Annotated in this window: 57 protein-coding genes and 1 riboswitch (1 of these 58 running past the window's edge); of the genes, 15 read left to right on the top strand and 42 right to left on the bottom strand. The window is 40.6% G+C overall.

Annotated features, from left to right (window positions below; genetic code table 11):
- The 3 genes in view from QM867_RS02555 to QM867_RS02545 are tightly spaced (each overlapping or abutting the next) and all read right to left on the bottom strand, a layout consistent with a single transcriptional unit that may run on beyond the window.
- On the bottom strand, positions 1-87 hold the 5' end (the start) of the coding sequence (locus QM867_RS02555; protein WP_414315090.1) for an ABC transporter ATP-binding protein. It extends 1,674 nt beyond the left edge of the window; only the first 87 of its 1,761 coding nucleotides appear in the window; it begins with the start codon at positions 85-87; its stop codon lies beyond the left edge, outside the window.
- Positions 77-1,846 carry an ABC transporter ATP-binding protein gene (locus QM867_RS02550; RefSeq protein WP_414315089.1) on the bottom strand — a complete coding sequence of 590 codons (1,770 nt, stop codon included), beginning with the start codon at positions 1,844-1,846 and terminating at the stop codon, positions 77-79. Before QM867_RS02550 ends, QM867_RS02555 begins: the two co-directional genes overlap by 11 nt.
- Positions 1,830-2,291, bottom strand: coding sequence for a MarR family winged helix-turn-helix transcriptional regulator (locus QM867_RS02545; RefSeq protein WP_414315088.1), 462 nt, complete (start codon positions 2,289-2,291; stop codon positions 1,830-1,832). The genes QM867_RS02550 and QM867_RS02545 overlap by 17 nt, the downstream gene beginning before the upstream one ends.
- 197 nt (positions 2,292-2,488) lie before the next feature.
- On the opposite strand from QM867_RS02545, the gene QM867_RS02540 reads away from it, so the two are divergent.
- Positions 2,489-3,154 carry a hypothetical protein gene (locus QM867_RS02540; protein ID WP_414315087.1) on the top strand — a complete coding sequence of 222 codons (666 nt, stop codon included), beginning with the start codon at positions 2,489-2,491 and terminating at the stop codon, positions 3,152-3,154.
- Positions 3,155-3,349: 195 nt separating this feature from the next.
- Here QM867_RS02540 and QM867_RS02535 read toward each other — a convergent pair whose 3' ends face one another.
- Both QM867_RS02535 and QM867_RS02530 read right to left on the bottom strand, forming a co-directional pair.
- On the bottom strand, positions 3,350-4,066 hold the full coding sequence (locus QM867_RS02535; RefSeq protein WP_301392122.1) for a YebC/PmpR family DNA-binding transcriptional regulator: 717 nt from the start codon (positions 4,064-4,066) through the stop codon (positions 3,350-3,352).
- A 96-nt stretch (positions 4,067-4,162) separates the two neighbouring features.
- Positions 4,163-5,533, bottom strand: coding sequence for an MATE family efflux transporter (locus QM867_RS02530; protein ID WP_414315086.1), 1,371 nt, complete (start codon positions 5,531-5,533; stop codon positions 4,163-4,165).
- A gap of 108 nt (positions 5,534-5,641) precedes the next feature.
- Between QM867_RS02530 and QM867_RS02525 the strand changes: the two genes are divergently transcribed.
- Positions 5,642-6,196 (top strand): GNAT family N-acetyltransferase, encoded by a 555-nt coding sequence (locus tag QM867_RS02525; RefSeq protein WP_414315085.1) that lies wholly within the window; start codon positions 5,642-5,644, stop codon positions 6,194-6,196.
- A gap of 589 nt (positions 6,197-6,785) precedes the next feature.
- Here QM867_RS02525 and QM867_RS02520 read toward each other — a convergent pair.
- The 7 genes from QM867_RS02520 to QM867_RS02490 all read right to left on the bottom strand — a co-directional run bounded on the left by QM867_RS02520 (position 6,786) and on the right by QM867_RS02490 (position 13,182).
- Positions 6,786-6,980, bottom strand: coding sequence for a PspC domain-containing protein (locus QM867_RS02520; RefSeq protein ID WP_371607899.1), 195 nt, complete (start codon positions 6,978-6,980; stop codon positions 6,786-6,788).
- Positions 6,981-7,151: 171 nt separating this feature from the next.
- On the bottom strand, positions 7,152-8,306 hold the full coding sequence (gene recA, locus QM867_RS02515) for a recombinase RecA (RefSeq protein ID WP_001085523.1): 1,155 nt from the start codon (positions 8,304-8,306) through the stop codon (positions 7,152-7,154).
- A 41-nt stretch (positions 8,307-8,347) separates the two neighbouring features.
- Positions 8,348-9,616, bottom strand: coding sequence for a competence/damage-inducible protein A (locus tag QM867_RS02510; protein ID WP_371607900.1), 1,269 nt, complete (start codon positions 9,614-9,616; stop codon positions 8,348-8,350).
- A 79-nt stretch (positions 9,617-9,695) separates the two neighbouring features.
- On the bottom strand, positions 9,696-10,715 hold the full coding sequence (brpA, locus tag QM867_RS02505; protein ID WP_153224558.1) for a biofilm formation/cell division transcriptional regulator BrpA: 1,020 nt from the start codon (positions 10,713-10,715) through the stop codon (positions 9,696-9,698).
- Positions 10,716-10,719: 4 nt separating this feature from the next.
- Positions 10,720-11,241, bottom strand: coding sequence for a GNAT family N-acetyltransferase (locus QM867_RS02500; protein WP_153224559.1), 522 nt, complete (start codon positions 11,239-11,241; stop codon positions 10,720-10,722).
- Positions 11,231-11,674: a tRNA (adenosine(37)-N6)-threonylcarbamoyltransferase complex ATPase subunit type 1 TsaE gene (tsaE, locus tag QM867_RS02495; protein ID WP_007555495.1), complete on the bottom strand. Its 444-nt coding sequence runs from the start codon at positions 11,672-11,674 to the stop codon at positions 11,231-11,233. The genes QM867_RS02500 and tsaE overlap by 11 nt, the downstream gene beginning before the upstream one ends.
- A gap of 86 nt (positions 11,675-11,760) precedes the next feature.
- Positions 11,761-13,182: an NCS2 family permease gene (locus QM867_RS02490; protein ID WP_075232344.1), complete on the bottom strand. Its 1,422-nt coding sequence runs from the start codon at positions 13,180-13,182 to the stop codon at positions 11,761-11,763.
- Between the two features lie 196 nt (positions 13,183-13,378).
- On the opposite strand from QM867_RS02490, the gene QM867_RS02485 reads away from it, so the two are divergent.
- On the top strand, positions 13,379-14,191 hold the full coding sequence (locus QM867_RS02485; RefSeq protein WP_414273109.1) for a Cof-type HAD-IIB family hydrolase: 813 nt from the start codon (positions 13,379-13,381) through the stop codon (positions 14,189-14,191).
- A 128-nt stretch (positions 14,192-14,319) separates the two neighbouring features.
- Here the strand turns inward: QM867_RS02485 and QM867_RS02480 are convergent, their stop codons facing one another.
- The 10 genes from QM867_RS02480 to uvrA form a co-directional block, all read right to left on the bottom strand.
- The gene (locus QM867_RS02480) at positions 14,320-14,775 is read right to left on the bottom strand and encodes an SP_0198 family lipoprotein (protein ID WP_414273137.1); all 456 of its coding nucleotides are present in this window, start codon (positions 14,773-14,775) and stop codon (positions 14,320-14,322) included.
- A 76-nt stretch (positions 14,776-14,851) separates the two neighbouring features.
- On the bottom strand, positions 14,852-16,090 hold the full coding sequence (locus QM867_RS02475) for a bifunctional folylpolyglutamate synthase/dihydrofolate synthase (protein ID WP_414273108.1): 1,239 nt from the start codon (positions 16,088-16,090) through the stop codon (positions 14,852-14,854).
- Between the two features lie 409 nt (positions 16,091-16,499).
- Positions 16,500-16,805 carry a DUF1292 domain-containing protein gene (locus QM867_RS02470; RefSeq protein WP_000017624.1) on the bottom strand — a complete coding sequence of 102 codons (306 nt, stop codon included), beginning with the start codon at positions 16,803-16,805 and terminating at the stop codon, positions 16,500-16,502.
- Positions 16,806-16,820: 15 nt separating this feature from the next.
- Complete coding sequence (ruvX, locus tag QM867_RS02465; protein WP_414315084.1) at positions 16,821-17,240, bottom strand: Holliday junction resolvase RuvX; 420 nt, start codon at positions 17,238-17,240, stop codon at positions 16,821-16,823.
- A gap of 3 nt (positions 17,241-17,243) precedes the next feature.
- The gene (locus QM867_RS02460; protein ID WP_000507060.1) at positions 17,244-17,510 is read right to left on the bottom strand and encodes an IreB family regulatory phosphoprotein; all 267 of its coding nucleotides are present in this window, start codon (positions 17,508-17,510) and stop codon (positions 17,244-17,246) included.
- 96 nt (positions 17,511-17,606) lie between these two features.
- Positions 17,607-18,179: an SP0191 family lipoprotein gene (locus QM867_RS02455; protein WP_414315083.1), complete on the bottom strand. Its 573-nt coding sequence runs from the start codon at positions 18,177-18,179 to the stop codon at positions 17,607-17,609.
- Between the two features lie 66 nt (positions 18,180-18,245).
- Entirely contained in the window at positions 18,246-18,644 is a 399-nt protein-coding gene (gene spx, locus QM867_RS02450) for a transcriptional regulator Spx (protein WP_000591165.1), read from the bottom strand.
- A gap of 135 nt (positions 18,645-18,779) precedes the next feature.
- Positions 18,780-21,440: a magnesium-translocating P-type ATPase gene (mgtA, locus tag QM867_RS02445; RefSeq protein ID WP_414315082.1), complete on the bottom strand. Its 2,661-nt coding sequence runs from the start codon at positions 21,438-21,440 to the stop codon at positions 18,780-18,782.
- 192 nt (positions 21,441-21,632) lie between these two features.
- Positions 21,633-21,786: riboswitch (M-box (ykoK) riboswitch) on the bottom strand.
- A 53-nt stretch (positions 21,787-21,839) separates the two neighbouring features.
- A complete protein-coding gene (locus QM867_RS02440; RefSeq protein WP_414311086.1) occupies positions 21,840-22,901 on the bottom strand; it encodes a M24 family metallopeptidase in 1,062 nt (353 codons plus the stop codon).
- Positions 22,894-25,725 (bottom strand): excinuclease ABC subunit UvrA, encoded by a 2,832-nt coding sequence (uvrA, locus tag QM867_RS02435; protein ID WP_414311087.1) that lies wholly within the window; start codon positions 25,723-25,725, stop codon positions 22,894-22,896. The genes QM867_RS02440 and uvrA overlap by 8 nt, the downstream gene beginning before the upstream one ends.
- A 142-nt stretch (positions 25,726-25,867) precedes the next feature.
- On the opposite strand from uvrA, the gene QM867_RS02430 reads away from it, so the two are divergent.
- The 5 genes from QM867_RS02430 to QM867_RS02410 all read left to right on the top strand — a co-directional run bounded on the left by QM867_RS02430 (position 25,868) and on the right by QM867_RS02410 (position 29,517).
- Positions 25,868-26,812 (top strand): magnesium transporter CorA family protein, encoded by a 945-nt coding sequence (locus QM867_RS02430; RefSeq protein WP_414315081.1) that lies wholly within the window; start codon positions 25,868-25,870, stop codon positions 26,810-26,812.
- Positions 26,813-26,824: 12 nt separating this feature from the next.
- On the top strand, positions 26,825-27,499 hold the full coding sequence (locus QM867_RS02425; RefSeq protein WP_000077985.1) for a DUF1129 domain-containing protein: 675 nt from the start codon (positions 26,825-26,827) through the stop codon (positions 27,497-27,499).
- A 200-nt stretch (positions 27,500-27,699) separates the two neighbouring features.
- A complete protein-coding gene (locus tag QM867_RS02420; protein WP_006149211.1) occupies positions 27,700-27,963 on the top strand; it encodes a SemiSWEET family transporter in 264 nt (87 codons plus the stop codon).
- Positions 27,964-28,113: 150 nt separating this feature from the next.
- Entirely contained in the window at positions 28,114-29,148 is a 1,035-nt protein-coding gene (locus QM867_RS02415; RefSeq protein WP_414315080.1) for a S66 family peptidase, read from the top strand.
- Between the two features lie 105 nt (positions 29,149-29,253).
- Positions 29,254-29,517, top strand: coding sequence for a SemiSWEET family transporter (locus QM867_RS02410; protein ID WP_000166114.1), 264 nt, complete (start codon positions 29,254-29,256; stop codon positions 29,515-29,517).
- Between the two features lie 84 nt (positions 29,518-29,601).
- Here QM867_RS02410 and QM867_RS02405 read toward each other — a convergent pair whose 3' ends face one another.
- From QM867_RS02405 to mutL, 3 genes are all read right to left on the bottom strand, one after another.
- Complete coding sequence (locus tag QM867_RS02405) at positions 29,602-30,165, bottom strand: DNA-3-methyladenine glycosylase I (RefSeq protein ID WP_414315079.1); 564 nt, start codon at positions 30,163-30,165, stop codon at positions 29,602-29,604.
- 9 nt (positions 30,166-30,174) lie between these two features.
- Complete coding sequence (gene ruvA / locus QM867_RS02400; RefSeq protein WP_414315078.1) at positions 30,175-30,768, bottom strand: Holliday junction branch migration protein RuvA; 594 nt, start codon at positions 30,766-30,768, stop codon at positions 30,175-30,177.
- A gap of 118 nt (positions 30,769-30,886) precedes the next feature.
- The gene (gene mutL / locus QM867_RS02395) at positions 30,887-32,836 is read right to left on the bottom strand and encodes a DNA mismatch repair endonuclease MutL (RefSeq protein WP_414315077.1); all 1,950 of its coding nucleotides are present in this window, start codon (positions 32,834-32,836) and stop codon (positions 30,887-30,889) included.
- Positions 32,837-33,019: 183 nt separating this feature from the next.
- Between mutL and tyrS the strand changes: the two genes are divergently transcribed.
- The gene (gene tyrS / locus QM867_RS02390; RefSeq protein WP_075232332.1) at positions 33,020-34,276 is read left to right on the top strand and encodes a tyrosine--tRNA ligase; all 1,257 of its coding nucleotides are present in this window, start codon (positions 33,020-33,022) and stop codon (positions 34,274-34,276) included.
- A 78-nt stretch (positions 34,277-34,354) separates the two neighbouring features.
- On the opposite strand, the gene QM867_RS02385 is transcribed toward tyrS, so the two are convergent.
- Together QM867_RS02385 and QM867_RS02380 are read right to left on the bottom strand one after the other, a co-directional pair.
- A complete protein-coding gene (locus tag QM867_RS02385) occupies positions 34,355-36,415 on the bottom strand; it encodes a heavy metal translocating P-type ATPase (protein WP_075232331.1) in 2,061 nt (686 codons plus the stop codon).
- Position 36,416: 1 nt separating this feature from the next.
- On the bottom strand, positions 36,417-36,695 hold the full coding sequence (locus tag QM867_RS02380) for a DUF6110 family protein (RefSeq protein WP_000910904.1): 279 nt from the start codon (positions 36,693-36,695) through the stop codon (positions 36,417-36,419).
- Between the two features lie 151 nt (positions 36,696-36,846).
- Here QM867_RS02380 and QM867_RS02375 point away from each other — a divergent pair, with 151 nt between their 5' ends.
- Positions 36,847-37,695 (top strand): putative RNA methyltransferase, encoded by an 849-nt coding sequence (locus tag QM867_RS02375; RefSeq protein ID WP_075232330.1) that lies wholly within the window; start codon positions 36,847-36,849, stop codon positions 37,693-37,695.
- Between the two features lie 108 nt (positions 37,696-37,803).
- Here the strand turns inward: QM867_RS02375 and QM867_RS02370 are convergent, their stop codons facing one another.
- The 3 genes from QM867_RS02370 to malQ all read right to left on the bottom strand — a co-directional run bounded on the left by QM867_RS02370 (position 37,804) and on the right by malQ (position 42,087).
- Positions 37,804-38,010: a hypothetical protein gene (locus QM867_RS02370; protein ID WP_083301321.1), complete on the bottom strand. Its 207-nt coding sequence runs from the start codon at positions 38,008-38,010 to the stop codon at positions 37,804-37,806.
- 278 nt (positions 38,011-38,288) lie between these two features.
- Positions 38,289-40,547, bottom strand: a complete 2,259-nt coding sequence (glgP, locus tag QM867_RS02365; protein WP_414315076.1) for a glycogen/starch/alpha-glucan family phosphorylase — start codon at positions 40,545-40,547, stop codon at positions 38,289-38,291.
- Between the two features lie 22 nt (positions 40,548-40,569).
- Positions 40,570-42,087: a 4-alpha-glucanotransferase gene (gene malQ / locus QM867_RS02360; protein WP_414315075.1), complete on the bottom strand. Its 1,518-nt coding sequence runs from the start codon at positions 42,085-42,087 to the stop codon at positions 40,570-40,572.
- A 417-nt stretch (positions 42,088-42,504) separates the two neighbouring features.
- Here malQ and QM867_RS02355 point away from each other — a divergent pair, with 417 nt between their 5' ends.
- The 5 genes from QM867_RS02355 to QM867_RS02335 all read left to right on the top strand — a co-directional run bounded on the left by QM867_RS02355 (position 42,505) and on the right by QM867_RS02335 (position 48,110).
- Positions 42,505-43,773, top strand: a complete 1,269-nt coding sequence (locus tag QM867_RS02355; protein ID WP_075232327.1) for an extracellular solute-binding protein — start codon at positions 42,505-42,507, stop codon at positions 43,771-43,773.
- 96 nt (positions 43,774-43,869) lie between these two features.
- Positions 43,870-45,159 (top strand): ABC transporter permease subunit, encoded by a 1,290-nt coding sequence (locus tag QM867_RS02350; RefSeq protein WP_414276416.1) that lies wholly within the window; start codon positions 43,870-43,872, stop codon positions 45,157-45,159.
- A 1-nt stretch (position 45,160) separates the two neighbouring features.
- Positions 45,161-46,003 carry a sugar ABC transporter permease gene (locus QM867_RS02345; protein ID WP_045613887.1) on the top strand — a complete coding sequence of 281 codons (843 nt, stop codon included), beginning with the start codon at positions 45,161-45,163 and terminating at the stop codon, positions 46,001-46,003.
- A 310-nt stretch (positions 46,004-46,313) separates the two neighbouring features.
- Complete coding sequence (locus QM867_RS02340; RefSeq protein ID WP_414273095.1) at positions 46,314-47,114, top strand: DUF1189 domain-containing protein; 801 nt, start codon at positions 46,314-46,316, stop codon at positions 47,112-47,114.
- A 9-nt stretch (positions 47,115-47,123) separates the two neighbouring features.
- Complete coding sequence (locus QM867_RS02335; protein WP_281335257.1) at positions 47,124-48,110, top strand: LacI family DNA-binding transcriptional regulator; 987 nt, start codon at positions 47,124-47,126, stop codon at positions 48,108-48,110.
- A gap of 122 nt (positions 48,111-48,232) precedes the next feature.
- Here QM867_RS02335 and QM867_RS02330 read toward each other — a convergent pair whose 3' ends face one another.
- The 12 genes from QM867_RS02330 to QM867_RS02275 all read right to left on the bottom strand — a co-directional run bounded on the left by QM867_RS02330 (position 48,233) and on the right by QM867_RS02275 (position 57,415).
- Positions 48,233-49,174, bottom strand: a complete 942-nt coding sequence (locus QM867_RS02330; RefSeq protein WP_315640302.1) for a YitT family protein — start codon at positions 49,172-49,174, stop codon at positions 48,233-48,235.
- Positions 49,152-50,915 carry an aspartate--tRNA ligase gene (aspS, locus tag QM867_RS02325; protein WP_153224584.1) on the bottom strand — a complete coding sequence of 588 codons (1,764 nt, stop codon included), beginning with the start codon at positions 50,913-50,915 and terminating at the stop codon, positions 49,152-49,154. Before aspS ends, QM867_RS02330 begins: the two co-directional genes overlap by 23 nt.
- A gap of 148 nt (positions 50,916-51,063) precedes the next feature.
- Positions 51,064-51,279, bottom strand: a complete 216-nt coding sequence (locus QM867_RS02320; protein ID WP_060955102.1) for a hypothetical protein — start codon at positions 51,277-51,279, stop codon at positions 51,064-51,066.
- Positions 51,280-51,297: 18 nt separating this feature from the next.
- Positions 51,298-51,939, bottom strand: coding sequence for a CPBP family intramembrane glutamic endopeptidase (locus tag QM867_RS02315; protein ID WP_153224585.1), 642 nt, complete (start codon positions 51,937-51,939; stop codon positions 51,298-51,300).
- A gap of 9 nt (positions 51,940-51,948) precedes the next feature.
- Entirely contained in the window at positions 51,949-52,662 is a 714-nt protein-coding gene (locus QM867_RS02310; protein WP_414315074.1) for a DUF3169 family protein, read from the bottom strand.
- 55 nt (positions 52,663-52,717) lie between these two features.
- Positions 52,718-53,455, bottom strand: a complete 738-nt coding sequence (locus QM867_RS02305) for a DUF3169 family protein (RefSeq protein ID WP_414315073.1) — start codon at positions 53,453-53,455, stop codon at positions 52,718-52,720.
- Between the two features lie 12 nt (positions 53,456-53,467).
- Positions 53,468-53,818: a PspC domain-containing protein gene (locus QM867_RS02300; protein WP_295498334.1), complete on the bottom strand. Its 351-nt coding sequence runs from the start codon at positions 53,816-53,818 to the stop codon at positions 53,468-53,470.
- A complete protein-coding gene (locus tag QM867_RS02295) occupies positions 53,815-54,018 on the bottom strand; it encodes a hypothetical protein (RefSeq protein WP_414315072.1) in 204 nt (67 codons plus the stop codon). Before QM867_RS02295 ends, QM867_RS02300 begins: the two co-directional genes overlap by 4 nt.
- On the bottom strand, positions 54,018-54,224 hold the full coding sequence (locus tag QM867_RS02290) for a helix-turn-helix transcriptional regulator (RefSeq protein ID WP_049508780.1): 207 nt from the start codon (positions 54,222-54,224) through the stop codon (positions 54,018-54,020). The genes QM867_RS02295 and QM867_RS02290 overlap by 1 nt, the downstream gene beginning before the upstream one ends.
- 9 nt (positions 54,225-54,233) lie before the next feature.
- Positions 54,234-54,701: a hypothetical protein gene (locus tag QM867_RS02285; protein ID WP_414315114.1), complete on the bottom strand. Its 468-nt coding sequence runs from the start codon at positions 54,699-54,701 to the stop codon at positions 54,234-54,236.
- Between the two features lie 96 nt (positions 54,702-54,797).
- Positions 54,798-56,087: a histidine--tRNA ligase gene (gene hisS, locus QM867_RS02280; RefSeq protein WP_414315071.1), complete on the bottom strand. Its 1,290-nt coding sequence runs from the start codon at positions 56,085-56,087 to the stop codon at positions 54,798-54,800.
- A gap of 80 nt (positions 56,088-56,167) precedes the next feature.
- Positions 56,168-57,415: a transporter gene (locus tag QM867_RS02275; RefSeq protein ID WP_414315070.1), complete on the bottom strand. Its 1,248-nt coding sequence runs from the start codon at positions 57,413-57,415 to the stop codon at positions 56,168-56,170.
- Between the last annotated feature and the right edge of the window lie 256 nt (positions 57,416-57,671).

The following is a 57,671-nucleotide window of genomic DNA, read 5'->3' as shown; positions in this document are numbered from 1 at the left end:
CGCCACAACTGCGATTAGTAGGGGAAGTTGGAGACCTACTAGAAAAGGTCTACACTGTTTCCATAAGGACATTTTCTTATTTTCCATGTTCCAATTCCTCCTTCGATAGTTGTGAATAGGCAATTTCTTGGTAAACTTCATTGTTTGCAAGAAGTTCCTTGTGGGTGCCTTGTCCCACGACTTTACCTTGATCCAAGACTAAGATCAGATCTGCATCCATAATGGTTGAAATGCGTTGAGCAACGATTAACTTGGTCATGGATTGTGTTTTTTCAGCTAATACTTGACGCAAGATACGATCGGTCTTGTAGTCCAAGGCTGAGAATGAATCATCAAAAATGAGAATCTCTGGTTTACGAGCCAAGGCGCGTGCAATGGCCAAACGTTGTCTCTGTCCACCTGAGAAATTGGTCCCACCTTGAGCCACTTCTGAGTCAAGACCAGCTTCCTTATCCTCTATAAAGTTTTTAGACTGGGCCAATTCCAGAGCTTGCCACATGGCCGTCTCACTTAGTGGCGTTTCTTGACTCTTACCAAAGTCGAGATTGCCCTTAACATCTCCAGAAAAGAGCACAGCTTTTTGAGGGATATAGCCAACTTTATTACGCAAATCTTCTAAGTCATAATTCTGAACATTGACGCCGTCTACTAGAATTTCTCCCTCTGACACATCATAAAAACGGGGTAAGAGGTTCACAAGCGTAGATTTACCAGAACCAGTTGAACCGATAAAGGCAATGGTTTGCCCTGCTTCTGCCTTGAAGCTGACATGTTCCACTACTGCTTCTGAGTTTTTAGAGTAGCGGAAGGTTACATCACGGTATTCCACTTGACCAATTACAGAAGAGTTTGCTGTCTGTGGGTGACTAGGATTTTCAATAGTGGAATGAAGGTCCAAGACTCGATTGATACGACCTGCAGAAACCAAGGTACGAGGCAAGACGATAAAGAGAGCACCCATGAGTAAGAAGCCCATTACCACTTGCATAGCATAGGACATGAAGACCACCATATCGCTAAAGAGTGGTAGACGCTCTGTCAAACTAGCGTCGTTGATGAGATAAGCACCAATCCAGTAAATGGCAAGGACCAAGCCACTAGAAATCGCCATCATAATAGGATTCATAATGGCCATTAAGCGACTGACAAAGAGATTGATTCGTGTGACTTCATCATTGGCTTCTTCAAATTTCTTATCTTGGTATTCCTCAGCATTGTATGCACGAACAACCCGAATCCCTGTCAAGCTTTCACGAGTAATACTGTTCAGTTTATCTGTCAATTTTTGAATGATAGATTGTTTAGGAAAGGCCAAAGTCATCAAGACAGTTGTCATCAGAACATTGACAATGACTGCCACCACTACTGCCCAAATCCAGTATTCAGACTTGCCAAGGATTTTACCAATGGCCCAAAGCGCCATGATAGGACCACGAGTGACCACTTGGAGTCCCATGGTAAAGAGCATCTGAATCTGCGTGATATCATTAGTCGTCCGAGTCAATAGACTGGGAATTGAAAAACGTTTAATTTCTGTCTGGGAGTAATCCAAAACACGATTAAAAATATCGCTTCGTAGATGAGCCGTATAGGATGCTGCAACTCGAGCGGCAAAAAAACCAACTGTTACAGATGATAGGAAGGCTAAGAATGACAAACCCATCATCTTAGTTGCTGGCGACCAAAGGTCTCCCAACTCCGTACCTGGCGTTCCGAGTAATTCTGTTATTTTTGAAACGTAAGTCGGTACTTCTAACTCTAGATAGACCGAGCAACAGGTAAAGAGAACAGTTATTAGAATCATGCCCCACTCTTTTCCTGTGATACGCTTAGCGAGTTTCTTCATTCTTACCTCCTATTTTTTCTACATTTGCTTGTAGTTGGCCCATGACTTCTTCAAAAATAGCGAGATTCTCTTCGGAAATGCCATCAAGCAAACTACGGTTCATTCGATCAAAGAATGATTTGATTTGTTTCATCTGAGAGCGTGATTTTTCGGTCAAATGAACAAATTTCGCCCGTTTATCACTTGGACTCACCTCCAACTCTACCAAACCATTTTGCACCATACGCTTGACCAAATTACTAGCAACTGACTTGGTAATATTGAGTTCTTGTTCAATATCCTTGATAAGTGTTAATTCTTGTTCATGCTCACGACGTTCTAAAAAACGAATGACCTGCCCTTGCGGACCACCCATAAATTCAATACCACAACGCTTGGCTTCCTTTTGTACCAGTAGATGTAACTGGTGACCAAAACGTTTAAAGACCAACATCGGTTTATCCATGCTTTCTCCCTTCTAAATAAAAATAGTTCTCTTGAGAACAATTAAGTTTCCATGAGAACTATTTTATCATTTTCGGAAAAGATGTCAAGAAAAAAGTTTCCTTGAGAACTATTCAAATGAGAATTGACAACAGTTAATAATTTCTCTATAATAGGCACTAACTTGTCTGACTACACTAGATACGGGAGAACTTTCAAATGAAACAAGAAGAGTATAAAACCTTAGGAATCCTTGCTGTCATTTTTGGAGCTGGTGCTCTTTTCAGCTCTTGGATACCAATTATCAATAGTCTATCCTTTCTCCTAGGATTTGTTGCCTTGATCTTAGGAGTCATCGGTATTGGCCTCAATCTCCAAAATCAAAAAACATTAGCTATGATAGGTTCAAGTTTTGGCCTCATTTCCATTATCATTGTACTGATAAGCCAATTGCTATTCACTCCTATCTTCGCTGATTTTATAAGAGGCTATCGCAGCTCTTCTAATTATCTCATGGAAGAACCAACAAATGAAGATTGGCCAAATAGTATCATTGATGAATACGAAAATGAAGAGGAAGAAGAGATCTTTACCTGGACCCAAGACCAGTTTGATGCCTTAATAGAGGGAGACCCATCCAACCAAGGGCAAGGAGGTACCAACTACAGTGATATTATCAGAGAACATGGAATTCCAGATTCTGAGTCAGAATCAAATCTTGATAATCAAGAAACAAAAAGAATCTCCTATCTATCCCTTGGTTCACCTAGTAAGGCAGTTGTTTTAACCTTTGCAAAACAGGAAAATGGTCAATTTCTTCTGATTCATAAATTTTCAATAGGTCTGGAATCACAAAAACAACATGATACTGGTATCAGAATCTAACATAAAATAAAAAGAGAGTGGGACAGAAATCGGTAATTCGTTAGAATTCGATTTCGTCGTCCCACCTCCGCACAGTTGAGTCGGGCTGTAAAAGCTGATGAAATCAGCGTAGTAGAGCCCACTCAACCACTGCGTCTTGCTCGAAAATCCAAAGACAATTAAGAGGCTAGGACTTTTGTCCCAGCCTCTTTTGTATTAGAACCCATCTACGTTTGTGTAGATTTTTTGTACGTCTTCATCATCTTCAAGGACTCCGTAGAGTTTTTCAAATGTTTCCAAATCTTCACCTGACAACTCAACTTCTGATTGAGGAATCATTTCCAATTCAGTTACTTGGAATTCTTCAATACCAGACTCACGCAAAGCCACGATAGCCTTGTGAAGGTCAGTTGGTGCAGTGTAGACAGTGATTGTTCCTTCTTCTGCTTCTACATCATCTACATCAACATCTGCTTCAAGCAAGAGTTCAAAAATAGCATCAGCATCGTCACCTGCAAATACGATAACACCCTTGTTGTCAAAGAGATAAGATACAGAACCTGAAGCTCCCATATTTCCGCCGTTTTTACCAAAGGCAGCACGCACGTTGGCAGCTGTACGGTTAACGTTTGAAGTCAAAGTATCAACAATCAACATAGAACCATTTGGTCCGAACCCTTCGTAACGGCCTTCTGTAAAGGTTTCGTCTGTGTTTCCTTTTGCTTTATCGATAGCCTTATCAATAACGTGTTTTGGCACTTGCGCTTGTTTGGCACGATCGACAACGAATTTCAAAGCAGTGTTTAATTCTGGATCTGGTTCACCTTTTTTAGCTGCTACATAGATTTCTACACCAAATTTTGCATATACTTTAGAGTTAGCTCCATCTTTAGCTGTTTTCTTAGCTACGATATTGGCCCATTTACGTCCCATTAGGAATCTCCTTTTTTCACATTTTAATCTTTCTTATTATAACACAAGTCTATCCGATTTTCACTAGAGGAAACGGATTTTCTTTTGCAAATCCAGCTAGGATTTCACTCCACTCAGCAAGAGCTTCTTGCCCTCCTTTATCCAAGGGTGCTTGAAGAGCGAGAAGTAAAGTTGGATGGTCATAGCTAGCCAGATCAGGGGTTCGCAAAAAATAACACCTAAATAGCCAGACCAAGGAATAATCCAAGCAACAAAAGCAATCTTTCCTATGAGCTCAATAAAACTAGATACCAAAGGAAGGAGCTTTTGCCCTAAACCTTGCAAGCAATTCCGATAAATCAGCAAGAGACTCAAGATGGGATAAAAAGTAGAACTGATGCGCAGATATAAGGTGCCATTTTCTACCAAATAAGAGTCTATCGAGCTTGCCAGGAAGGAGACCAAGACAGGACTGGCAAAGAATAGGAAAATACAAACAAAGGCTGCCCAAGCCATACTGATATAACTCCCTAGTCGAAGACCGTGGACAATGCGATCTGGACGTTTTGCACCAAAGTTTTGAGAGATAAAAGTCGTCATCGATGCTGAGATAGCCGTCATTGGCAATAAGGCAAAAGCCATGATTCGGCGTGCTGCTGTCTGAGCACTGATAATGACTGCTCCAAAACTATTGACAGAGGATTGCAAAATAACACTTCCGACAGAGACGATTGAACCCATCAAGCCCATGGCTAGCCCCTGCTCTAAGAGATCGACATAGAGGGCCTTATTCCATTTAAAATCCTTCAACCTAGGAAGGAGCTCTGGAACACTCTTTCGGATATAGAAATAACAAAGGATAGCTGACAAACCCTGGGATATAATGGTTGCAAGACCTGCAGACTGAACTCCCAACTGCAATTGTGTAATAAAATACAAATCCAGAATGACATTAACGATGGCTGAGAAAATAAGAAAACCAAGCGCAGCAAGGCTATCACCAACAGAGCGTAGCAAACCTGCAAAAAGATTATAAGCAAAGCTCACTCCCACACAGCTAACAATCATGGAGATATATTCATAGGACTGAGGGAGAATTTCTGCAGGTGTTTCTAGGTACTGTAAGAGTGGATAAAGACCAAAAAAGCCCATCATCATGACAAGCACACTCAATATAATCCCTAAAATCCAAGTTGCTGCGACAGCTTCCTTAATCTTCTCAAAATTACGAGCGCCGTAGAGACGTGCAATAACAACACCCATCCCATTTCCAACACCGAGGGCAAAGCCGATAATCAAATCAAAAATGGCTGTCGTTGCTCCGACTGCCGCCAAGGAATCTTGCCCTAAAAAACGCCCAACAATCAAAATATCAGCCGTATTATAAAGTTGCTGAAAGATATTGGACAGTAGAATCGGTAATGCAAAACTAATTAGCGCGGGAAGGATGGGACCATGAATCAGGTCCACCGTTGATTTTTTATTCATAAGGCTATTATATCAGCTTTCTAGTAGGGGAACAAGGGAGTTTGGATAAGAAAGCGTTGCCTAGTTACAAACAATCTGGTATAATCGTGACAGAAAAGGAGAGTATGTATGAGCTTAACCAGCCAGTTAATTACAGATGCATTCCCAGACCTTGAAAAAGTCGACCAATTAAACAAGGAAGCCTTTCCTGAAGAAGAACGCGTCTCTTTGGAAGAATTTTTAAGTTACCAGGATAGAGATGATGCCCACTTTTTCGCTTTCTATAACGAGGAAGAATTTGTCGGCTTCGCTTTTGCCATTTCCAACCAAAAAGCATTCTACATTAGCTTCTTTGCTATTATGCCTCATCTCCGTAGTCATGGCTACGGGAGAGAAATCATTGAAAAACTCATTGATTTTTACCAACGTACCATGATTCTTGAAGTGGAGCGGTTGGACGAAGATTGTGATAACCTCGAACAACGAAAAGCCCGCATGGACTTCTACCTACAAAATGGTTTTAAAACTGCCAATGCTTTTTTGGAGTACGAAGGTCTTAGTTTTGAGATTCTATATCGTGGCGACCACTTTGATGAAGAAGCCTATCGGAATATCTTCCAAAAATTGCAAGAAGAGAATTACTTCGACTTTCGCATCGAGTACCGTCGCTTTAGCGAACACTAATCTATACTGCAGTCTTGAACTTCCCAGTAAGAAACTGCAAATTTCTCTACAATGAATACCCAATCACCTGCACTACAGGTGATTTTTTTGTGATTCCGAAATCAAATAGCAGAAAGTTTTGCTAAATCCATCAAAATATAGTAGATTGAATCTAGAATAGTGCATTACGACTGCTAAAAATATTCCTAGAAATAAGTTTGACTTTCCTAATCGAATTGTTCATCCCTTATTTGAATCTACTATAGTATTTTCTATTCAATCTGCTACACAACAAAATTATAGTAGATTGAATCTATAATAGTACATCACGACTGCTAAAAATATTTCTAGAAATAAGTTTGATTTTTCTAATCGAATTGTTCATCCCTTATTTGAATCTACTATAGTGTTTTCTATTCAATCTGCTACACAACAAAATTATAGTAGATTGAATCTAGAATAGTACGCTACGAATTCTAAAATATTTCTAGAAATAAGTTTGACTTTCCTAATCGAATTGTTCATCCCTTATTTCAATCCACTATAAATAAGGCTGAAACAATTTTGTTTCAGCCTTATCTTGATTTCTCTTATAAAAATGTCACTAAGTTTACGCTTTTGTTCCAGCTTCTGGCATGATGAGCCAGAGAATGAGATAGGCAAGAATTCCTGATCCACCTAGTAGTGTGAAGAGAATCCAAAGCCCACGAACAAGTGTTGCATCAATATCTAAATAGTCAGCAAGCCCTGCACAAACACCAGCAATTTTTTTCTCTTGAACATTGCGAACTAAACGTTTTTCCATACCAACAATCTCCTTGGTATTACTTTTATTTTCAATTTATTTTATCATCAAATCTTTTGCAATAGTCTTCCTCATTTTTACTGTGAAAATCTGTCATTCCTGCTCTCATAACCTTGTTTCTTTATTCTCATATAGCAAAAAAAGTGGGGATTCCTCCGCCACTTTTACTTTTTAATCTTCAATTTCGATTTCAAGATCATCGCCAAGGTCAAGAGTCACTTCTTGATTAGCTACTTCTGATTCCACAGGTGCAACTTTTTCATCAGCTACCGCATCATCTTCAATCAAGCCAAACTTGACACGAACTTGGTGGTCAATCTCGTCAAAGACTTCTGGGTGATCCGCCAAGTATTTCTTAGCATTTTCAGAACCTTGACCGATCTTTTCGTCTTTATAAGAGTACCATGCTCCTGCCTTCTTGATGATGTCAAGATCACTTGCAATCTTCAAGAGCTCACCAGTTCTTGAAATTCCTTCACCATACATGATTTCAACAAAGGCTTCTTTAAATGGTGGAGCCACCTTGTTTTTAACAACCTTAATCTTGGTTTCCTTACCTACGCTAGTATCTTTTTGGTCACCAGTTCCCTTGATTTGTGTGCTTCCACGAACATCTAAACGGACAGAAGCGTAGAATTTAAGAGCACGTCCACCAGGAGTTGTCTCTGGATTACCAAACATAACTCCTACTTTTTCACGCAATTGGTTGATAAAGATAGCAATTGTCTTAGTCTTATTAATAGAAGCTCCGAGTTTACGCATAGCCTGGCTCATCATACGAGCTTGAAGACCAACGTGGCTATCTCCGATATCTCCATCGATTTCTGCACGAGGTACAAGGGCAGCAACTGAGTCGATAACAACAAGATCAACTGCACCTGAGTCAATCAATTTCCCAGCAATTTCAAGACCTTGCTCCCCTGAGTCTGGTTGTGACAAGAGCAATTCATCGATATTAACACCAAGCGCTGCTGCATAGGCTGGGTCAAGCGCGTGCTCCGCATCGATAAAGGCAGCAATTCCGCCTTCTTTTTGGGCTTGCGCTACAGCGTGAAGGGCTACTGTTGTCTTACCAGATGATTCTGGACCGTAGATTTCGATGATACGTCCCTTTGGATAACCACCTGATCCGAGTGCGATATCAAGAGCCAAAGAACCTGAGCTCATCACTTGGACCTTTTGCTCTGCACGTTCACCCAAGCGCATGATTGATCCCTTACCGAAATCTTTTTCAATCAATTTAAGGGCATCGTTTAGGGCTTTTTCACGATCAGCACCAAATTTTTTGCCAATTTCGTCTAATTTTTTTGTTGGTTTTTTCGCCATTTTATTCTCCTGTATTCTAATAGTCCTTAGACCTTCTTCTATTATAACAAATCTCCAGCACTTAATAAAGCTTTGCGAACTAGGTTAAAAGCATGTAAGACTGCAATTTCTCGCACATCTGCACGACTTCTACCTGCGATATTGGCCTGGATAACTTCTGTCCCCGAAGCTTGCGCCAAAGCGATAAAGACTGTACCTGCTGGTTGACCTTCTAGGCTATCTGGTCCAGCCACTCCTGTCAAACTAATGCCAAAATCTGACTGAGTCTTGATTCGCGCCTGTTCAGCCATTTTTTCAGCAGTAAAGGCTGAGACGACTCCGTGTTTTTCCAATTCAGCATTTGGAATATCAAGCATCTTAGCTTTTTCTTCAAGGCTATAGGTCACAAAACCACCTTTAAAGATAGCAGATACACCTGAGAAATCAGCCAAAGTAGCTTGAAAAAGACCTGCAGTCAAGCTTTCTGCTGCAGTGATAGTTTTCTTTTGCTTTTTCAACTCTTCTACTACCAGGCTAGCCAAACTGGTTTCTTCCCCATAGCCATAGCAAATTTCTCGAAGTGAAACACCCTCAAAGGTTTCTCTTTCAAGGATTTTTTGTTCTAAAGTATCTAGAACACGATCCGCTTCTTCTTGACTCTTAGCCTTGGTCGATAAGCGAAGCGTCACTTCCCCAGTTTTAGCATAAGGTGCCAAGGTTGGATCCGTCTGTTGGTCAATCAAATCTGATAGAATGGTCACTAGCTGGCTCTCACCAATCCCAAAGAAACGTAGCACACGTGAATAGAGCTTAGATCCTGTTGTCAATCTTGGAAGCAACTCATTTAAGACCATAGGTTTCAATTCACTTGGAGGTCCTGGTAGAACAACGTAGGTTACCCCAGCCACCTCGATCATACCACCGACTGCCAGTCCTGTTTCGTTTGGTAATGGAGTTGAACCTTGAACAATCTGAGCTTGGCGCTCGTTGTTAGGAGTACGAGCATAGTCTGGTCGATGAGCAAAAAAGTCATCTAGCTTAGCCTGAGCCTGAGGATCAAAAGTCAAGTCGCGTCCCAAAAATTGGGCCAAAGTTTGCTTGGTCAAATCATCTTCCGTCGGTCCCAAGCCACCTGTTAAAATGACTAGACTACTGCGATTCTGAGCAATTTCTAACAAGGATAAGAGACGAGCCTCGTTATCTCCTACAGCTGTCTGAAAATAGACATCTACACCGATTTCAGCCAATTTTTCAGACAAGAATTGCGCATTGGTATTGACAATCTGACCTGTCAAAATCTCTGTTCCAACAGCTATAATTTCTGCTTTCATTTTTTCCTCCTACTTACCTATTCGGATTTCTTTGAAAAAATCGCAGGATAATTCCTACGATTTGATGGATAGTTTCTTGTTATTCTGACTCCTCAGAAGATGGTGGCAAGTGGCCAAAAAGATTCTCGTACAAGACTATATTGGTCTCCAAATTCGTAACCTCTGGTTGTCCGAGCGAACGGCGTAAAAGATTTTGCATCTCTAGTATATGCTCACCAGAAACGATTTGGTAAGAAATCCCGTCAATCATTTCACCTTCACCACGTAATTGTTGGGTTTCGATATTTTTAAAGGAATCTTGATAACCCATCAACTGAGGAATGGTTGTCGTTGTAATCTCGATATTTGTCTGCATGTTGTCACTAAGAGCCTTCAGAATCTCTTGGTAGTGACTCACACTGTTCAAACTAAGAATTTTCTCGACAACCTTTTGAATCACTTCACGCTGGCGTTTTTGACGACCATAGTCCCCTTCAGGATCCTGATAACGCATGCGTGAATAAACAAGGGCTTCTTCACCATTGAGGGTTTGCTCACCGACTCCAATCGAAATCGTATTAAAAGGTTCCTGATCTTGAATAGAAATTGGGAAGCCGAGAGTGTTGTTGACTGTAATACCACCTACAGCATCAACCATTCTTTGAAGGCCATGCATATTGACCATCACATAACGGTCGATATGAATATTCATCATCTTTTGAATCGTTGAAATAGACAACTCTGCTCCGCCATCAGCATAGGCAGCATTGAGTTTCGCTTCTCTAACACTACCATCTGGTTGCTGGATTTGTGTGAGAATATCACGCTCCAAACTCATCATGACCGTCTTCTTAGTTTTAGGATTCACTGTCACTAAGATCATTGAATCACTATTCCCAGCCCATGGGTCTGTACGTTCAACATTTCCTGTATCCACGCCCATAAGCAAAATCGTCAGAGGTTCGGTCGCTTCAATGACCTTGGTTTCTTCACCGATTTTTTTATAGGTTTTAGCTAAAGTTTGCGTACTTTGCTGATAAATTGTATAGGCATAGGCACCTACACCTAGCACAGTCACAAGGACCAAACCCAAAAACATTCCAATTATTTTTTTTACCATACTCTTATTCGTCTATCAGTTGACCCATTAGGTAAACATCTAGAAACTCTCCTCCTTCTATACAAGCACCACGTTCCTGTAATCCTTCTATGATAAAGCCCATTTTTTCATACAGATGCACCGCGGCAAGATTTCTTTTTTGAACTGTCAATTGTAACCGTCGAATACTACCACTTGATTTGGCCCATTCAATAGTTTCTTCCATCAAGATACTACCGAGACCATTTCCCCAGTAAGCTTTTTTTATTCCTAAAAAAACATCTCCAATATGACTGACTCGCGGACGTTGATCAGCTGTTGTATTGATGATTCCTACTAACTCATCATTCAAAAAAGCGAGTAGGGTAATTTGATTATCCGACTGGGCCTGCTTATCCAAAAAATGTTGCATCTCAGACTCACTCATTGCAATCCCATTTTCATCCAGACTGGTAAAATTAGACTCTTGACCAATTTGATCTAAGAGAGCAATGACCGCTGAAGCATCCTGGATTTCCGCTTCACGGATTAAAAGATCATACTCCATCCGTCAATCCTTTCAAAAGTTCTGTCGCTCTTTGGCCATGAGCATGAAAGACGATTTCTCGGCCCTCATCTTTTTTAAGGATTTCTAACTCCAGATAATCTGATGGAAGATTTTCCCCCAATAGATGTCCCCACTCAATAACCGTTACACCTGAACCAAAAAGAAATTCATCCAAGTCGATAGAATCTGCATCCCCTTCAATACGATAAACATCTAAGTGATATAAGGGTAGACGTCCTTCATATTCTCTAACAATGGTATAAGTAGGACTCTTAATCATTTGATGAATGCCTAATCCCTTAGCCAGACCCTTTGTTAGCGTTGTTTTCCCAGCACCTAATTCACCAGTCAAAATCAACACATCATTTTTTTCTAACAAGTGCCCTAGCTTTTCCCCAAGTGCAACCAACTCATCTTCATTTTTTGTGTACATGTAATTATTATACCAAAAAGTTTTATTTTGTGATATTTCCATCAACAAAAAAAGAGGAGACTCCCCTCTTTTTTTAGTTTTTGTCATTAGTTAAGAGCCATACTGATGTAGTTCAAGATAAACAAGGCATCCAAAATCCAAATCATGACATGCACATCTTTCACTTGACCTTTGACAACCTTCGTCAAAGTATAAGTTAAGAAACCAACGGCAATCCCTTGTGTGATTGAGTAGCTGAATCCCATAAAGATAGATGTGAAGAAAGCTGGAACAGCTTCAGCCATATCATCCCAAGGGATATTTTTCAAGTTAGAAAGCATCATAATTCCGACAATGATCAAAATTGGTGCAGTTGCAGCTGTTGGAACAATTGCTAGAAGTGGGCTAAAGAAGCTTGATAGGGCAAAACAGATGGCAACAACCAAAGCTGTCAAACCAGTACGTCCACCAGCACCTATACCAGCTGCAGACTCAACATAAGTTGTAACGTTTGAAGTACCTGCAATAGCACCTACTGAAGTTGCCACCAAGTCAGAGTAAAGAGCCTTATCCAATTTAGCTGACTCATGGTTTTCACCACTTGTTGCAATGATACCAACTTTTTCACCAGTACCGATAAGAGTACCGATAGTATCAAAAATATCTGTCAATGAGAAAGCAAGAATGGCCATCAAGGTTTCTGGCAAACGAGAAGTGTTTGAAATCAGAGATCCCAATCCTTCTGAACCAAGAGCAGCACCAAACAAGGTTCCTAGGTCATTAACGGCTGATGAAAGATTATTGCTTGCAAAGTCAATCCCTGACACATTAACAAGACCAACCGCAATGGCAAGAACAGTCGTTGTTAAAATAGAAAGGATGATACCACCTTTGATCCCCTTAACAACGAAGAAGATAGTAATGGCAATACCTGCAAGAGCTACCAAGACAGCTGGAGTGTTGAAGTCTACCAATCCTGGAACAGCTGCTGAGTTTGCAGTAAGTGCTGCTTGAGCCTTATCTGCTCCTTCACCTGCTACTGTATAGGTACCTGGGTCAATCGAGAATTTCAAGAGACCAGCATTCTTAATCCCAACATAAGCAAGGAAAACCCCAATACCAGCTGAAATCGCTGAACGAAGAGTTGTAGGAATAGATTCGATGATCATTTTACGAACATTGGTCAATGTAATAATCAATGAAATAATCCCACAGATGAAGACCATTCCAAGAGCTTCTTGCCATTTATAACCCATCCCAAATACGACGGTAAATGTGAAGAAGGCATTTAGTCCCATACCTGGAGCTTGCGCATATGGCAAGTTAGCATAGAAGGCCATCATCAAAGTTCCCACAACAGAACCGATGATTGTTGCCAAGAATACACCTTGAACAGGCATTCCTGTTTGTGAAAGCATTTGAGGGTTTACAAAGAGAATATAACTCATTGCAAAGAAAGTTGTTAAACCAGCAAGAACCTCTGTACGGACGTCTGTCCCGTGCTCTTTTAGTTTAAATAGTTTGTCCATTTTTAATCTCCTTTGTCATTTTACGAACAATATGACTATTATACCATCAATCATTCATATTTTCAAGATGTTTTTACTGAATCATAAAAATCTTATCCGATACTTTTCTCCTTCTTTTTACTTATTATCAGCTTTTCTAGTCACTTTCTGATATAATAGAAAACATCTTATCTGAAACTAGATTCGGGAGGATTTTATGACTAAAAAAATGATTGCCGTCGATTTGGACGGTACCCTACTCAACTCTGAAAGCAAACTTTCTGACTTTACTATTGAAACGATTAAGAAAATCTCAAAAAAAGGCCACCAAGTTGTTATCGCAACTGGTCGCCCTTACCGTATGGCCAAAGATTTTTATGATCAACTTGAACTTGAAACCCCTATGATCAACTTCAACGGTTCACTCACTCATATGCCTGGTAAGGTTTGGGAGCATGAAAAATGCCTGACTGTTGATAAAAAATATCTCTTAGATATGGTTCAACGAAAAGAGAAGATTGAGGCAGACTTTATCGCAAGTGAATACCGTAAAAAGTTCTACATTACGGCTCCAGACAAGGAGATTGCCGACCCTAAATTATTTGGTGTTGAAAACTTTCGCCCTGAAAATCAATTCCAGTCTAACTTAGTCACCAAGGACCCTAACTGCATTTTATTGCAGACTCGTGCAAGTGACAAATATGCTCTTGCAGAAGAGATGAACAGCTTTTACAAGCACCAACTCAATATTAATACTTGGGGTGGTCCTTTGAACATTCTCGAATGTACTCCCAAAGGAGTTCACAAGGCCTTTGCCCTTGAATATCTTCTCACGGTCATGAATATAGACAAACAGAATTTGATTGCCTTTGGTGACGAACACAATGACCAAGAGATGCTTTCTTTTGCAGGTAAAGGCTATGCCATGAAAAATGCTAATCCTGCTCTGTTACCTTTCGCAGACGAGCAATTACCATTGACCAATGAAGAAGATGGCGTCGCTCAGTTTTTACAAGAACGATTTCTTTAATTTCACTCATTCTATACTTTTGTGGTAGACATTAGCTACCTTAAAAGTATGGAATTTTTTTGAGCTCAAAGTCAACGAAAAAGGATTTGAATCCGTCTTTTACAGATCCAAATCCCTACAAATGATGTCTATTTCTTTAAAACGATACGATCAGAAACGTCGCGGGCCATGTCATCGATAATAATCTGGTTCTCTTCTGCCACATAAATCTTGATATCGTCTCCAATAAAGACTCTCTGATTTTCTGGTTCGAAGGTCACCTTCTTAACCTCTTGATCTCCGTTCGCTTCAACTTCTGTCCACGTTCCGGTATTTCCAGTGACTATAAGAGTAATGCTATCTCCCTCGTCTTGGCCCTTGTAGGTCCCATCTATATTAGTAGTTGTGTCAGTCTTTGCACTAGTAGTAGAACTAGAAGCACTGGTTTCTGATACTTGACTAGTGCTCGCTTCAGAGCTAGTGCTTGCTTGGGATGAAGGTGTCGACTTAGTTGTTGACGAACAAGCAACTAAAAGACTAAGACTTGCTACAGTAGCAAGAGAAAGTGTAATTTTTTTAGTGACATAATGTCTCCTTTCTTTCAGGAGATAAAGGCAGAAAAACTGCAGAACTATTCTACTTATACTATATCAAATAAAAGAAACAAGGTCTATCAAGCAACTATGTTTTTATAAGGTAGGCACGAACTTCAGATATAAAATAGAGGGAACCTGTCACAAACAGTAAGTCTTTCTCCCCTGCAGACTTTTCAAAATCATCTATAAAGTCTCGATAGGAAGCAACTCTATGATATCCACTTAAATCCTGCTCCTCCAAAGAGCCTTGATAGTCGAAGCTCGTCACATAGAGAGCTGTATCAGGTAAATGATCTGTCAAATAAGTTAACATTCCGCTATAATCCTTACGCTTTAAAGCTCCAAAAAGGATTTGAAGGTGACAACCTTGCTGAATTTTTTGCTGGATAAATTCAACTAACCGCTCCAAGGCTGGTAGATTGTGGGCACCATCTAGATAAATGTGCTCCGTAACAGCTTCTAGACGCCCAGCCCAACTGGTTGTTTTCAGAGCACACCGGACAACTTCCTCATCGACCTTTTCACCTCTCTCTGTCATAAACAACAGAAATGCCTGCAAAGCCAAAGCAGCATTCTCCTCTTGATAAGCTCCTTCCAAACCCAGTTTTAGTCGGGTCAAATCCGCTAGAGAAGAAGAAAAATGTCCTGATTTGAAAGAAAAATCTCGGACAGCTTGGTAGAGAGTGACATCTAAATCTTCTGCTATCTTTTGACAAACGAGCTGGGCTTCAGGAGCTAAGTTTGCAATCACTGCTGCTCTTCCTTGCTTAAAAATTCCTGCTTTCTGTTCAGCGATTTCTTCCAGACTATTGCCCAAGGTCTCCTGGTGATCTAGGCCAATTGATGTAATAACTGCGATCTCTCCAGTAACCACATTGGTCGTGTCAAGCAAGCCACCAATTCCAACTTCTAATAGAACTAGATCCACCCCTTGTTCTTTAAAATAAAGCAAAGCAATCACGGTTAACAACTCAAAAAAAGATAGCTGGTCATGTGTTTCTAGAAGTCTTTGCTCCATTTCCTTAACTTGATTTGCCAAACGAATAAAGTCTGCGTCCGATATGGGTTGACCATTGATACAAATCCGATCATGAATGCTAACAATGTGAGGGGAAGTAAAGGTCCCCACCTTCTTACCATGAGAAACAAAGAGCTCTCTCATAAAGGCAATGGTTGAACCCTTTCCATTTGTCCCTGTCACATGGATAATAGGATAGGCTTGCTCAGGATTTCCCAGCAAGTTTACCGCACTCTGCATCCTCCCTAAACCTGATCTAAAATTCAAACCGATTCGACTATGAAGCCATTTTTCTACTTCAAACACGCTTAATCTCCTTAATCCTTAACAAAAAAGCGAAGATTCTCTTCGCTTTTTACTTCATTAGCTAGTATTTAATTCTAGTATGGGAGAAAAATGTCCCCCGGACGTTCCAACTCTCCCTAGTTTCTAGGAGTTGGGGTAAAAACGTTCCCCGGAATTACCAGTTCTCTCTTATTTCAAGGAACTGGGCTGATACAGTCTCCCAGACTGCCTGCGTTTCCAATTTCTAGCGCGGGGCTAAAAACGTTCCCCGGACGTTCCTGCTTTTTCTCATTTCTAGAAGCAGGGTAAAAACATCCCCCGGATGATCCAACTCTCTCCAGTTTCTAGGAGTTGGGCTAAAAACATCCCCCGAACTTACCAGTTCTCTCTTATTTCAAGGAACTGGGGTGATACAGTCTCCCAGACTGTATCACTCCTCCATAAAGCTGTTGAAGACTTCTTCAATCATGTTCCATTCATCTTCTGAATCTTCAGGGATTGGTTGCAATTCACCTTCTGTTCCATCTTCATTTTCGATGAATGAATAAGCTTGGATTTCAACTTCGCCGTTTTCATCTTCTTCTGCATTAACTGGTACAAGAAGAACATAGTTTTTACCAAATTCTTCTTTTCCGTCAATGGTCAAAAGGATTTCAAACAAAGTTTCGTTTCCTTGCTCATCTACAAGTGTAATAAGTTCACGTTCTTCGTGATCGTGGTTGTGATCGTGTGACATAGTTTCTCCTCTGTCTTAAAATTTTCTATCTAAATAATTTTGCAAAATCAATTGAGCGGCTAATTTATCAATAACTTTTTTACGCTTATTACGACTAATATCTGCTTGCTCAATCAACATACGCTCTGCAGCGACCGTAGTTAGGCGTTCATCTTGATACTCTACCGGTAGACCAAAGAGTTCTGCTAGTTTGGCTCCATAGGCTTGACTGGCTTCCACGCGCGGTCCGCTGGTATTGTTCATGTTTTTAGGCAAACCAACAACAAAACGGTCTACCTTATAGGTTTCAACGAGTTCCTTGAGGCGTTCAAAACCAAACTGACCTTGATCTTCATTGATTTGGATGATTTCAAGCCCTTGTGCCGTAAAACCTAACGGATCGCTAATCGCTACTCCTACCGTTTTGGAACCAACGTCCAATCCCATAATTCTCATAGATTATAGATCGACTCCTTGTCCTTTAAGGTAGTAGCGAACCAATTCTTCAACGATTTCATCTCGCTCATACTTACGGATTTGATTTCGTGCATTGTTATAACGAGGAACGTAAGCTGGGTCTCCACTGAGAACATAGCCCACGATCTGGTTAATAGGGTTATAGCCCTTTTCATTCAAAGAAGCATAGACATCTGTCAATGTTTCACTGATTTCTTTTTTATTGGAATCGTCCAATTTAAAACGTACGGTTTCTTCAGTAAATCCCATTCTAACACCCTCTTTCCTTAGAATAGTACTATTATAGCACATTCGCGGTCGTTCTACAAATCACACAGTCTGATTCTGCTGATTTTCTCTGACTTTTTACTGGACTATTGCCCCATTTGCAACACGATTAGCAATATAGTCCTCTGGTTCGTTTTTCAATAGATTTTCCAGTCCAACATTCTTCAAGTATTCGTTTTCACTCGCTTTTTTGAGATCCAGTGTTTGGAAATCATAGCTAGTCTTGGTTTCCATTTCTTTCTCATTTAAAAGAGTCGTTTCAATGGTAAAGCCTGAAATTTTTCGAGCTGCTTGAACAGACTCATCCTTGTCCTCAGCTTCTTTAAGAGCTTTTTTAGCTTCATCTAATCCTCGCTCAGAAATATAATTTTTTAAATCTTCTGATACAGGACGTTTCTGCTGAATGGTCAAGCTTAAAAATTGATTGCCTTTGTAAGTAATGATTTGAGTTTGCTGTGCTCCACTCTCATCAGCTGGCAAAACCAAGGTCTTGGTAACAACTGTATTCTTGCTTGCATTTTCTAATACAGGCAAAGTAGACTGTAGAGCTTCTTGAGAACTCTCAGTAGTTGAAGCTGCTGTTTCTTTTTTCTGACCACATCCAACGAGCAAAAATAGTGCTGCGAATGTTCCAATGACTAACTTTTTCATAAATCCTCACATGTTATCCAATTTAAATATTAGAGAAGGCCAGGAGTCACTCCCAGCCTTGATGTTTTATAGAGCCGCACGTAAACGCGCTTCTGCATTTTCCACATTACGGACAGAGCGTGGCAAAAAGGCACGGATATCGTCTTCTTTATAGCCGACTTGTAGGCGTTTCTCATCTACAAGAATCGGACTTTTCAAGATACGTGGTGTTTCCATGATTAGGTTGAGCACTTCATTGACACTCAAATCTTCGATATCAACACCAAGGGCCTTTGCATAACGATTTTTCGATGATACGATACTTGCAATTCCATTGTCTGTTTTTGTCAAAATATCAAGCAGTTCTTCTCTCGTGATTCCTTCCTTACCGAGGTTTTGTTCTTTATAACTTAACTGGTGGGCATTGAGCCAGGTCTTCGCTTTTTTACAGCTAGTACAACTTGAGACTGTATAAATTTTGATCATGTACCTACCCCTTTCGCTACATGTTACTATCAGTTTAAACTATTATACCATAAAAAACATCGGACTTGCGACCTATTTTTAAAAAATTTTAACTTTTTTGGCAATTTTTGAACTTTTTTCTTGACAAAACACGAACTATAACCATTCTTTATATTTCTTAATGTAAAATTTCTTAATAACTGTGACGCTAAACATATACAAGAAAATAATACAGATTAAGAACAAGAAGTAAGGAAGTCCTAAGGGTGCTAGACGAAGGATATTTACCAGTGGTCCATAAGGTAAACTGGTTACGAAGAAGGCTGCAACCAGAGTCATCAAAATCACAAGCCAAGCTGGTCTGCTTTGTACAAAAGGAACTTTTGCTGTACGAAGCATATGGATGACCATGGTTTGAGACCACATTGATTCGATGAACCATCCTGTTTGGAATAAGATAATAAACTGAAGGGCAGATTCAGATCCATGGACATAATGATGACCTGTCACCAATGGAACAATGATAAAGTAGAGGAAGATAAAGGTCAAAATATCAAAGACAGATGAGATTGGTCCCATCCAAACCATAAATCGCGTAATGGATTTTGCTTCCCATGTATGGGGTTGTTTAAGGAAGTCTTGATCCACATTATCAAATGGCAATGCCACACAAGACAAATCATAGACTAGGTTTAGGACAATGAGATGAACAGGAGCCATTGGTAAAAATGGTAAGAAAATACTCGCAACAAGGAGTGAGAAGATATTCCCAAAGTTTGAACTAACGGTCATCTTGATGTACTTGGTCATGTTGGCGTAGACCTTACGGCCCTCAACGATACCAGTTTCAAGGACCATGAGATCCTTGTCTAGCAAAATAACATCCGCTGTTTCCTTAGCGATATCGACTGCTGTATCTACAGAAATTCCAACATCAGCCACCTTCATGGATGGAGCGTCGTTGATTCCATCTCCCATATAACCAACGGCATGACCATTTTTCTTTAACTGTAAAATGATACGGGCTTTTTGATCAGGAGACAATTTAGCAAATACTGTTACACTTTCAACCGCTTCTGCCAATTCTTGGTCTGTCATTTGGTCAATGTCAGCCCCTAAGAGCATATGCTCAACGTCCAAACCAACCTTTTCACAAATGGCTTGGGTTACTTTTTCGTTATCCCCAGTTAAAATTTTTGTTTTGACACCATGCTCAAGCAGAGCTTGAATAGCGGGTGCTGCAGATGGTTTTGGCGGATCCAAAAAGGCAAGGTAACCTGTAAGGATCATGTCACTTTCATCAGTCACAGCATAGGCATAATCTTCACGTAGACCTGACTTGTAACCAACACCTAAAACACGCAAACCTTGACGGTTTAATTGACCAACTTCTGCTAATACTTCTTGGCGAATGTCTTCGGTTAGGGGAATGATTTCTCCGCGATATTCCACATGAGTCGAAATGTTCAACATTTCTTCTAAAGCGCCTTTGGTAACCATACTAACGACATTGCTGTCATCTTTGACGATGACACTCATGCGTCTGCGTTCAAAGTCAAAAGGCAGTTCATCAATCTTTTGGAAGATGTTATCCAAATCTTGTAGAATAACGTGTTCTTTAGCTTCTTTTTCAGTTCTACTGATGATGGCACGATCCATCAAGTTTTTCAAACCTGTTTGAAAATGTGAATTTAGATAAGCTCTTCTTAAGACCGCCATATCCAAATCACCATGGATATCCAAGGGATATTCTAAGACAATCTCATCTTGCGTTAGAGTTCCAGTTTTATCCGTACATAGGATATCGATTGCTCCTAAGTCCTGGATAGCATTGAGTTTTTTGATGACCACCTTTTCCTTGGCCATAATAATGGAACCTTTGGCCAAGCTGGCTGTGATAATCATTGGAAGCATTTCTGGTGTAAGTCCGACACCGACGCTCAAGGCAAAGACTCCAGCCTCTAGCCAGTCTCCATCAGTCAACCCATTTGCGAAAAACACGATCGGAACCATGACAAGCATCAAGCGGATCAAGAGCCAAGAAATGCTGTTCATTTCACGTTCAAAAGAAGTTGGCTCATCATAGGTGTTGAGAGTTTGCTCAATAGCTCCCATCATGGTGTCATCACCAACAGCGAGAACCATAGCTGTAGCACTTCCTGAGATAACGTTTGTCCCCATGAATGCCAAGGATTCTGCTTCTAAAAGACTCTCTACATTTTGATTAGTAGCTTTATTTAAAGCAAGCTTTTCGACTGCATCGCTTTCTCCAGTCAAACCTGACTGTTGAACGAAAAAGTCGCGGGATTCAAACAAGATAACATCTGCAGGAATCATATCTCCCGCACTCAATTTCACGAGATCTCCTACAACCAACTCATCGATGGGTAACTCTTGTTCAAGACCATCACGAATAACAGTTGCAGTGTTGACAATCATTTTTGAAAGATTGGTTGTTGCCTTGTCGCTCCGCAATTCTTGGACAAAACGGATCCCTCCTGAAATCAAAACCAAGACAACGATAATGATAGAAGTCGTTGGATCCTCTTGTCCAGGTTTGGCAAGCCAGACATTTGTAACGAGAGAGATAAAGGCAATCACAAGCAAAATGATTGTGAAAGGATTGATAATGGACTCATAAATTTTCTTAAAGATGGAATCCTCTTGACCCTTGGTGATGGTGTTTTCCCCATATAGGTCACGATTTTCTTCGACTTGTTCTGAATCTAAGCCTTTTAGACTTGTATGGTAAAAAGCTAGACTATCTTTAAATGGAGTTTGAATAGCTGCTGCTAGTCTTTCTTTTGTAGTTTTCATTGGTTTCTCCTATCTGTATGAATGGTGATTTCATACACAGAGTCCAATCACTTTATAAGGACAAAACGACACAAATCAGCGATTGGCTGTGTATGTGCGGTTCTGGATGATCGTCAATTTGCATCGTTTGTCTCCTTTCTTTGTTCTAAAATAGCAGAAAATCCTGCCATAAAATGGCAGGACTAAAAAACTTATTATCCGTTTTCGTTCAAGCTTTAACTCCATAGGGCGATGTAATGAGCTTAGTCTTGACCTTCGCGACCAGGACTGTTGACCAACGAGTAGTGTCTCCACTGCTTTGCGGTAGTCATCCGTATCCCTATGGTAGCCTCACCTACCGTTTTCGCCTTTCAGTATAAACCTTTAACTAGTAAAAGTCAACGATTTATCTCATTTTCTTTAGATAACAATCAATTCCTTTGGAGCAAGGGTTAATAATTCACAGCCGGTATCTGTAATCAGGATGTCGTCTTCGATACGAACGCCATATTTGCCTTCGATATAGATACCTGGCTCATCTGTCAATGCCATACCCGCCTTAATAGTTTCTGTAGATGTTTGGCTAAAGTATGGTTCCTCATGAATATCCAGCCCAATACCGTGTCCGATACCGTGAGTAAAGTAGTCTCCATAACCTGCCTCAATGATAATATCACGAGGGATTTTGTCAAAGTCACGGAAACCTAAGCCAGCCTTAGCCTGGTCAATCAAGGCTTGGTTGGCTTTCAAAACAGTGTTGTAGATTTCTGCTTGTTCGTCGCTGACATGGCCTAGGTAGATGGTACGAGTCATATCACTCACATAATGCTCGTAAAGGCAGCCGAAGTCCATGGTAATAGCTTCACCTAGTTCTACTGGCTTATGCATTGGGTGGGCATGAGGTTTAGAAGAGTTGATTCCACTCGCTAAGATTGTGTCAAAAGACAAACCTGCCGCTCCCAGCTCACGCATACGGAAGTCAAGGAAATTGGCAATTTCAATTTCTGTCTTACCTGGCTTGATAAAGTCAAGAGCATCGTGGAAAGCTTGGTCTGAGATGGAACAAGCCTTACGAATAGTCGCAATTTCTGTCTCATCCTTAATCATACGAAGTGCTTCAACAAACTGAGTCTGAGGAAGTAATTCCAAACCTTCAAAGGCGGTTTGCATGCGATGGTAATAAGAAACTGAAATCTCATCTTCAAATCCGATACGAGAAAGGCCCATATCTTTTGCAATCTTTGCGATAGTAGCTAATTCATCACGCTCTGCAAAAATCTCAAAACCGGTTACTTCTTGCTTGGCAGCGATGATATAGCGGGCATCTGTCACCAAGACCTGACGGTCACGGCTGATGAAGACTGTCCCATTTGAACCCCAAAATCCTGTCAAATAGTAGACATTTTTAAGGTTATTGATAATGATTCCATCTAGTTCTTTTTCTTGCATTTTATCTAAAAATGCTTGTACACGTTTATTCATGATGTAACTTTCCTTTCAAATACTGTCCTGTATAGCTAGCTTCATTAGCAGCTACTTCCTCTGGTGTCCCTGTTGCGATAATAGTACCACCGCCAACACCACCTTCTGGTCCTAGGTCGATAATATGGTCTGCTGTTTTGATAACATCCAGATTGTGCTCAATGACGAGAACTGTATTGCCATCATCGACAAAGCGAGACAAAACGGTGAGTAGTCGAGCGATGTCCTCAGTATGCAAACCAGTTGTCGGTTCATCTAAAATGTAGAAGGACTTACCTGTCGAGCGCTTGTGGAGTTCGCTAGCCAACTTCATACGCTGCGCTTCTCCACCAGAAAGTGTCGTAGCTGGTTGTCCTAAGGTCACATAACCTAGACCTACATCCTTGATAGTCTGGAGTTTGCGTTGAATTTTCGGAATGTGTTGGAAAAATTCTACTGCGTCATTGACTGTCATATCCAAGACTTGCGAGATATTCTTTTCCTTGTAGTGAACTTCCAGGGTTTCGCTATTGTAACGAGTTCCATGGCAGACTTCACAAGCTACGTATACATCTGGCAAGAAATGCATCTCAATCTTGATAATCCCATCACCCGAGCAGGCTTCACAGCGCCCACCCTTGACATTGAAACTAAAACGACCCTTTTTGTAGCCACGAATCTTGGCTTCATTTGTCTGGGCAAAGAGGTCACGTATATCGTCAAAAACTCCCGTATAGGTGGCAGGGTTAGACCTTGGCGTTCGTCCAATTGGACTCTGGTCAATATCTATCAGACGATCGATATGTTCGATTCCTGTAATCATCTTAAACTTACCAGGCTTGTCTGAATTGCGATTGAGCTTTTGTGCAATAGCTTTTTTGAGGATGCTGTTAATGAGGGTAGACTTCCCTGAACCAGATACCCCTGTCACCGCAATGAACTTTCCTAGTGGGAAACGAGCGGTGATGTTTTGCAAGTTGTTCTCACGCGCACCTGTCACTTCGATAAAACGACCATTTCCAACACGGCGTTCTGACGGTACAGGAATCGCGCGTTTTCCTGATAGATACTGTCCTGTGATGGACTTGCTGTTGCGAGCTACCTGCTTAGGCGTTCCCGCCGCAACAATTTCTCCACCAAAGACACCTGCACCAGGGCCAACGTCAATCAGATAATCGGCTTCTCGCATGGTGTCTTCATCGTGTTCTACCACGATGAGAGTGTTGCCCAAGTCACGCATCTTTTTCAGACTGGCAATCAAACGGTCATTGTCCCTCTGGTGAAGACCGATGGATGGCTCATCAAGGATATAGAGAACTCCTGAGAGGTTGGAACCAATCTGGGTCGCTAAGCGAATACGTTGACTCTCCCCACCTGATAGGGTTCCTGCCGAGCGGGATAACGTTAAATAGTTAAGGCCCACGTTATTTAGGAAAGTCAAGCGGTCCTTGATTTCCTTCAGGATAGGACGAGCAATAATAGCCTCATTTTCAGATAGAGTTAACTGGTCAATAACTTCCAAATGGTCTGCGATGGAGAGGTCTGAAATTTCTCCGATATGGAGTCCTTTCTCTCCCCCTACACGAACAGATAAGGCTTGGTCATTGAGACGATAACCATGACAAGTGCCACAAGTCAGCTCGTTCATATAGAGACGCATCTGTGTACGAGTGTAGTCGCTATTGGTTTCATGATAGCGACGCTTGATATTATTGACAACACCTTCAAATGGAATATCGATATCACGAACTCCACCAAATTCATTCTCATAGTGGAAATGGAATTCTTTCCCATCTGAACCATAGAAAATGAGGTGTTTATCCGCCTCAGATAAGTCCTCAAAAGGCCTATCCATATCCACTCCAAAGGCTGTCATGGCTTGTTCCAGCATGTTTGGATAATAGTTAGAAGAGATCGGGTTCCAAGGCGCCAAAGCGCCCTCGCGAAGAGTCTTGCTAGCATCTGGCACTACCAAGTCCGTATCAACCTCTAGCTTGATTCCCAAACCATCACACTCACTACAGGAGCCAAACGGTGCATTGAAGGAGAAGAGACGAGGTTCTAACTCTGGAACCGTAAATCCACATACTGGACAAGCATAGTGTTCTGAAAAGAGCAACTCTGAATCATCCATGGTATCAATAACTACATAACCTTCAGCGATACGAAGCGCTGCTTCAATCGAATCAAAGAGACGACTACGGATACCATCCTTGATGATGATACGGTCTACCACCACGTCAATGTTGTGTTGTTTATTCTTTTCAAGTTCAGGAACTTCGGTCACATCGTAAACAACCCCATCGACACGGACACGGACGTAACCATCCTTTTGAATCTTTTCAATCAGCGTCTTATGCTGACCTTTTTTCTTACGAACAACAGGAGCCAAAATCTGCAGACGCTGGCGCTCTGGCAATTCCAAAACCTTGTCCACAATCTGCTCTACAGACGAAGCCTTGATAGCCCCATGTCCATTGATACAATAGGGTGTCCCTACCCGAGCATAGAGAAGACGTAGATAGTCATTGATTTCCGTCGTTGTTCCAACTGTCGAACGAGGATTTTTACTGGTCGTTTTCTGGTCAATGGAAATGGCAGGGCTGAGACCATCGATAGAATCCACATCTGGCTTTTCCATATTGCCCAAGAACTGACGAGCATAGGCTGACAGACTTTCAACGTAGCGACGTTGCCCTTCTGCATAAAGAGTATCAAAGGCCAAACTAGACTTCCCAGATCCAGATAGTCCCGTCACCACAACTAGCTTGTCACGCGGAATTTCCACATCTATATTTTTTAAATTATGGGCGCGTGCCCCATGGATGACAATCTTATCTTGCATATTACTTCTTTCTAGTTCATTCTTGCTTTCCATTATACCAAAAAAAGTGAAATTCTATTACCAAAAAAGCCGATTTTGTAGTATAATAGTACGGTGTCAAAAATCACTGAAACACGGATTAGATTAGGAAAGGATAAGAGATATGAAGCAAGTCTTTCTCTCAACTACAACTGAATTTAAAGAGATTGATACGCTCCAGCCGGGCACTTGGATCAATCTCGTCAATCCTACACAAAGCGAATCGATGGAAATCGCCTCGGCCTTTGATATTGATATCGCCGACCTCCGTGCACCGCTCGATGCGGAAGAGATGTCACGTATCACCATCGAAGATGAGTACACCTTGATTATCGTAGACGTCCCAATTACAGAGGAAAGAAATAACCAGACCTACTATGTGACTATTCCCTTGGGGATTATCATCACAGAAGAGGCTATCATCACTACCTGCTTGGAGTCTCTCCCACTTCTTGATGTGTTTATCAATCGTAGACTTCGGAATTTCTATACCTTCATGCGTTCGCGCTTCATCTTCCAAATCCTCTACCGTAATGCGGAGATTTACCTAACCGCCCTCCGTTCAATCGAACGTAAAAGTGAGCAGATTGAGAGTCAACTTCACAAATCTACTCGAAACGAAGAATTGATCGAACTCATGGAGTTGGAAAAGACCATCGTCTACTTCAAAGCCTCTCTGAAGACAAATGAGCGCGTGATTAAAAAATTGACCAGCGCAACTAGCAATATCAAGAAATACCTCGAAGATGAAGACTTACTGGAAGATACCTTGATTGAAACGCAACAGGCTATCGAGATGGCGGATATCTATGGAAACGTCCTTCATTCTATGACAGAGACCTTTGCCTCTATCATTTCAAACAACCAGAACAATATCATGAAAACCTTGGCACTTGTGACCATCGTTATGTCCATCCCGACCATGATTTTCTCAGCCTACGGAATGAACTTTAAGGATAATGAAATTCCTTTAAACGGAGAACCGCATGCTTTCTGGCTCATCGTCTTCATCGCCTTTGCTATGAGTGTTTCTCTCACTCTTTACCTCATCCATAAAAAATGGTTCTAAACAGGAGTTATTATGTCACAGATTGATTTAAAAGAATTAACAAAGAAAAACCAAGAATTTATCCATATTGCAACCCAACAATTTCTAAAAGATGGAAAAACCGACGCTGAAATCAAGGCCATCCTTGAAGAAGTGATTCCTCATATCCTTGAAGAACAACCAAAAGGTGTAACTGCTCGTTCAATTTACGGAGCACCAACTCACTGGGCTCACAGCTTTAGCGAAAAAGAGCAATACGAGAAAGAACATCCAAAGGAAAACGACGATCCAAAATTGATGATGTTGGATTCAGCCCTTTTCATTACAGGACTGTTTGCAGTAGTTAGTGCCTTGATGAGCTTCTTCTCAAACCAACCAGTGGCTTACGGTTTGGTAACACTCATCAGTGTAGGGGCCTTTGGTGGAGTTGCCTTCTACCTTCTCTACCACTTCATCTACCGCTACTACGGACCAGATACTGACCGTAGCCAACGTCCTCCATTCTGGAAATCACTTTTGGTTATGTTAGCAACCATGTTTGCCTGGGTCTTCATCCTCTTCTTGAGTAACTTCCTTCCACAAGCCATCAACATCAGCCTACCACCTCTTGTTTTGATGGTTATCGGAGGAGCTCTCCTTGCCCTACGTTTCTACCTCAAAAAACGTTTCAACATCAAGAGCGCAAGTGCAGGACCTGCTAGATATTAAGATAAACAATGAAAGTAGTGTGTTTTGTAGACAGACTACTTTTATTATGGCTCCAAAGCATTTTTTTATTCTCCAAAGAAAAGTAGCTACATTTTCTAAAAACGTTCTAATGTAAAGTCTTTCCTTAGAATCCCGAGGTTTTGTCCTTGAATCCAAGTTGTTTTTCTGTTATACTAATAAAGTAATAAGGAGAAATATATATGACTAAACAGAGAATTAATCAAGTTGTTGGTTCAATTGGTGCCTTTATCGGGATTATTGTATTTATAGCCTACATCCCCCAAATTTTTGCCAATTTACAAGGAAATAAAGCTCAACCATTTCAACCTTTATCAGCAGCAGTCTCTTGCTTAATCTGGGTCATTTATGGATGGACAAAAGAGCCTAAGAAAGACTGGATTCTAATCATTCCAAACTCAGCCGGGGTTGTCCTTGGCGGACTGACCTTCCTTACTGCTCTATAAGAATGCAACTACTATAAAAAGCAACCACATCGAACGGTTGCTTTTTTACTACTTTCTTGATCTAAAAGCCTTTTTCTGATTCTAATTCTTGTTGTTTCCCCTCTTCTTTTGTGATACAATAGCATCAATCTATTTCTAGGAGGATGAAATATGGTTTCTACTATTGGTATTGTTAGTTTGTCTAGTGGCATTATCGGAGAGGACTTTGTCAAACACGAAGTGGACTTGGGTATCCAACGTCTCAAGGATCTGGGACTTAATCCTATCTTTTTGCCCCATTCGCTAAAAGGATTGGACTTTATCAAGGACCATCCTGAAGCGCGTGCGGAGGACTTGATGCAAGCCTTTTCTGATGATAGCATCGACATGATCCTATGTGCCATCGGTGGAGACGACACCTATCGTTTGTTACCCTACCTTTTTGAAAATGACCAACTAGAAAAAATCATCAAACAAAAGATTTTTCTTGGCTTCTCAGATACAACCATGAACCATCTCATGTTGCATAAACTAGGTGTTAAAACTTTTTATGGTCAATCCTTTTTAGCAGACATTTGTGAATTGGACAAGGAGATGTTGCCCTATAGCTTTCACTACTTTAAAGAATTGATTGAGACTGGAAAAATCTCAGAAATCTGCCCTAGTGACGTTTGGTATGAAGAACGAACTGACTTCAGTCCCAAGGCTCTAGGAACACCTCGTATCAATCATACAAATACTGGTTTTGACTTGTTACAAGGAAATGCCCAGTTCGAGGGAGAAATCCTCGGTGGTTGCCTCGAATCTCTCTACGATATCTTTGACAACTCTCGATACGCAGACAGCACGGAGCTCTGCCAAAAATACAAACTTTTCCCTGACTTGTCAGACTGGGAAGGAAAAATCCTCTTGCTAGAGACAAGCGAAGAAAAGCCTGAGCCAGAAGACTTCAAAAAGATGTTGCAGACTTTAAAGGAAACTGGGATATTCGCGGTCATCAGCGGACTCTTGGTCGGAAAACCTATGGATGAAGCCTTCTATGACGACTATAAAGAGGCACTATTGGATATCATTGACAGCAATATCCCTACGGTCTATAATCTGAATGTCGGCCACGCAACTCCAAGAGCCATTGTTCCCTTTGGCGTTCACGCCTCTGTAGATGCAAAGGAGCAAATCATTCGCTTTGACTATAACAAAAAATAAATAGTTTCTCTATTTTTGTGCTTTTGTATTCGTTTTCGTTACAATTTGTATCTGAATTTATTGCATTTCGCTAATTTCTATGATATCCTTTTGAAGGAGGTGTATATGACAAAACAAAAAATTAATCGAATCGTAGGTTCTATTGGTGCCTTTATTGGAATTATAGTATTTATTGCCTACATACCTCAAATTATCGCTAATTTACAGGGAAATAAAGCTCAACCATTTCAACCTTTATCAGCTGCTATATCTTGCTTAATCTGGGTTATTTATGGATGGACAAAGGAACCTAAGAAGGATTGGATACTAATCATTCCAAATTCAGCTGGTGTTATTTTAGGTGGAATCACTTTTTTGACTTCACTCTAACAAATCTAATAGTATATATAAAAAGCTGGGAAAAATTTCTCAGCTTTTTTCTATATTCTCAGATATGCTAGTTACCTGTACACACTAATTCCTGCTTTTCCATTCACAATCATTCTCATGATCATCGACTAGGCCTGCTGCTTGTAGAAAAGACAAAACAGCGACTGGGCCTGTGAACTTGAAGCCTCGTTTTTTGAGATCTTTGGCTAATTTCTCAGACAAAGGTGTTTTAGCTGGGGCTTGGCGGTAATCAGGAACATCGTTCACGATCGTTTTCCCCTCAACAAAGGACCAAAGATAGGCATCAAAAGAGCCGTACTCTGCCTGTAGTCGTAGAAAGGCTTGGGCGTTAGCGCGTGTAGCAAAAATCTTGGCTCTATTTCGGATGATTGCCGGATTCTCCAGCAAGGCTTCCAGTTCGGTGTCGGTTATCTCTGCGACCGCTTGAATTTGATAGCCATGAAAGGCTTCTCGGAAAGCCTGGCGTTTGTTGAGTACCGTTTCCCAAGACAGGCCTGCCTGATAGGTTTCCATACACAACAACTCAAACAATGCTTGGTCATCATGGAGAGGTTGGCCCCACTCCTCATCATGATAGGTAATGTAGAGCGGATTGGTCATCTTGACCCACGAACAACGTTTTGTCATGTTCTGCTCCTATTTGACCAACATTTTAAGAGCCGACTTGATATAGTTCTCAGCTGTATCTGTCGTTCCTTCAAAGAATTTCTTGATTTTCTTGAGCTCTGTTGCCTTGTAACCCAGTGCCAACATGGCCTCCATAGCTTCTTCCAGTTCTTGGTTTTCAGCGCTGGCTTGCACTGCCACCTTAGCAGGAAGCTCATCTCCTGCCACAACAACTTTCCCTTCTAAGTCCAACACCATCTGTTGGGCTGTTTTCTTACCGATTTTAGGGAACTTGGTCAAGTAGGTGATGTTCTTAGTCTCAATAGCTTGAACGAGACCTGCATTGTCATCAGCTGCGATGATGGCAAGAGCGGAAACAGGACCAATGCCTGACACAGAGATCAAACTGAGAAAGAGCTTTTTCTCGTCTTCTGAGCGAAATCCATAAAGCAGATGGGCGTCCTCACGCACGACTTGATGCACATAAATTTGAGCTTCTTGGTTGACTTGTCCTGAGTAGGCATAGGGGTTAGCTACGTGTAGGATATAGCCGATTCCGTTTGCTTCTAGAACGATGTATTTAGCAGTAATTTTGGTAATAATACCCTTTAGATATTCGTACATAATTTTCCCTTCAATTATACTCAATGAAAATCAAATCTAAACTAGGAAGCTAACCGTAGGCATAACTTGAGTTAGGCAAGGTAAGGCTGACGCAGTTTAGAGAGATTTTCGAAGAGTATTAGTATTTTCCTAGCTCTCGGAAGCTGGTATGATTTTCCTGAATGCGACGGAACATCTTTTCCATGTCCGACTTGGTAAAGTGAACCAAAACAGGACGTCCGTGTGGACAGTTATAGGGGTTATCACATTGAGAGAGTTGATAGAGGAGTTGTCTAGCCGAGTGGTCATCAATACGATGGTTAGCCTTGATAGACCTCTTGCAGGACATCATAATGGCTAGTTCAGCTCGGTATTTCTTGATTGAAACTTCCTTGGTCAAGAGGAGCATGTCGCACATCTCATAGATTCCAGATTCAATTTCCTCCTCTGCCATCCAAATGGGATGTTCGCGCAAGATAAATTGATTCTCCCCGTATTCTGCTAGAAAGACGCCAACTTCCTCTAAAAGAGACATTCTTTCCTTGAGGCGAAGGGAATCATCCGCAGGAAATTCAAAGATATAGGGCACTAGGAGTTGCTGCTGGCTCTGGTCAACATTGCCAATACTTTCGCGATACTCCTCATACTTAACCCGCTCCTGAGCTGCGTGTTGGTCTATGATGTAAAGCCCATCTCTACCTTGGGCAAAGAGATAGGTTCCATGCATCTGACCGAAAAATTCCAACTCCGGGAAGCTTGAAGATTCTTCTCGCTCCAGCTTGTCATAAGCCTTATCCAAACTAGCCATATCTAACTCAGGATGATCCAGTTGGTCGTAACTGATAGACTTTCTCTCTGCAAAATGCAGTTTTGCTGGTTTGGTCAGCTGATCCAAGGTTTCCTTAGCGAAGAGGTTCAAATCCTGTCTTTCTTCAGTCAGATTCACCTGATGGTCTGCTACCTCAGCTTGAGGCGGTCTTGTCAGCTCCGTTTGCTCGTAGTAAAGATTATTTTCTTTAAGCGGGAGAATGGTTTGCTCTACTTTTTCACGATTGCGTACGGTAGACTTTGCCAGATTTTCCAAGGCATCTGGAATCAAGGTATGTTCCTTGAGACTCTTTGCGATAGCTTCTGAAACCAGTGCCATCAGCTCTCTTTCCTTAGAAATACGCACCTCTTGCTTGGTCGGGTGCACATTGACATCTGCTAGATAAGGATCGATATGGATGTGAATAACAGCTAGCGGAAAACGCCCCACCATAAGCTTGCTGCCGTAACCATCTAAAATGGCACGATTGAGCAGGAAGTTTTTGATATAACGACCATTGATAAAGAGACTGATATAGTTACGATTAGCCCGTGTCAATTCCGGCAAGGACACAAAGCCTGAAATTTCAAAGTCTAGGTCAGAATTCTCAATCTCAACCATTTTTTTGGCACTGGCTAAACCATAAATCCCAGCAATGGCTTGACGCAGTTGACCCGTACCAGCTGTTCGTGTCATTTCCTTGCCATCACTAATCAGGCTAAAAGAAATCTCAGGATGGGCTAGCCCCAGACGGTTGACAATATCAATGATGTGAGACAACTCTGCCTGCTGACTCTTCATATACTTGAGACGAGCCGGTGTATTGAAAAAGAGGTCCTCCACACAAACCTTGGTCCCAACAGGGCTTGTCGCAGGAATGATTTCCTCAACTTCTCCCCCACGAGCCACTAGCTTGGTCCCGTGACTGGCACCGTCCACCGCTGTCAACAAAGTCAAAACACTGACAGATGCGATAGAGGGCAGAGCTTCACCACGAAAACCGAGGGTCCGAATCCGAAAAAGATCCGCTTGATTCTTAATCTTACTGGTCGCATGACGGCGGAGAGCCAATTCTACTTCGTCGTGGGCAATCCCGTGACCATTATCAGTGATTTGAATTTTCTTAAGACCAGCTTCTTCAATCTCAACGATAATCTGGCTTGAGCCAGCATCGATAGCATTTTCAACTAATTCTTTGACAACGCTAGCAGGACGCTCGATAACTTCTCCTGCTGCAATTTGGTTGGCCAATACTTCTGGCAATTCAATAATATGAGACATTTTTCAGCCCCTTTCTCAACTATTTTTATCTATTTCTCTGAAAATAAGCTAGTGCTATTATACCATATTTCACTCGTTTCCAAAAAAGTCCAAGTAGCAACTTTCTTCCCGATTTTACTAGGTTATTTGCTAAGTTTGTGGTACAATAGGTAGAAACAATATTTTAAAAAGGAGAAAAGACACATGCACATTTTTGATGAGCTAAAAGAGCGTGGTTTGATTTTTCAAACGACTGATGAAGAAGCTTTGCGTAAAGCCCTAGAAGAAGGTCAAGTTTCTTATTATACTGGCTACGATCCAACTGCTGACAGCCTTCACCTAGGCCACCTTGTCGCTATCTTGACAAGTCGTCGTTTGCAGTTAGCAGGTCACAAACCTTATGCGCTCGTTGGCGGTGCTACTGGTCTCATCGGAGATCCGTCCTTCAAAGATGCTGAGCGTAGTCTCCAAACAAAAGACACAGTAGATGGCTGGGTCAAGTCTATCCAAGGACAACTTTCTCGCTTTCTTGATTTTGAAAATGGTGAAAATAAAGCTGTCATGGTCAACAACTACGACTGGTTTGGCAGCATCAGCTTCATTGACTTCCTCCGTGATATCGGAAAATACTTCACTGTCAACTACATGATGAGCAAGGAGTCTGTTAAAAAACGAATTGAAACAGGGATTTCTTACACTGAGTTTGCCTACCAAATCATGCAAGGGTACGACTTCTTCGTTCTTAACCAAGAGCACAATGTAACCCTCCAAATCGGTGGTTCTGACCAATGGGGAAATATGACTGCTGGTACAGAATTACTTCGTCGTAAGGCTGACAAGACTGGTCACGTCATCACTGTCCCACTCATTACAGACGCAACTGGTAAGAAATTTGGTAAATCTGAAGGGAACGCTGTTTGGCTCAACCCTGAAAAGACTTCTCCATACGAAATGTACCAATTCTGGATGAATGTTATGGACGCTGATGCTGTTCGCTTCTTGAAGATTTTTACCTTCTTGTCACTGGATGAGATTGAAGAGATCCGTAAACAGTTTGAAGCAGCACCACACGAACGCTTGGCTCAAAAAGTCCTCGCTCGTGAAGTCGTAACACTTGTCCACGGAGAAGAAGCCTACAAAGAAGCTCTCAACATCACTGAGCAACTCTTTGCAGGAAACATCAAAAACCTTTCTGTCAAAGAGCTTAAACAAGGACTTCGTGGTGTACCAAACTATCAAGTACAAGCAGATGAAAATCACAACATCGTTGAACTTCTTGTATCTTCTGGCGTGGTTAACTCAAAACGCCAAGCCCGTGAAGACGTACAAAATGGAGCTATCTACGTCAACGGCGACCGTATCCAAGACCTTGACTATGTCTTAGGGGATAACGATAAATTAGAGAACGAACTCACTGTTATCCGCCGCGGTAAGAAGAAATACTTTGTATTGACTTACTAAATTGTTAAACATTTACCTATAAACAAAGGAGTTACCCTCGAGAAAGGTAACTCCTTTTTGCTGTGAATAGTCCCCCACCTATCCCTTAATAGACAGGCTACGCAGTACAATGCGCAAGGTTGTTAGATTATGTAAGATAGAGAGATTTGAAGGACTGAGCCAATTAAATAAGCCAAAGCCAATCAAACTACTATTTACGACAACGGTATCTTGAATATTCTTCTTGATGAGTGTTTGCAAAGATGATGATAGCGAATCCAACTCTTGGAAGAAATCCAAACGATTATCTAACAATAAGATATCACTCATCTGCTTAGAAATATCTGCACTCTCATTCATCACCACACCGATATCTGATAGGGTTAGAGCAGCTGAGTCATTCAAGCCATCTCCAACCATCAAAATAGTGTGACCTGCTTTCTGCAGTTCCTCTACTAACTCAAATTTTCCATCAGGTTTCAAGTCTGTATAGACCTGATCAAAGGGCAAATCTTTGACTAATTCCTCTGTTCTAACCAAGGTGTCCCCTGTTGCCAGAATCAATTTTTTCCCTTGTGCCTTAAGTTTCTCCAAGGCTGCTTTTGCTTCTTTTCTCAAAGGAGTATGAATACAGAACATTCCAATCAATTCATTCTGATAAGCCAAGAATAAGAGATTGTAGTGACTCTTGTACTCTTCAATTAAAGCATTTTGTTCTGAACTGATATGAATCTGCTCATCCTGCATCAAGACATAATTTCCAATAAGAACTGGTTGGCCATCGATGTGAGACTTGATTCCCTTGCTTGCGATATATTGGAGTTTCCCATGCATTTCCTCATGTTCAATTCCCTCTATCTCAGCTTGCTTGACGATAGCATTAGCAATAGGATGATAAATGTGTTCCTCAAGACAGGCACTGATTCTGAGAATATCTTCCTCACTATAGTTCCCAAAAGGTAACACCTTTTCAACTATAGGATAACTAGTTGTGATTGTTCCCGTCTTATCAAACAAGAAAGTATCAACTTCCAGATATTTCTCCAGAACATCCCCATCCTTAATCACCATTTCACGATTCAACCCTTCCTTGATAGCTGTCAAATAAGCTACAGGAGTAGAGATTTTCAAAGCGCAGGAGAAATCGACCAATAGGAAAGAAATAGCCTTCGAAAAAGAACCTGTCAATAGGTAAGTCAGCCCAGCCCCCAAGAAATTATATTTGACGACCTTGTCCGCCATTTTGATGAAATAGCGTTGTTTCGTTTTCTTGTTTTCTTCAGATTTCTTCATCAACTCAATCAGTTGTAAAATCCGGCTGTTCATCTGATTATCGGTTACACGAATGCGTAACTCTCCAGTTTCTAATACTGTATTTGCACAAACCAAATCAGACTCTCTTTTTTCAACTGGAAAACTCTCTCCCGTCAAGGAACTTTCATTGACCATACCTAAACCTGAAACTACTTGTCCATCAAACAGAATTTCATTTCCTTGAGATAGGACCAAGACGTCTCCTATTTGAACATCGGAACTCTTGATACTAACAACCGTATCGCCCTGTACTAGGAATACATCGCTCTCTTTTGCAAGAAGACTCTGTTCTAAATCTGTTGCAGTTTTTTTCAAGGACCACTGATCTAAATGATTCCCCAAATCAAGCATAAACATGATATTGCTAGCCGTCTTGGATTGGTTCATAAACAAGGACAATAAAATCGCCGAACAGTCCAAGACTTCCATTGTTAGTTCCTTACGCGCTAGTGTTTGATAGGCTTCTCTAATATAGCCAAAGGCCTGATAACAAGTCCATATATAGCGAATAGGATACGGCACAAAACTACGAAAAAGTATACGCTTAATCGCTGCACCTGAAACAATAGAATAAGCACTCTCTTCTCTACGAATGGGAAGAGTCATCAACTCAGAAACTTTCCCTTTATCAATTCTTTTTAAAAAGGCTTCTGCATTATCTAATACAGAAAAGCCTTCTTTTATACGTAGAGTAAAGTGCTGTTGATCCATGTAAAACTGGATAGACTCAATCCCCTTTTCATCTCTCGCCAAGGAACGAAGATAGTCTTGAATATCCAAGGTGAGTGAAAAAGAAGATGATAGTCGGATATGTTGGTATCCTCTATGTAGCACTTTAAAAGACATATTATTCTCCTATAAGGCTATCTAATTGCTCTTCTTTTTTCTCTTGCTCGTACAAATATTTAGCATCTTGCAAGACATCGTCTCCATGTTGCTTCACGACAGAAACAGATGCATCTAGCCCGTCTTTCAACTTGTAAGCCTTAGCCAAAGCTTTAGAATAACCTTTTTTAGCTTCCTTACTTGCTAAGATTTTCAAACCAAGGGTACCAAATGCGACACCACCCAAAAAGAGTGATGATTTTTTCGCAACTTTTGCAACGCTTAATACTTCTTTTAACATACTTATTTCCTCCTTATCATTATTATATAGCAATTTAGATATAAAAGCAATTTTATTCTATAAATTGGAGAATTAGTTTTATTTCTACTGAATCTCCCATCTACTTATTCCTAAAGTTGCTTTCATTTGCCTCTTTTGATACACTTAAACTATGAATACAAACCTCAAACCTAAACTCCAGCGCTTCGCTTCTGCGACTGCCTTTGCCTGTCCTATCTGTCGAGAAAATCTGACCTTGGTAGAATCTAGTCTTAAATGTGAGAATCGGCATTCTTTTGACCTGGCAAAATTCGGCTATGTCAATCTAGCCCCTCAAATCAAGCAATCCGCTAATTACGACAAGGAAAATTTTCAAAACCGTCAACGAATCCTAGAAGCTGGCTTTTATCAAGCTATTTTAGAGGCCGTCTCTGATTTACTTTCAAACTCAAAAAATGCCAAAACAATTTTAGATATCGGTTGTGGCGAAGGATTCTATTCTCGCAAACTCCAAGAAAGTCATCCTGACAAAACCTTCTATGCCTTTGATATTTCCAAAGATTCCGTCCAAATCGCTGCCAAGAGTGAACCCAACTGGGCAGTCAATTGGTTCGTTGGGGACCTTTCTCGCCTTCCTCTGCAAGATGCCAGTATGGATATCTTACTTGATCTCTTTTCCCCTGCCAATTACGGAGAATTTCGTCGCGTTTTATCCAAAGACGGTATCTTGATAAAGGTTATTCCAACTAAAAATCACCTCAAGGAAATCCGTCAGAAGGTACAAGACCAGCTGACAAAGAAGGATTATTCAAACCAAGATATCAAAAAACACTTCCAAGAACACTTCAGCATCCAATCTAGTCAGATTGCTTCCTTGACCAAGTCTATCACAGCAGAGCAACGCCAAGCCCTGCTCAGCATGACACCCCTCCTCTTTCACGTTAACCAAAGCAAGATTGATTGGAGCCAACTGACAGAGATCACCATCGAAGCAGAGATTCTTGTCGGGAAAGCCCTGTAAACTAGTTTATGAGATAAAACCAAGCCCGCACCTCTTCTTGAGATGCGGGTTTAAAACACGATTTTTCACTGTCTTTCCGAAAAGTATAAAAAATTTTGACCTCTCCATTTATTTTCGATTTGAAATGACAAATTTATCAATAAATAGCAAGTGATATAAGGCAAGTGATGCCCCATAACAACATCCATGAAAAGAGATTTCTTGATGAGTCAGTGGAAACGAAGAACTATTACCCACATAAAGGCATGACCAAATTACAAGAAGAATCCAAAATAAATCAGTCCATTTATATTTTGAAAAATATTTTTTCCACATAAGAACACCTTCTTTCTTTACTATAATACTATTATAATACTGTTTGTAAACGAATACAAGAAATTTGAGGTAACAGCTAATAAGAACCTGAGGTTTAAAGGTAATACAACCAGCCTTCTTAGTGTTCTCTAGGTCTGATTTTTAAGTCTAGAAATTATTGACAAATTATTTTTTCTTTTGAGACCAGTCACCCTCAAATCCACAACATTAAAAAAAGCGAATTTCAATTGAAACTCGCTTTTTTGCTAGATAGTGTAATAACTATTAAATTGTATATCTTAGTTCAAGTGCCAGATATCTTCATTATACTGAGCGATTGTACGGTCAGATGAGAAGAATCCTGCTTTAGAAATGTTAACGATAACTTTATCCAACCATGCGTCACGGTCTTCGTAGTCAGCAAGCATTTGCTCTTTCACTTTGATGTAATCTTCCAAGTCAAGAAGAGTCATGAACCAGTCTTTGTTGATTAATTCGTTATAAAGACGTTCCAAGCGTTCAATCTTACCAACTGCAAGAACAGCGTCGCTCACGATAAAGTCAACCAATGGTTTGATAGCTTCACGAGCGTAGAATTCGCTTGATTTGTAAGCTGATTTAGCGTAAAGGTCGATAACAGTTTCTGAATCTTCACCGAAGATGTAGATGTTTTCGTCTCCAACCAACTCAGCGATTTCCACGTTAGCACCGTCCATAGTACCAAGAGTCAAAGCTCCGTTCAACATGAATTTCATGTTACCAGTACCTGAAGCTTCTTTAGAAGCAAGTGAAATTTGTTCTGAGATATCACATGCTGGGATAAGGAAGCTTGCTGCAGTAACGTTGTAGTTTTCAACCATAACTACTTGCAAGTGTGGAGCTACTGCTGGATCGTTAGCAATCACTTCTGACATGCAAAGGATCAAGTGGATGATATCTTGAGCGATTGTGTAGGCTGGAGCTGCTTTACCACCAAAGAAGATTGTGATTGGGCGAGCAGGGATGTTACCAGCTTTGATGTCAAGGTATTTGTGAATCACGTACAAAGCGTTCATTTGTTGGCGTTTGTACTCGTGAAGACGTTTGATTTGGATATCAAAGATAGAGTTTGGATTGATTTCCACACCTTGGTGTTCTTTCAAGTGACGAGCCAATTTACGTTTGTTGTGAGATTTGATGCTTTCCAATTTTTCTTTGACAGCTGCTTTATCTTCATAAGACAAGAGTTTTTCAAGCTCATCTGCTTCATGGTGCCAACCATCTCCAAGAATCTCATCCAAGTAGTGAGACAATCTTGGGTTAGCATGCATGAGCCAACGACGGAAAGTAATACCGTTTGTTTTGTTGTTGAATTTTTCTGGGTAAAGGTCATAGAAGGCTTTCAACTCAGAATTTTTCAAGATTTCAGTATGAAGTGCCGCTACCCCGTTAACACTGTATCCGTAGTGGATATCCATGTGAGCCATGTGAACACGTCCGCTCTCATCGATAATTTGAACAGCTGGGTCTTTGTATTCTGCTTTAACTCGACGGTCCAATTCTTTGATGATTGGTACCAAGTGAGGAACCACTTCTTCCAAGAATTCAAGAGGCCATTTTTCAAGGGCTTCAGCAAGTATTGTGTGGTTAGTGTAGGCAGTCATGCTACGAACGATAGAGATTGCTTCATCAAGCTCGATACCACGTGCTGTCAAAAGACGGATCAATTCAGGGATAACCATTGATGGGTGAGTATCGTTGATTTGGACAACTGCATAGTCAGCAAGGTCATGCAAGTTGCTTCCTTTTTCGATTGCCTCATCGATGATCAATTGAGCACCGTTTGAAACCATGAAGTATTGTTGGAAGATACGGAGCAATTCACCTTGTTTGTCGCTATCGTCTGGGTAAAGGAAAAGAGTCAAGTTGTGAGCGATATCTGTCTTGTCAAAGTCGATACCATCTTGGATGATTGAAGAATCAACTGAATCCAAGTCAAACAAACGCAAACGGTTTTTAGTAGCAGTTTTATAACCAGGTACATCGATATCGTAAAGAGTAGATGTCAATGTAAAGTGTGCAAATGGCACTTGGTAGCTACGACTTGAGCGAACCAACCAGTTTTGGTCAGTCAACCAAGCGTTAGGAATAGTTTCTTGTTGGTTGTTTTTAAGCACTTGTTGGAAAAGACCAAAGTGGTAGTTCAAACCAACACCGTCACCATTCAATCCAAGTGTAGCGATTGAGTCGATAAAGCAGGCTGCCAAACGCCCCAAACCACCATTACCAAGTGATGGTTCCAATTCTACTTCTTCGATTTCGATCAACTCTTTACCTGCGTCAGCAAGTTCTTTTTTAACTTCGTCATAAAGACCAAGGTTAATCAAGTTGTTTGACAAGAGTTTACCAATCAAGAACTCAGCTGAGATATAGTAAACTTTTTTCTTACCAGTGTTGACTGGTTTTTGGCTGCTTGCTAGTTTGCTGTAGTTAAGAAGAGCAAGGTAAAGCTCCTCATTGCTACATTCTGCGATAGATTTATTGTAACGATTTTGTACAAATTCTTTTAATGGTAACATTTTTGTGTCTCCTGATAATGTCTTATTTCTTTAATTCTACCAAATTTTCATTGATTCGGCGATAAATTGTAGTCAAGTCAAGCAAAGTTTCTTCGACAGCAGGAGTCAATTGTTCCTCTGTCATACGCCATGACCAGTTTCCACCAAGAGTAGATGGGAAGTTCATACGAGCTGAACCATCCAACTCTAGCAAATCTTGCATAGTTGCAATCGTCATGAAACTTACTGATGAAAAGACTGTACGAAGCATAGCGTGTGGCACTGTTTCGTATTCTTTACGGTTAGTATAGCGTGCCATATACTCACGAGTTGGATCATCAATCTCATCACGGTACCAACCAAGAACAGTGTTGTTATCGTGTGTTCCTGTATACATAACTGAGTTTGCTGGTGCCAAGTGTGGGCTGTCGATACTTTCGTGTTCTGGATTGAAAGCAAATTGAAGGACTTTCATTCCTGGGAATCCAGTGCGCTCACGAAGCTCGATGACTTCATCAGTCATGAATCCAAGGTCTTCTGCGATGATGTTCAAGTCACCAAGTTCTTCTTTAACAGCTGCAAAGAGTTTGTAATCAGGTCCTTTCACCCATTTACCAGGTGCCGCTGTTTCAGAACCCGCAGGAATTTCCCAGTAAGACTCAAATCCACGGAAGTGGTCGATACGCACGATGTCGTAAATCTTAAAGCTTTCACGCAAGCGTTCAATCCACCATTTGTAACCATCGCGATCCATTGCTTCCCAGTCATAGATTGGGTTACCCCAAAGCTGACCAGTCGCAGAAAACTCATCTGGTGGGCATCCTGCGATGCAAGTTGCTTTCCCGTTTTCATCTGTTTTAAAGAGGTGTGGATTTGCCCACATATCGCTTGAATCTTCCGCTACATAGATTGGCATATCACCGACAATCTCGATGTGGTTTTCGTTAGCGTATGCTTTCAATTTCAACCATTGTTGGAAGAAAAGGTATTGGGTTACGCGGTGGTAAACAAGCTTGTCAGCTAATTTCTCACGGTAGCTTTCAAGAGTTGAAGCTTTACGAGCACGGGCATCTGCATCTGGCCATTCTGTCCAAGCAAGATTATCAAAATGCTCCTTGATAGCCATATACTCTGCAAATAGTTCAAGCCATGATTGATTTTCTTGAGCAAATTTTTCGAAGTCTTTGACATCTCCGACTTCAAGGAAACGTTTGACAGCTTTCTCTAGAAGTGGACGACGTGCATAGTAGATTTTAGCGTAGTCAACTTCAGTTGGGTTGCTACCAAAGTCCACACCTTCAAGATCACTTGCTTCCAACAGACCTTGCTCCACCAAGATATCAAGATCGATAAAGTGAGTATTACCTGCAAAAGCTGAGAATGATTGGTAAGGAGAATCTCCATAGCTAGTTGTTCCCAATGGAAGGATTTGCCAGTAGCGTTGCTTAGTGCGAACCAAGAAGTCAACGAAATCATAGGCGCTTTGACCAAATGATCCGATTCCGTAAGCCCCTGGAAGTGATGAGATGTGCATCAACACACCACTTTGACGTTTTTTCATAATAGCACCTCAAGTGTTTGTAGTTAAATATTTCATTTTTACAAGCGCAAACGTTTGCGCCAAGTAAAGTATAACCCATTTCAAAAAGAAATGCAAGCGTTTCAACAAAAAACTTTTCAATTTATTTACTTTATAGCTTTTTTAAAAAACTATATTCTTATTTTTTCACCTCTACAAAAACATCTACAAACTATGCAAACGTTTCCCTTAAATTATTCTTGAATTGAAATTTATATGATTTCATCCTTTCCTTCCTATTATATAACCAATTTTAGAGATTAACCAGTTACAAGCTTTTTAAATTTTTTTCAAAAAACGCTTGCAACCGTTTTCTGTTTGTGCTATACTAAGTTCATAAGAGAAAACGTTTGCGTTTCCTTGAAATCAAAATTTGTTATTCTTTAGGAGGAATACACTATGTCAACTAAATTCATGAAGAGCGCAGCTGTACTTGGTACTGCTACTCTTGCTAGCTTACTTTTAGTAGCTTGTGGAAGCAAAACTGCTGATAAAACTGCTGACTCTGGTTCATCAGAAGCGAAAGAAATCACTTTCTACGTTGAAGATCAATATAAAGCTTTTGCAGAATCAGCTGCCAAAGCTTACGAAAAAGAAGCTGGTGTAAAAGTTACTATTAAAACAGGGGACCAATTAGGTGGACTTGACAATCTTTCACTTGATAACCAATCAGGTAAAGCTGCTGACGTCATGATGGCACCATACGACCGTGTAGGTAGCCTTGGTACTGACGGACAACTTTCAGAAGTTACTTTGAGTGACGGTGCTAAAACAGACGATACTACTAAATCTCTTGTAACTGTTGGTGGTAAAGTTTATGGGGCTCCAGCCGTTATCGAGTCACTTGTTATGTACTATAACAAAGACTTAGTGAAAGAAGCTCCTAAGACATTTGCTGACTTGGAAGAACTTGCTAAAGATAGCAAATATGCCTTCGCTGGTGAAGACGGAAAAACTACTGCTTTCCTAGCTGACTGGACTAACTTCTACTACGCATATGGACTTCTTGCTGGTAACGGTGCCTACGTGTTTGGACAAAACGGTAAAGACCCTAAAGATATTGGTCTTGCTAACGATGGTGCTATTGCAGGTATCAACTATGCTAAAACTTGGTATGACAAATGGCCTAAAGGTATGCAAGATACTGAAGGTGCTGGAAACTTGATCCAAACTCAATTCCAAGAAGGTAAAACAGCTGCTATCATTGATGGACCTTGGAAAGCTCAAGCATTCAAAGATGCTAAAGTAAACTACGGTGTTGCAACTATCCCAACTCTTCCAAACGGTAAAAACTACGCAGCCTTTGGTGGTGGTAAAGCTTGGATCATCCCATCAAGCACTAAGAACCTTGAAGGAGCTCAAAAATTCGTAGACTTCCTTGTTTCAACTGACCAACAAAAAGCATTCTACGATGCAACAAACGAAATCCCAGCTAACACTGAAGCTCGTACTTACGCTGAAGGTAAAAACGATGAGTTGACTACTGCTGTTATCAAACAGTTCAAGAACGCTCAACCAATGCCAAACATCTCTCAAATGTCAACAGTTTGGGACCCAGCTAAAACAATGCTCTTTGACGCTGTAAGCGGTAAGAAAGATGCTAAAACAGCTGCAAATGATGCTGTAACATTGATCAAAGAAACAATCCAACAAAAATTTGGTAACTAATTGATTGATTCAAGGGGGATTTAAAACTTATCCCCCTTGATTTTTAGATATTAACAGAACTCAGCTTGACGTTCACATCTTATGAAAGGAGTACTCATGGAACAACAACCAAGAAAAGCAGCCTTGCTTTCATTGATTCCTGGGTTGGGGCAAATCTATAACAAACAAAAAGCCAAAGGTTTTATCTTCCTTGCTGTAACATTAGCTTTTGTCCTCTATTTTATAGTACTTGCAGCACCTGAATTGAGCAACTTGATCACACTCGGTGAAAAACCTGGCCGTGACAACTCTCTCTTTATGTTGATTCGTGGTGCATTTCACTCTATTTTTGTAATTGTTTATCTAGCATTTTATATTCTCAATATTAAAGATGCTCATACCATTGCAAAACGTATCAATAATGGCATCCCTGTCCCATTGACACTTAAGGATATGATTAAAGGTATCTATGAAAATGGATTCCCATACTTGCTCATTATCCCATCTTACGTTGCCATGACATTTGCCATCATCTTCCCAGTTATTGTAACCTTGATGATTGCCTTTACTAACTATGATTTCCAACATTTACCACCTAATAAATTGTTGGACTGGGTTGGATTGACCAACTTCACAAATATCTGGAGCTTGAGTACCTTCCGTTCAGCCTTTGGCGCCGTTCTTTCTTGGACTATTATCTGGGCTTTGTCTGCATCAACTTTACAGATTGTAATCGGTATCTTCACAGCTATTATTGCTAACCAACCATTCATCAAAGGAAAACGTATCTTTGGTGTTATCTTCCTTCTGCCTTGGGCAGTTCCAGCCTTCATCACTATCTTGACATTCTCAAACATGTTTAACGATAGTGTTGGTGCTATCAATACTCAAGTTTTGCCACTTTTTGCTAAAGTTCTTCCATTCCTCGATGGGGCACTCATCCCTTGGAAAACAGACCCTACTTGGACTAAGGTTGCCTTGATTATGATGCAAGGTTGGCTTGGATTCCCTTATATCTATGTCCTTACTCTCGGTATCCTACAGTCTATTCCAAACGACTTGTATGAAGCAGCTTATATCGACGGTGCAAACGCTTGGCAAAAATTCCGCAGCATCACTTTCCCAATGATCTTGGCTGTTGCGGCACCTACTTTGATTAGCCAATACACCTTCAACTTCAACAACTTCTCTATCATGTACCTCTTCAATGGTGGTGGTCCTGGTAGTGTCGGTGGTGGAGCTGGTTCAACCGATATATTGATCTCATGGATTTACCGTTTGACAACAGGTACAGCTCCACAATACTCTATGGCAGCTGCCGTTACCTTGATTATTTCAATCATCGTCATCTCTATTTCTATGATTGCCTTCAAGAAACTACACGCATTTGATATGGAGGACGTCTAAGATGAATAACTCAATCAAACTAAAACGTAGACTGACTCAAACCCTCACTTACCTCTACTTGATCGGACTTTCAATCGTCATTATCTATCCTCTTTTAATCACGATTATGTCTGCCTTCAAGGCTGGTAACGTTGTGGCCTTTAAACTCGACAGCAATGTCAACTTTAGTCTTGATAACTTCAAAGGGCTCTTTACAGAAACCTTGTACGGTACCTGGTACCTTAATACTTTGATCATCGCTTTGATCACTATGGTCGTTCAGACAAGTATTATCGTGCTTGCTGGTTATGCTTACAGCCGTTACAACTTCTTGGCTCGTAAACAAAGTTTGGTCTTCTTCTTGATTATCCAAATGGTGCCAACAATGGCTGCTTTGACTGCCTTCTTCGTTATGGCCCTCATGTTAAATGCCCTTAACCATAGCTGGTTCCTCATCTTCCTATATGTAGGTGGTGGTATCCCTATGAACGCTTGGTTGATGAAAGGTTACTTTGACACCGTGCCAATGTCTCTCGATGAATCTGCAAAACTGGATGGTGCAGGACACTTCCGCCGCTTCTGGCAAATCGTTCTCCCTCTCGTTCGTCCAATGGTTGCTGTACAAGCACTCTGGGCCTTCATGGGACCTTTCGGAGATTATATCCTCTCTAGTTTCTTGCTTCGTGAGAAAGAATACTTTACAGTTGCCGTTGGTCTCCAAACCTTCGTCAACAATGCGAAGAACTTGAAGATTGCCTACTTCTCAGCAGGTGCTATCCTCATCGCTCTTCCAATCTGTACACTCTTCTTCTTCTTACAAAAGAACTTCGTTTCAGGACTTACAAGCGGTGGCGACAAGGGGTAATATACCCCCGCCACCCTTTTTCATTGTTAATACTCTTCTAAAATCAAATTCAAACCGCGTCAACGTCGCCTTGCCGTACTCAAGTACAGCCTTTGGCTAGTTTCCTAGTTTGCTCTTTGATTTTCATTGAGTATAAACTAATGCTTATATAGTCTGGTGAGAAACAAGAGATTATTGAGAATCCCCTCATTGTTAGTTGATAAATTTTATTAATAGTCTACTTTCAACAAGGATTCGTATCCCCTGCTTGAAATAAAACCCATTTCTCTATATAATACTCGTATAGAAAAATGCCTATAGAAAGAGATTTATGTTACCATATCCGTTTTCTTATTTTAATAGTATTTGGGGATTCCGTAAGCCCCTCTCTCATCGTTTTGGTCTAAATTGGTTTCAACTGATTTTTACCAGTATTTTCTTGATTAGCTTGTCTATGGTTCCTATTGCCATCCAGAACAACTCTCAGGACACCTATCCTTTAGAAACCTTCATCGATGATGTCTATGCTCCTCTGACGGACGATGTCGTACAAGATTTAGCTGCAAATACTCAGATTAATAACGGGAAGCTAAGCTATACGGGTTCAACTCCTCATCAAGTTTCTGTTCAAATCGGAGACGCTTCTAGTGCAAACTTTCCTGAGGAACTACTTCTTAACTTTGAACCTGAGCAACTCGTCATCAGTAAGCAAGGAAAAGAATTGACTAGTATTCGCTATCATGCGATCACGACCGAGAGCTTCCAGAGCAAGGAAAGCTTAACACAAGCCATTTCTAAAGACTGGTATCAACAGAATCGTGTCTATGTTAGTCTCTTTCTTGTGTTAGGTTCTAGCTTCCTCTTTGGACTTAATTTTTTCATCGTTTCTCTAGGTTCTAGCCTCTTGCTCTACTTTACGAAAAAATCACGTCTCTTTTCATTTAAAAGCTATAAAGAGTGCTATCATTTCATTTTGAACTGTTTAGGATTACCAACCTTACTTGCCATGATTCTCGGTCTCCTAGGCCAAAATATGGCAACTTTAATTACTGTTCAAAACATTTTATTTGTTCTATACCTGGTCACTATCTTTTACAAAACGCATTTCCGTGATCCAGACTACCATAAGTAGGAGATTATTATGCCTGTTACGATTAAAGACGTGGCCAAGGCTGCAGGGGTTTCACCCTCAACCGTAACCCGTGTTATTCAAAATAAATCAACCATTAGCGATGAGACTAAAAAACGAGTTCGTAAGACAATGAAAGAGCTCAATTATCATCCTAACCTCAATGCCCGAAGCTTGGTTAGTAGTTATACGCAGGTCATTGGTTTAGTTCTTCCAGACGACTCCGATGCCTTCTATCAAAATCCTTTCTTTCCTTCTGTCCTACGTGGTATTGCACAAGTTGCTTCAGAAAATCACTATGCCATCCAGATTGCAACTGGAAAAGATGAAAAAGAACGCTTAAATGCAATTTCACAGATGGTCTATGGAAAGCGTGTAGACGGTCTTATCTTCTTGTATGCCCAAGAAAATGATCCCTTGGTAAAATTAGTTTCAGAAGAACAATTTCCTTTCCTCATCCTTGGAAAATCCTTGTCCCCTTTTATTCCACTTGTTGACAACGATAATATTCAAGCTGGTTTTGATGCAACCGAATACTTCATTAAGAAAGGATGTAATCGAATCGCTTTCATCGGTGGAGCCAAGAAACTCTACGTTACGCAGGATCGTCTAACAGGTTACGAACAAGCCCTTCAAGAACACAAACTTCCTCTTGATAGTCAACGTACCTTCTTTGCAGATGAATTTCTTGAAGAAAAGGGATATAAATTTAGTAAACGTCTCTTCAAACATGATCCTCAAACTGATGCCATCATTACAACAGATAGCCTCTTAGCTGAAGGTGTTTGTAACTACCTCAACGATCACAATCTCAATATCCCTGTACTCAGCTTTGATTCTGTTAATCCAAGATTAAACCTAGCGGCCTATGTGGATATCAATAGCCTCTCTCTGGGACGTACTTCATTTGAAACCATCCTGCAAATCATCAGCGATACCAAAGAAAATCGTCAAATCTGCTATCGTCAAGTGATTGCCCACAAAATCGTTGAAAAATAAAAAAGCCCAACTCTGACAATGTGTTCAAGAGTTGGGTTTTTCGTTCTATTCATTGTTACAAATAACTATTAGTAAACTAGAGCAAGGTATCACTAATGGAATTTGAAGATGTCCTGAAATCTTTAGTTTTCGACCTCGACAAATCGGCCTAGGATATGAACGTTTTCTGAAACAGAAACAAAGGCTGTTGGATCAACTTGCTTCATGATTAATTTAAAATCATTGAACTCTGCACGAGTGATAACCGTAATCAAAACAGCCTTACGCTGGTGATTATAAGTTCCTTCAGCATCATGGATCATGGTTGCTCCACGGTGCAATTTATTATGGATTTTCTCAATGACGGCATCTGGATTGCTAGTAACAATCATGGCCTGCATGCGTTTTTGCTTGGTGAAAACTGCATCTGTCACACGACTTGAGACAAAGATGGTAATCATGGAATAAAGGGCATATTTCCAACCAAAGGTCACTCCTGCAATCAACATGATTGTACCATTAACCAAGAAAGAGATACTTCCGACGTTACGACCAGTCTTCTTACGAATGGTTAAGCTGACAATGTCTGTTCCTCCACTGGAGATGTTATGACGTAAAGCAAAGCCGATCCCCAATCCCATGACAACACCCCCAAAAAGGGCATTGATGATGGGATCCTCTGTTAAGACCACCACAGGCACAAACTGGATAAAGAGCGAGCTCATGGATACCGTGATAAAGGTAAAAATCGTGAACTTATGCCCAATTTGATACCAGGCCAAAATCATGAGAGGAATATTGATGGCATAAAAGGCTACTGAAATCGGGAAATGAAAACCAAACCAGTGGTTACTAAGGGCAGATATAATCTGAGCTAAACCTGTCGCACCACTTGAATAAACGTGCCCTGGTTGGAAAAAGAAATTGACGGCTACTGCTGATAGAAAACCATATACCAGAGAAGCTGAGATTTTTTCATCGTATTTTTCTCGAGAAATACTTTGTAAAACACGCAAAATCCTTACTCGATAAGCAAAGCGGCGAAGATAATGGTACCACTTTTTAGTTAGTTTCGTTTGTTTCATCTTGTTCTACTTGTAGATTAAGTTCCTCTAGTTGTTTAAGAGCTACTGTTGATGGTGCTTGCGTCATTGGGTCAGTTGCCTTATTGTTCTTAGGAAAGGCGATGACTTCGCGGATATTTTCCTCTCCAGCGAGCAACATGACAAAACGGTCAAGACCGATAGCCAAACCACCGTGTGGTGGGAAACCATAGTCCATAGCTTCCAAAAGGAAACCAAACTGGTCATTGGCTTCTTCAGCTGAGAAACCAAGAGCTTTGAACATGCGTTCTTGGAGTTCTTTTTGGTTGATACGAAGACTACCACCACCAAGCTCATAACCGTTCAAGACGATATCATAGGCAATGGCACGAACCTTAGCCAAATCACCTTCAAGCTCATGAGCAGTTTCTGCTTGAGGAAGGGTAAATGGATGGTGGGCACTCATATAACGCCCTTCTTCTTCAGACCATTCAAACATTGGCCAGTCAACAACCCAAAGGAAGTTAAATTTATCCTGATCAATCAAGCCTAGTTCTTTAGCAATACGTCCACGAAGGGCACCAAGTGTTGCATTGGCTACTTCAAGCGTATCAGCCACAAAGAGAACCAAATCCTTATCTTCAAGACCAAGTGCTGCAGTCAATTCTGCTTGGATACCAGTCAAGAATTTCGCAACTGGTCCGTTTAATTCTCCATCAACAACCTTGACCCAAGCAAGACCTTTGGCACCGTACTGTTTGGCTACTTCGGTCATCTTGTCGATATCTTTACGTGAATAGTTGTCCGCAGCTCCTTTGACCACAATGGCTTTTACAGCAGGTGCTTCTGAAAAGACTTTAAAGTCAACACCTTTGACCACTTCTGTCAAGTCCTGAAGCAACATCTCAAAACGAGTATCAGGCTTGTCAGAACCATAAAGAGCCATGGCATCATCATACTTCATACGAGGGAATGGCAGTGTTACTTCGATGCCTTTTGTTTCCTTCATCACGCGCGCAATCAAACCTTCTGTGATATCTTGAATTTCTTGCTCAGTAAGGAATGAAGTTTCCAAGTCGACCTGTGTAAACTCAGGTTGACGGTCTCCACGTAAATCTTCATCGCGGAAACATTTGACGATTTGGTAGTAACGGTCAAATCCCGCATTCATTAACAACTGTTTTGTAATCTGCGGACTTTGAGGAAGGGCATAGAAATGACCCTTATTGACACGAGAAGGCACCAAATAGTCACGCGCCCCCTCTGGTGTTGACTTAGAAAGGAATGGCGTTTCCACATCAATAAATTCCAACTCATCCAAGTAGTTGCGGATAGAATGTGTTACTTTGGCACGAAGTTTAAGATTTTCCAACATTTCTGGACGACGAAGGTCAAGATAACGGTAACGTAGACGCGTATCATCGTTCGCTTCAATGCCATCCTTGATTTCAAATGGTGTTGTTTTGGCTGTGTTAAGTACAGAAAGAGCTGTTACATTCAATTCAACTGCACCAGTCGCCAACTTATCATTGGCTTGCTCACGTGCAGCAACTTGACCAGTCACCTCGATGACAAATTCACTACGAAGGCTTTCAGCTGTTGCCATCACCTCTGCAGATACTTTTTCTGGGTTGATAACCAACTGCATGATTCCTTCACGGTCACGAAGATCGATAAAGATCAAACCACCAAGGTCACGACGACGGGCTACCCATCCTTTCAAGGTAATTTCTTGTCCGATGTGTTCCTCACGAACACGACCAGCATACATACTACGTTTCATGTTTTCTCTCCTCTTTTATTCTGTTACTATTTTACCATAAAAGCGCAGGCTCTTCATGAAAATCATCAGAAAAGTTGAGAAGAATCCTGCTATAAATGAAAAAATCCAGCAAAATCATTCGCTGGACCTTATTTTACTTGGTATTTCTTTATTTTTTTCGCTTTTCAGCAATCTCTGCAGCCTTTTTAGGGAGAACAATCTCCGTTGCATAGGCTGTCGCAAATCGCATAATACCTGCGATTGGTGCAAAGATAACTGCTAGATGGTTATAAAAGAAATCCCCTTTAAAAGCATAGGCAAGCGCTCCAATAATGAAGAAGAGTACAACTGCCTGAATCACTGCTAATAATATCACTCGTTTCATGACTTCCTCCTGAGTCTATTATAGCATGAGAATCATTAAAAATCCGATTAAATTATTTAAAGCATGTAAAGCAATGCTGTATGCCAAACCACCTTTGCTGATATATGCCAAGCCCAAGCTCAAACCGAGGGAACCATACACTAGGAATTGTTGAGGAGTGCCAGGGAAATGAACAAGGGCAAAAATGATAGTACTTACAAGAAGAAAGAGTACTGTCTGCTTGACGTTATCCTGCTGAGGGAAGACATAACGAGCTAACAGACCTCTAAAGGTCAACTCTTCTGTCAGGGGTGCAAAGACAACAATCATGAAGAAAGAGAAGAGAGGTTGATTATGAGTCAATTGTTCTGCCGTCTGTTGACTGACAGATGGATCATTTGGTAAGAAATTTTGTACAACAATGATAAGGACCCATACCAAGGCAGGCAACCAGATGTATTTGTTAAGGCCCGTTTTTTCTATCGTAACAGTTCCTGTCTTATACCACTTGTATGTTAAGAAGGTAAAAGCTCCTGCTAATAGAATATAAAGCGGAAGAACACCGACTATAGGTGCACCTGAACCAAGAGCAATCAGAGGTAAAGTCTGAATAAAACCGTAGATAAACAAAAATGATAAGAAAGCAAGAACAAACCAGCCAATGTTTTTAAGTGTTTTCATAAAAGACTCCTATTTAAAATAACGTTTTGTTTTTCTTAATTGTGCGATAGTTATATAAAAATGAATGACGACTAAAAGAACTAAGGCAACCACTTGTATTTCTCGTAAAACAACTGATAATACTATCAATAAAAAATAGAGTGATGGCAGTAAAATCTGATTCAACCTAAACAGAGTTAAATAGGCACTTTCCATCTCTGCCTGCTTTTCTCCCTCATCATAACTGTTAAGATATGCTAAAATATCTTTTGGAGTGTAATAAACAGACAGTTTATAGTGTCGAACGATAAAAATAGTTCGCAACAAGTAATTGGCAACAATAATGTATAAGCATAATAGAATAAGAGCAGGAAGAATTAGCAAGGTATTCTTAAATATCGGAGAAATCAGTATGATCCCACTGATCATCATTGCTATCATCAAAACATTTGAAGAAACCGAACCATAATCTAAGTAACGATAGGCTCTTACATAGGTCTGATCACTATCTTCTTCCTCTGCCACCCTTTGATAAAGAGTATAAACTGCACGACTTTTGCCAAGATAATACATGGCTAAGATGAAGGAAATTCCTCCAATAACAAGAGCGATTCCATAAATAGTAGGTAAGACTTGTTCCATTTGAATCTGTTCAACTATCCCTCTAAGAGTGTAGGCAAAGGCTACTACAAAAGCACTTAACATACACATTACTACTCTCAACCATCTACGATTATTATTCATTTTCTGACCTCTATCTAAACTAGTCAATAACCTTAAGTAGTTTCAGTGATCTTTCCTATTTGAAATAACGTTTCACCATAGGTAACTGCATCACATTGATATAAATATGGATTGCTCCGACAAACAAGAAGGCTAGTAACTGAATCTCTCCTGTCAGTAAAGAAAAGAGAGCAATCAGAAAGTACAAAGCTGGCAAGACATACTGATGTAATTGGAATAAAATCCGAAAACTCTGTTCCAAATTAGCCTGGCGCTCCCCTTCATCGCAAGAATTGACATAACCTAAGATATCCTTTGGCATAGAGAAAAATACCATATCAAACTGGCGAACAATCGCAATGGTTTTATAAAAATATTTTTGAGCATTAAAAGTCAACACTAATGCCAAAAAAGAAAGAGATAAGGTTAGATTGCTTCTATTTAGTATAACCACTTCACTTGCTGAAATGAAGAGAGCCAATAAAATCGCTACACTTGCACTATTAAAAGCAATACTTCCAAACTCAAGATTCCGATACATTTGCACATAATAGCTTTCATTCAGATCATCATCCATTTCCTCTTGATACAAGGAGTGAAATTTTCTGCTTTTCTTTAAGAAATTGAAAGTTAAAAGAATGCTAATGAAACCTATCAGTAAACAAATAGCTGATATCCAGGGTATCAAGACTTTTACATCTAAAATAACTTCGTAGGGTTCGGCACGTGCCTTAAACATCCCTACAAAACCGCCCAAGAACCCTCCAAAGACAACAGCTGCTAAAAATAATAATAATCCACGTTTCTTTTTCATTTTCATCCCCCTCTAAACTAATCCAACTAACCACTGACCAAAGACTTTACCTGATTCATAAATTGCTGTCAAGCCCTCTGTTCCAAGTGATACTAAAATTAAACAAACAGCAAACAAGAGAATAGCTTGGTTCCTTGCTTTTTTCGCCCCTTCTCCTAAAGGATCTCTCCCAAGCCAGCCTGCTAGATAAGCATATAGGATGACTGTTAAAATCCCAAACTCTGTTGACCAAAGAAACAGCAAAATGGCTACCAAACGGATGACGTTAGTCTTGATATTAAAATAATTTCCTAAACCTGCACAGACACCTGCAAGTTCTTTTTGTTCTGTATCTACTTGAAATCCTGCTAAAAACTCTTTCATAATTTTTCTCCTCTTACAACTTCTAAACCTTTTGATTTCTTTTCAATCCATTCAACTACTGGTATGAGAGCAAAGTAGGCCCAAACAAATTGGTCGCTTTGATATGGATTAAACCAGCCGAGGTCCATCCCAATCAGTAGAAATACGCTGACTAATAAAGCTAGGGCAACTACATAATAAATCACTTTATACTTGTTCATCACTCATCCTCCTCTAAGCGAAATACCGATTCGACTGGCTCATGGAATATCTGGGCAATCTTCAGGGCAATGACGATGGATGGGGTATACTCATCCCGTTCAAGCAAGCTGATGGTTTGCCTGGACACGCCAGCTAGTTTGGCCAGCTCTGTTTGATTCAGGCCATCGCGAGCCCGAAGCTCTTTTAGACGATTTTTTAGTTGCATGTTACACACCTACTCTCCGTCAAATTCAACGGCTTGGATATCCTCAATACGTTGCAACTTGAATTTTTCTTTCCCATTTTTATCAACATGACGTAGTTTGACCCATTCCTCATCAATATCCACAACTTCCCATAAATTTGTTCCAAACACTTGTCCAACGATTGTTGGTTTTTTCCCAATTAATTCTTGCAATAATCTTGACATATCTATATTTCCTTTCTCTTTTCTTTCGATTACCTTTAACCTCTTCTCTAACCGCTTGATTTTTTTAGATTGACTACTATAAATCAAGACGAGAAAAGGAAAAAAAATCCATACCCACATGTGGTCCCCTCCTAGTTCTTTATTTCTTAACTTGATTTCATTGTAACACATCTTTTTCTTTTTGACAATCATATTTGTCAAAAAGTTTAGTATTTTTGTCATTTTGCAAAAGAAAAAGGTCAGGAGTAAGATCCTGACCAGTTTATCTGTTATTAATACTCTTCGAAAATCAAATTCAAACCACGTTAGCTTCACCTTGCCGTACTCAAGTACAGCCTGCGGCTAGCTTCCTAGTTTGCTCTTTGATTTTCATTGAGTATAAAATCCTAATTTTTCAAAGATTTCTGAGAAGTTTTGGCTGATTGCTTCAAGTGAAACTTGAACTTCTTCGCGAGTTTGGTTGTTCTTGACTGTCACTTGTCCGCTTTCGACTTCGCTCTCTCCAAGAGTGATAAGAGTCTTAGCAGCAAAAACATCGGCTGACTTGAATTGCGCTTTGAGTTTACGGTTGAGGTAATCACGCTCTGCTTTGAAACCTTGTAGGCGAAGAGCTTGTACCAACTCCAAGGCTTTAAGATTTGCTCCTTCACCGAGAACGGCGATATAGACATCTAGGGCGTTTTCGATAGGGAGAGACACACCTTGCTTTTCAAGGATGAGAAGCAGACGCTCTACACCAAGTCCAAAACCAAATCCAGCAGTCTCAGGACCACCAAAATAGGCAACCAAGCCATCGTAGCGACCACCTGCACAGACTGTCAAGGCATTGCCCTCAATCTCAGTGATGAATTCAAAAATCGTGTGGTTGTAGTAGTCCAAACCACGAACCATATTGGTATCGATGATGTAATCTACTCCAAGATTTTCCAGCATCTGACGGACAGCAGCAAAGTGGGCTTGGCTTTCTTCATCAAGGAAATCCAAGATAGACGGCGCATTCTCTACTGCCACCTTGTCTTCTTTTTCCTTAGAGTCCAAAACACGGAGAGGATTTTCCTCCAAGCGACGTTGGCTATCCTTAGACAAGGTCTCCTTGAGCGGTGTCAAATAATCAATCAAGGCTTGGCGGTAGGCTGCACGGCTCTCAGGATTTCCAAGCGTGTTGAGGTGTAATTTGACACCTTGGATGCCGATTTCTTTCAAGAAATGAGCTGCCATAGCGATTGTTTCCACATCGGTAGCTGGATTGCTAGATCCAAAGCACTCCACACCAATCTGGTGGAATTGGCGCAAACGCCCTGCCTGTGGACGCTCATAACGGAACATTGGGCCCATGTAGTAGAATTTACTTGGCTTTTGCACTTCTGGGGCGAAGAGTTTATTTTCCACATAGGAACGGACAACGGGCGCTGTTCCTTCTGGACGGAGGGTAATATGACGGTCACCCTTGTCATAAAAATCATACATTTCCTTGGTTACGATATCAGTTGTGTCTCCAACAGAACGACTGATGACTTCGTAGTGCTCAAAAATTGGGGTACGTACTTCTGCGTAGTTGTAGCGTTTGAAGATTTCACGCGCAAAGCCTTCAACGTACTGCCATTTGGCAGACTCAGCAGGTAAAATATCCTGCGTTCCTTTTGGTTTTTGTAATTTCATAGGGAATCCTCTTTATAACTTAATAGTCCTATTTTACCATAAATGAAGGGATTGGGACAGTGTGAAAAGAAGACTAACACCTAAATTTCATTTTTGAGATTAAGACTAGCTAGGAGAATCGCAAGCAAGGAAAGTCCAACAAACAGAGCCCATGTTAACTGTATATCCCATACTGCCACCAGTGAAAAACAGGCTGTCCCCACTGGTATAGATAGAGTAAACAACAAACCTAAAAAATTACTGGTACGAGAGAGAACCTCTGGAGCAAGATTTTTCATGAGCAGAGCACTAATTTTTGGAGAAATTTTCCCAGAAACATACATGGTAAAAAAGACGAAAAGCATCCCGAGCAAGACTTGGTTTAACAAATTAGATAGACCAACTAGACTGGCTCCTAATGTAACCCACATCATCAATCTAGGCAGAGATTGCTTCCCAAAATAATCATTGCCCGTAAGGCTACTGATGATAACTGCTAATAAGGTAATCAATTGTAAGATAAACAAGGCATCCTTGTAGGAAAAATTCAGTAAGGAATGATTTAAAAGGAAGATGTTATAGATACCACCTAAGGCACCACCCAAAGCATTGATAATCAAGATAGCAAAGAGCATAAAACCAAAGTTTTTCTGTCCACTTTTAAGAAAAACGAGACGTAAGTTTCGGTAAATCGTTAAAAATTGATCTTTGATAGAAAGTTTCTCATTTTTCAGTGATTTACTATCAACAAGTGGAGTTGATAAGCTTAATTCAGCCCTTCCTAAAAAGAGAATGAGAGCTGACACTAGGAAAAATATGGCATTGATTCCCGCTACGAGCGAAAAGTTCTGTGTTGACACCCCTAATAGCCAAACTCCAAAAGCTTGGCCGCCAATCGCAGAGATGTAGGTAATAAACTGAGAAAAGGAATAGGCCTCCATCAGATCTGACTCTGCTACCTTTTCTTTAACGAGAGGCATTCGCAAACCACCAGCAAAATCACTGGCTACATCACTAAGGACATTGATGAGGTAAAGGGTCGAAAAGGCAAAGAAACTAGCTTGCTGAACAACTAGGGCCGCTAGAAAAAATAAAACCGCCTGAAATAAACCGACATAGGTCATCCATTTGACCTTGTCCTTGGTATAATCTGCCCGAATTCCCACAAAAACTGTAAAAAGAGTTGGAAGCATCATCACAACATTCGCCATAGCAACGGCAACAGAAGCCTCTGGCAAAGTCGAGGCATAGACCACAAATACTAAATTAAAAATGGAAGCACCAAAAGCATTGAAAAATCGTGATAAGCTCAAAACTCTGTATGCTTGATTTCTTAGTAATAGTTTCATATAGATTCCTTTCTTTCTCACATTCTACTTTTATGGTAGCTCTAGTATAGCATCAAGAAGCCCTTGAGAACACTTTTTTGAATATATGCAACAGATTAAACGAATAACGAAACCGATAGAATTTATCTAATGCTAATCAGTATCTTCACAATCCTATCGTTTTAATTTATACTCAATGAAAATCAAAGAGCAAACTAGGAAGCGAGCCGCAGGCTGTACTTGAGTACGGCAAGGCGAAGCTGACGTAGTTTGAATT

This window comes from Streptococcus infantis (assembly GCF_047463635.1).
Classification (GTDB): domain Bacteria; phylum Bacillota; class Bacilli; order Lactobacillales; family Streptococcaceae; genus Streptococcus; species Streptococcus infantis_W.
Note: the sequence above shows the minus strand (reverse complement) of the source record. Positions and strands in the feature narration are given on the sequence as shown.

What these genes read in the sequence shown, in the direction of transcription:
- QM867_RS02550 (WP_414315089.1), bottom strand. Translation starts at nt 1,846, where the DNA reads ATGAAGAAACTCGCTAAGCGTATCACAGGAAAAGAGTGGGGCATGATT.
- QM867_RS02545 (WP_414315088.1), bottom strand. Translation starts at nt 2,291, where the DNA reads ATGGATAAACCGATGTTGGTCTTTAAACGTTTTGGTCACCAGTTACAT.
- QM867_RS02540 (WP_414315087.1), top strand. Translation starts at nt 2,489, where the DNA reads ATGAAACAAGAAGAGTATAAAACCTTAGGAATCCTTGCTGTCATTTTT.
- QM867_RS02535 (WP_301392122.1), bottom strand. Translation starts at nt 4,066, where the DNA reads ATGGGACGTAAATGGGCCAATATCGTAGCTAAGAAAACAGCTAAAGAT.
- QM867_RS02530 (WP_414315086.1), bottom strand. Translation starts at nt 5,533, where the DNA reads ATGAATAAAAAATCAACGGTGGACCTGATTCATGGTCCCATCCTTCCC.
- QM867_RS02525 (WP_414315085.1), top strand. Translation starts at nt 5,642, where the DNA reads ATGAGCTTAACCAGCCAGTTAATTACAGATGCATTCCCAGACCTTGAA.
- QM867_RS02520 (WP_371607899.1), bottom strand. Translation starts at nt 6,980, where the DNA reads ATGGAAAAACGTTTAGTTCGCAATGTTCAAGAGAAAAAAATTGCTGGT.
- recA (WP_001085523.1), bottom strand. Translation starts at nt 8,306, where the DNA reads ATGGCGAAAAAACCAACAAAAAAATTAGACGAAATTGGCAAAAAATTT.
- QM867_RS02510 (WP_371607900.1), bottom strand. Translation starts at nt 9,616, where the DNA reads ATGAAAGCAGAAATTATAGCTGTTGGAACAGAGATTTTGACAGGTCAG.
- brpA (WP_153224558.1), bottom strand. Translation starts at nt 10,715, where the DNA reads ATGGTAAAAAAAATAATTGGAATGTTTTTGGGTTTGGTCCTTGTGACT.
- QM867_RS02500 (WP_153224559.1), bottom strand. Translation starts at nt 11,241, where the DNA reads ATGGAGTATGATCTTTTAATCCGTGAAGCGGAAATCCAGGATGCTTCA.
- tsaE (WP_007555495.1), bottom strand. Translation starts at nt 11,674, where the DNA reads ATGTACACAAAAAATGAAGATGAGTTGGTTGCACTTGGGGAAAAGCTA.
- QM867_RS02490 (WP_075232344.1), bottom strand. Translation starts at nt 13,182, where the DNA reads ATGGACAAACTATTTAAACTAAAAGAGCACGGGACAGACGTCCGTACA.
- QM867_RS02485 (WP_414273109.1), top strand. Translation starts at nt 13,379, where the DNA reads ATGACTAAAAAAATGATTGCCGTCGATTTGGACGGTACCCTACTCAAC.
- QM867_RS02470 (WP_000017624.1), bottom strand. Translation starts at nt 16,805, where the DNA reads ATGTCACACGATCACAACCACGATCACGAAGAACGTGAACTTATTACA.
- ruvX (WP_414315084.1), bottom strand. Translation starts at nt 17,240, where the DNA reads ATGAGAATTATGGGATTGGACGTTGGTTCCAAAACGGTAGGAGTAGCG.
- QM867_RS02460 (WP_000507060.1), bottom strand. Translation starts at nt 17,510, where the DNA reads ATGGGATTTACTGAAGAAACCGTACGTTTTAAATTGGACGATTCCAAT.
- QM867_RS02455 (WP_414315083.1), bottom strand. Translation starts at nt 18,179, where the DNA reads ATGAAAAAGTTAGTCATTGGAACATTCGCAGCACTATTTTTGCTCGTT.
- spx (WP_000591165.1), bottom strand. Translation starts at nt 18,644, where the DNA reads ATGATCAAAATTTATACAGTCTCAAGTTGTACTAGCTGTAAAAAAGCG.
- mgtA (WP_414315082.1), bottom strand. Translation starts at nt 21,440, where the DNA reads ATGAAAACTACAAAAGAAAGACTAGCAGCAGCTATTCAAACTCCATTT.
- QM867_RS02440 (WP_414311086.1), bottom strand. Translation starts at nt 22,901, where the DNA reads ATGAATAAACGTGTACAAGCATTTTTAGATAAAATGCAAGAAAAAGAA.
- uvrA (WP_414311087.1), bottom strand. Translation starts at nt 25,725, where the DNA reads ATGCAAGATAAGATTGTCATCCATGGGGCACGCGCCCATAATTTAAAA.
- QM867_RS02430 (WP_414315081.1), top strand. Translation starts at nt 25,868, where the DNA reads ATGAAGCAAGTCTTTCTCTCAACTACAACTGAATTTAAAGAGATTGAT.
- QM867_RS02425 (WP_000077985.1), top strand. Translation starts at nt 26,825, where the DNA reads ATGTCACAGATTGATTTAAAAGAATTAACAAAGAAAAACCAAGAATTT.
- QM867_RS02420 (WP_006149211.1), top strand. Translation starts at nt 27,700, where the DNA reads ATGACTAAACAGAGAATTAATCAAGTTGTTGGTTCAATTGGTGCCTTT.
- QM867_RS02415 (WP_414315080.1), top strand. Translation starts at nt 28,114, where the DNA reads ATGGTTTCTACTATTGGTATTGTTAGTTTGTCTAGTGGCATTATCGGA.
- QM867_RS02410 (WP_000166114.1), top strand. Translation starts at nt 29,254, where the DNA reads ATGACAAAACAAAAAATTAATCGAATCGTAGGTTCTATTGGTGCCTTT.
- QM867_RS02405 (WP_414315079.1), bottom strand. Translation starts at nt 30,165, where the DNA reads ATGACAAAACGTTGTTCGTGGGTCAAGATGACCAATCCGCTCTACATT.
- ruvA (WP_414315078.1), bottom strand. Translation starts at nt 30,768, where the DNA reads ATGTACGAATATCTAAAGGGTATTATTACCAAAATTACTGCTAAATAC.
- mutL (WP_414315077.1), bottom strand. Translation starts at nt 32,836, where the DNA reads ATGTCTCATATTATTGAATTGCCAGAAGTATTGGCCAACCAAATTGCA.
- tyrS (WP_075232332.1), top strand. Translation starts at nt 33,020, where the DNA reads ATGCACATTTTTGATGAGCTAAAAGAGCGTGGTTTGATTTTTCAAACG.
- QM867_RS02385 (WP_075232331.1), bottom strand. Translation starts at nt 36,415, where the DNA reads ATGTCTTTTAAAGTGCTACATAGAGGATACCAACATATCCGACTATCA.
- QM867_RS02380 (WP_000910904.1), bottom strand. Translation starts at nt 36,695, where the DNA reads ATGTTAAAAGAAGTATTAAGCGTTGCAAAAGTTGCGAAAAAATCATCA.
- QM867_RS02375 (WP_075232330.1), top strand. Translation starts at nt 36,847, where the DNA reads ATGAATACAAACCTCAAACCTAAACTCCAGCGCTTCGCTTCTGCGACT.
- QM867_RS02370 (WP_083301321.1), bottom strand. Translation starts at nt 38,010, where the DNA reads ATGTGGAAAAAATATTTTTCAAAATATAAATGGACTGATTTATTTTGG.
- glgP (WP_414315076.1), bottom strand. Translation starts at nt 40,547, where the DNA reads ATGTTACCATTAAAAGAATTTGTACAAAATCGTTACAATAAATCTATC.
- malQ (WP_414315075.1), bottom strand. Translation starts at nt 42,087, where the DNA reads ATGAAAAAACGTCAAAGTGGTGTGTTGATGCACATCTCATCACTTCCA.
- QM867_RS02355 (WP_075232327.1), top strand. Translation starts at nt 42,505, where the DNA reads ATGTCAACTAAATTCATGAAGAGCGCAGCTGTACTTGGTACTGCTACT.
- QM867_RS02350 (WP_414276416.1), top strand. Translation starts at nt 43,870, where the DNA reads ATGGAACAACAACCAAGAAAAGCAGCCTTGCTTTCATTGATTCCTGGG.
- QM867_RS02345 (WP_045613887.1), top strand. Translation starts at nt 45,161, where the DNA reads ATGAATAACTCAATCAAACTAAAACGTAGACTGACTCAAACCCTCACT.
- QM867_RS02340 (WP_414273095.1), top strand. Translation starts at nt 46,314, where the DNA reads ATGTTACCATATCCGTTTTCTTATTTTAATAGTATTTGGGGATTCCGT.
- QM867_RS02335 (WP_281335257.1), top strand. Translation starts at nt 47,124, where the DNA reads ATGCCTGTTACGATTAAAGACGTGGCCAAGGCTGCAGGGGTTTCACCC.
- QM867_RS02330 (WP_315640302.1), bottom strand. Translation starts at nt 49,174, where the DNA reads ATGAAACAAACGAAACTAACTAAAAAGTGGTACCATTATCTTCGCCGC.
- aspS (WP_153224584.1), bottom strand. Translation starts at nt 50,915, where the DNA reads ATGAAACGTAGTATGTATGCTGGTCGTGTTCGTGAGGAACACATCGGA.
- QM867_RS02320 (WP_060955102.1), bottom strand. Translation starts at nt 51,279, where the DNA reads ATGAAACGAGTGATATTATTAGCAGTGATTCAGGCAGTTGTACTCTTC.
- QM867_RS02315 (WP_153224585.1), bottom strand. Translation starts at nt 51,939, where the DNA reads ATGAAAACACTTAAAAACATTGGCTGGTTTGTTCTTGCTTTCTTATCA.
- QM867_RS02310 (WP_414315074.1), bottom strand. Translation starts at nt 52,662, where the DNA reads ATGAATAATAATCGTAGATGGTTGAGAGTAGTAATGTGTATGTTAAGT.
- QM867_RS02305 (WP_414315073.1), bottom strand. Translation starts at nt 53,455, where the DNA reads ATGAAAAAGAAACGTGGATTATTATTATTTTTAGCAGCTGTTGTCTTT.
- QM867_RS02300 (WP_295498334.1), bottom strand. Translation starts at nt 53,818, where the DNA reads ATGAAAGAGTTTTTAGCAGGATTTCAAGTAGATACAGAACAAAAAGAA.
- QM867_RS02295 (WP_414315072.1), bottom strand. Translation starts at nt 54,018, where the DNA reads ATGAACAAGTATAAAGTGATTTATTATGTAGTTGCCCTAGCTTTATTA.
- QM867_RS02290 (WP_049508780.1), bottom strand. Translation starts at nt 54,224, where the DNA reads ATGCAACTAAAAAATCGTCTAAAAGAGCTTCGGGCTCGCGATGGCCTG.
- hisS (WP_414315071.1), bottom strand. Translation starts at nt 56,087, where the DNA reads ATGAAATTACAAAAACCAAAAGGAACGCAGGATATTTTACCTGCTGAG.
- QM867_RS02275 (WP_414315070.1), bottom strand. Translation starts at nt 57,415, where the DNA reads ATGAAACTATTACTAAGAAATCAAGCATACAGAGTTTTGAGCTTATCA.